Annotated in this window: 46 protein-coding genes, 4 pseudogenes and 1 riboswitch; of the genes and pseudogenes, 18 read left to right on the plus strand and 32 right to left on the minus strand. The window is 35.8% G+C overall.

Going from position 1 to position 45,412, the window contains the following annotated elements:
• Positions 1 to 1,841: cation:proton antiporter (locus JCM21714_RS13545; protein WP_035725169.1), on the minus strand; the 1,841-nt coding region annotated here is incomplete at its 3' end.
• Between the two features lie 174 nt (positions 1,842 to 2,015).
• Here JCM21714_RS13545 and recQ point away from each other — a divergent pair.
• Positions 2,016 to 3,800, plus strand: a complete 1,785-nt coding sequence (gene recQ / locus JCM21714_RS13550; protein ID WP_035725116.1) for a DNA helicase RecQ — start codon at positions 2,016 to 2,018, stop codon at positions 3,798 to 3,800.
• Positions 3,801 to 4,054: 254 nt separating this feature from the next.
• On the opposite strand, the gene JCM21714_RS13555 is transcribed toward recQ, so the two are convergent.
• The 5 genes and pseudogenes from JCM21714_RS13555 to JCM21714_RS13570 form a co-directional block, all read right to left on the minus strand.
• The gene (locus JCM21714_RS13555) at positions 4,055 to 5,293 is read right to left on the minus strand and encodes an aminopeptidase (protein ID WP_035725119.1); all 1,239 of its coding nucleotides are present in this window, start codon (positions 5,291 to 5,293) and stop codon (positions 4,055 to 4,057) included.
• Positions 5,293 to 6,453 (minus strand): ABC-F family ATP-binding cassette domain-containing protein, encoded by a 1,161-nt coding sequence (locus tag JCM21714_RS24335; protein WP_369403599.1) that lies wholly within the window; start codon positions 6,451 to 6,453, stop codon positions 5,293 to 5,295. The genes JCM21714_RS13555 and JCM21714_RS24335 overlap by 1 nt, the downstream gene beginning before the upstream one ends.
• Entirely contained in the window at positions 6,366 to 7,184 is an 819-nt protein-coding gene (locus JCM21714_RS24340; RefSeq protein ID WP_369403600.1) for an ATP-binding cassette domain-containing protein, read from the minus strand. The genes JCM21714_RS24335 and JCM21714_RS24340 overlap by 88 nt, the downstream gene beginning before the upstream one ends.
• 69 nt (positions 7,185 to 7,253) lie before the next feature.
• Positions 7,254 to 8,704, minus strand: a pseudogene (gene cls / locus JCM21714_RS13565) (cardiolipin synthase).
• A 358-nt stretch (positions 8,705 to 9,062) separates the two neighbouring features.
• Positions 9,063 to 9,494 carry an Hsp20/alpha crystallin family protein gene (locus tag JCM21714_RS13570; RefSeq protein ID WP_052000674.1) on the minus strand — a complete coding sequence of 144 codons (432 nt, stop codon included), beginning with the start codon at positions 9,492 to 9,494 and terminating at the stop codon, positions 9,063 to 9,065.
• Positions 9,495 to 9,669: 175 nt separating this feature from the next.
• Positions 9,670 to 9,780, plus strand: a riboswitch (SAM riboswitch).
• 78 nt (positions 9,781 to 9,858) lie between these two features.
• On the opposite strand from JCM21714_RS13570, the gene JCM21714_RS13575 reads away from it, so the two are divergent.
• The 4 genes from JCM21714_RS13575 (at position 9,859) to JCM21714_RS13585 (ending at position 13,335) form a co-directional block, all read left to right on the plus strand.
• The gene (locus JCM21714_RS13575) at positions 9,859 to 11,532 is read left to right on the plus strand and encodes a PLP-dependent aspartate aminotransferase family protein (protein ID WP_235182874.1); all 1,674 of its coding nucleotides are present in this window, start codon (positions 9,859 to 9,861) and stop codon (positions 11,530 to 11,532) included.
• 290 nt (positions 11,533 to 11,822) lie between these two features.
• Positions 11,823 to 12,164: a hypothetical protein gene (locus JCM21714_RS21915; protein ID WP_235182875.1), complete on the plus strand. Its 342-nt coding sequence runs from the start codon at positions 11,823 to 11,825 to the stop codon at positions 12,162 to 12,164.
• A complete protein-coding gene (locus JCM21714_RS21920; protein WP_235182876.1) occupies positions 12,140 to 12,715 on the plus strand; it encodes a GDSL-type esterase/lipase family protein in 576 nt (191 codons plus the stop codon). The genes JCM21714_RS21915 and JCM21714_RS21920 overlap by 25 nt, the downstream gene beginning before the upstream one ends.
• Before the next feature lie 14 nt (positions 12,716 to 12,729).
• The gene (locus tag JCM21714_RS13585; RefSeq protein ID WP_035725121.1) at positions 12,730 to 13,335 is read left to right on the plus strand and encodes a YpmS family protein; all 606 of its coding nucleotides are present in this window, start codon (positions 12,730 to 12,732) and stop codon (positions 13,333 to 13,335) included.
• A gap of 24 nt (positions 13,336 to 13,359) precedes the next feature.
• Here the strand turns inward: JCM21714_RS13585 and JCM21714_RS13590 are convergent, their stop codons facing one another.
• The 8 genes from JCM21714_RS13590 to JCM21714_RS13625 form a co-directional block, all read right to left on the minus strand.
• Positions 13,360 to 14,001: a response regulator transcription factor gene (locus tag JCM21714_RS13590; RefSeq protein WP_035725123.1), complete on the minus strand. Its 642-nt coding sequence runs from the start codon at positions 13,999 to 14,001 to the stop codon at positions 13,360 to 13,362.
• 2 nt (positions 14,002 to 14,003) lie between these two features.
• Positions 14,004 to 15,026 carry a sensor histidine kinase gene (locus tag JCM21714_RS13595; protein WP_035725125.1) on the minus strand — a complete coding sequence of 341 codons (1,023 nt, stop codon included), beginning with the start codon at positions 15,024 to 15,026 and terminating at the stop codon, positions 14,004 to 14,006.
• Positions 15,023 to 15,742 carry a cell wall-active antibiotics response protein LiaF gene (liaF, locus tag JCM21714_RS13600; protein ID WP_035725127.1) on the minus strand — a complete coding sequence of 240 codons (720 nt, stop codon included), beginning with the start codon at positions 15,740 to 15,742 and terminating at the stop codon, positions 15,023 to 15,025. Before liaF ends, JCM21714_RS13595 begins: the two co-directional genes overlap by 4 nt.
• A gap of 90 nt (positions 15,743 to 15,832) precedes the next feature.
• Positions 15,833 to 16,462, minus strand: a complete 630-nt coding sequence (locus JCM21714_RS13605) for a PspA/IM30 family protein (RefSeq protein WP_035725129.1) — start codon at positions 16,460 to 16,462, stop codon at positions 15,833 to 15,835.
• A 22-nt stretch (positions 16,463 to 16,484) separates the two neighbouring features.
• Positions 16,485 to 16,808, minus strand: a complete 324-nt coding sequence (locus tag JCM21714_RS13610) for a lmo0954 family membrane protein (RefSeq protein WP_035725131.1) — start codon at positions 16,806 to 16,808, stop codon at positions 16,485 to 16,487.
• 177 nt (positions 16,809 to 16,985) lie between these two features.
• Positions 16,986 to 17,615 carry a DUF3889 domain-containing protein gene (locus JCM21714_RS13615; RefSeq protein ID WP_035725132.1) on the minus strand — a complete coding sequence of 210 codons (630 nt, stop codon included), beginning with the start codon at positions 17,613 to 17,615 and terminating at the stop codon, positions 16,986 to 16,988.
• 238 nt (positions 17,616 to 17,853) lie between these two features.
• Positions 17,854 to 18,435 (minus strand): hypothetical protein, encoded by a 582-nt coding sequence (locus JCM21714_RS13620; protein ID WP_235182877.1) that lies wholly within the window; start codon positions 18,433 to 18,435, stop codon positions 17,854 to 17,856.
• A 91-nt stretch (positions 18,436 to 18,526) separates the two neighbouring features.
• A complete protein-coding gene (locus tag JCM21714_RS13625) occupies positions 18,527 to 18,877 on the minus strand; it encodes a sensor histidine kinase (RefSeq protein WP_035725138.1) in 351 nt (116 codons plus the stop codon).
• Between the two features lie 144 nt (positions 18,878 to 19,021).
• On the opposite strand from JCM21714_RS13625, the gene JCM21714_RS13630 reads away from it, so the two are divergent.
• Positions 19,022 to 19,762: an amino acid permease gene (locus JCM21714_RS13630; protein WP_052000676.1), complete on the plus strand. Its 741-nt coding sequence runs from the start codon at positions 19,022 to 19,024 to the stop codon at positions 19,760 to 19,762.
• 438 nt (positions 19,763 to 20,200) lie between these two features.
• Complete coding sequence (locus JCM21714_RS13635; RefSeq protein WP_035725177.1) at positions 20,201 to 20,770, plus strand: YdhK family protein; 570 nt, start codon at positions 20,201 to 20,203, stop codon at positions 20,768 to 20,770.
• A gap of 516 nt (positions 20,771 to 21,286) precedes the next feature.
• Here JCM21714_RS13635 and JCM21714_RS18580 read toward each other — a convergent pair.
• From JCM21714_RS18580 to JCM21714_RS24830, 4 genes and pseudogenes are all read right to left on the minus strand, one after another.
• Positions 21,287 to 23,071 carry a metallophosphoesterase gene (locus tag JCM21714_RS18580; protein ID WP_158413523.1) on the minus strand — a complete coding sequence of 595 codons (1,785 nt, stop codon included), beginning with the start codon at positions 23,069 to 23,071 and terminating at the stop codon, positions 21,287 to 21,289.
• A complete protein-coding gene (locus JCM21714_RS18585; protein ID WP_052000680.1) occupies positions 23,043 to 24,002 on the minus strand; it encodes a hypothetical protein in 960 nt (319 codons plus the stop codon). Before JCM21714_RS18585 ends, JCM21714_RS18580 begins: the two co-directional genes overlap by 29 nt.
• A 116-nt stretch (positions 24,003 to 24,118) precedes the next feature.
• Positions 24,119 to 26,284 carry a lamin tail domain-containing protein gene (locus JCM21714_RS18590; protein ID WP_052000681.1) on the minus strand — a complete coding sequence of 722 codons (2,166 nt, stop codon included), beginning with the start codon at positions 26,282 to 26,284 and terminating at the stop codon, positions 24,119 to 24,121.
• Positions 26,285 to 26,902: 618 nt separating this feature from the next.
• Positions 26,903 to 28,146, minus strand: a pseudogene (locus tag JCM21714_RS24830) (DNA topoisomerase); the annotation flags it as partial.
• A 164-nt stretch (positions 28,147 to 28,310) separates the two neighbouring features.
• Here JCM21714_RS24830 and JCM21714_RS13655 point away from each other — a divergent pair.
• The 8 genes from JCM21714_RS13655 to JCM21714_RS18630 all read left to right on the plus strand — a co-directional run bounded on the left by JCM21714_RS13655 (position 28,311) and on the right by JCM21714_RS18630 (position 32,271).
• A complete protein-coding gene (locus JCM21714_RS13655) occupies positions 28,311 to 28,973 on the plus strand; it encodes a hypothetical protein (RefSeq protein ID WP_052000690.1) in 663 nt (220 codons plus the stop codon).
• A 167-nt stretch (positions 28,974 to 29,140) separates the two neighbouring features.
• Positions 29,141 to 29,344 (plus strand): hypothetical protein, encoded by a 204-nt coding sequence (locus JCM21714_RS13660; protein WP_035725143.1) that lies wholly within the window; start codon positions 29,141 to 29,143, stop codon positions 29,342 to 29,344.
• 306 nt (positions 29,345 to 29,650) lie between these two features.
• On the plus strand, positions 29,651 to 30,028 hold the full coding sequence (locus JCM21714_RS18610) for a hypothetical protein (RefSeq protein ID WP_235182879.1): 378 nt from the start codon (positions 29,651 to 29,653) through the stop codon (positions 30,026 to 30,028).
• A 14-nt stretch (positions 30,029 to 30,042) separates the two neighbouring features.
• Positions 30,043 to 30,774 (plus strand): site-specific integrase, encoded by a 732-nt coding sequence (locus JCM21714_RS18615; protein ID WP_052000693.1) that lies wholly within the window; start codon positions 30,043 to 30,045, stop codon positions 30,772 to 30,774.
• 71 nt (positions 30,775 to 30,845) lie between these two features.
• Entirely contained in the window at positions 30,846 to 31,001 is a 156-nt protein-coding gene (locus tag JCM21714_RS20190) for a hypothetical protein (protein WP_158413524.1), read from the plus strand.
• A complete protein-coding gene (locus JCM21714_RS18620) occupies positions 30,988 to 31,197 on the plus strand; it encodes a hypothetical protein (protein ID WP_052000695.1) in 210 nt (69 codons plus the stop codon). The genes JCM21714_RS20190 and JCM21714_RS18620 overlap by 14 nt, the downstream gene beginning before the upstream one ends.
• Positions 31,198 to 31,542, plus strand: coding sequence for a hypothetical protein (locus JCM21714_RS18625; RefSeq protein ID WP_052000697.1), 345 nt, complete (start codon positions 31,198 to 31,200; stop codon positions 31,540 to 31,542). It abuts the gene before it with no gap.
• A 264-nt stretch (positions 31,543 to 31,806) separates the two neighbouring features.
• The gene (locus JCM21714_RS18630) at positions 31,807 to 32,271 is read left to right on the plus strand and encodes a mediterrocin family bacteriocin (RefSeq protein WP_148295045.1); all 465 of its coding nucleotides are present in this window, start codon (positions 31,807 to 31,809) and stop codon (positions 32,269 to 32,271) included.
• Here JCM21714_RS18630 and JCM21714_RS13680 read toward each other — a convergent pair.
• From JCM21714_RS13680 to JCM21714_RS21930, 6 genes are all read right to left on the minus strand, one after another.
• Positions 32,268 to 32,765 (minus strand): metallophosphoesterase family protein, encoded by a 498-nt coding sequence (locus JCM21714_RS13680; protein ID WP_035725146.1) that lies wholly within the window; start codon positions 32,763 to 32,765, stop codon positions 32,268 to 32,270. The two genes, JCM21714_RS18630 and JCM21714_RS13680, sit on opposite strands and share 4 nt — an antisense overlap.
• Entirely contained in the window at positions 32,755 to 33,225 is a 471-nt protein-coding gene (locus tag JCM21714_RS13685; protein ID WP_200868456.1) for an ABC transporter ATP-binding protein, read from the minus strand. Before JCM21714_RS13685 ends, JCM21714_RS13680 begins: the two co-directional genes overlap by 11 nt.
• Before the next feature lie 326 nt (positions 33,226 to 33,551).
• On the minus strand, positions 33,552 to 35,351 hold the full coding sequence (locus JCM21714_RS13690) for a bacteriocin-associated integral membrane family protein (protein WP_035725149.1): 1,800 nt from the start codon (positions 35,349 to 35,351) through the stop codon (positions 33,552 to 33,554).
• A gap of 162 nt (positions 35,352 to 35,513) precedes the next feature.
• Entirely contained in the window at positions 35,514 to 35,636 is a 123-nt protein-coding gene (locus JCM21714_RS23165) for a hypothetical protein (protein ID WP_268748361.1), read from the minus strand.
• 2 nt (positions 35,637 to 35,638) lie between these two features.
• Positions 35,639 to 35,881 (minus strand): hypothetical protein, encoded by a 243-nt coding sequence (locus tag JCM21714_RS13695; protein ID WP_035725150.1) that lies wholly within the window; start codon positions 35,879 to 35,881, stop codon positions 35,639 to 35,641.
• Positions 35,882 to 36,088: 207 nt separating this feature from the next.
• The gene (locus tag JCM21714_RS21930; RefSeq protein ID WP_235182880.1) at positions 36,089 to 36,208 is read right to left on the minus strand and encodes an NlpC/P60 family protein; all 120 of its coding nucleotides are present in this window, start codon (positions 36,206 to 36,208) and stop codon (positions 36,089 to 36,091) included.
• Positions 36,209 to 36,337: 129 nt separating this feature from the next.
• Here JCM21714_RS21930 and JCM21714_RS18635 point away from each other — a divergent pair, with 129 nt between their 5' ends.
• Entirely contained in the window at positions 36,338 to 36,646 is a 309-nt protein-coding gene (locus JCM21714_RS18635) for a DDE-type integrase/transposase/recombinase (RefSeq protein ID WP_235182881.1), read from the plus strand.
• A gap of 316 nt (positions 36,647 to 36,962) precedes the next feature.
• Here JCM21714_RS18635 and JCM21714_RS13705 read toward each other — a convergent pair whose 3' ends face one another.
• The 5 genes and pseudogenes from JCM21714_RS13705 to JCM21714_RS13725 all read right to left on the minus strand — a co-directional run.
• Positions 36,963 to 37,304, minus strand: coding sequence for a hypothetical protein (locus JCM21714_RS13705; protein ID WP_035725151.1), 342 nt, complete (start codon positions 37,302 to 37,304; stop codon positions 36,963 to 36,965).
• 52 nt (positions 37,305 to 37,356) lie between these two features.
• Positions 37,357 to 37,647 (minus strand): hypothetical protein, encoded by a 291-nt coding sequence (locus JCM21714_RS21935; RefSeq protein WP_235182882.1) that lies wholly within the window; start codon positions 37,645 to 37,647, stop codon positions 37,357 to 37,359.
• Positions 37,648 to 37,831: 184 nt separating this feature from the next.
• Positions 37,832 to 38,380, minus strand: coding sequence for an esterase/lipase family protein (locus JCM21714_RS13715; protein ID WP_084040817.1), 549 nt, complete (start codon positions 38,378 to 38,380; stop codon positions 37,832 to 37,834).
• Positions 38,381 to 38,387: 7 nt separating this feature from the next.
• The gene (locus tag JCM21714_RS13720; RefSeq protein WP_035725160.1) at positions 38,388 to 39,341 is read right to left on the minus strand and encodes a hypothetical protein; all 954 of its coding nucleotides are present in this window, start codon (positions 39,339 to 39,341) and stop codon (positions 38,388 to 38,390) included.
• Between the two features lie 686 nt (positions 39,342 to 40,027).
• Positions 40,028 to 40,972 (minus strand): annotated as a pseudogene (locus JCM21714_RS13725) (DNA topoisomerase); the annotation flags it as partial.
• Positions 40,973 to 41,158: 186 nt separating this feature from the next.
• Here JCM21714_RS13725 and JCM21714_RS13730 point away from each other — a divergent pair.
• Positions 41,159 to 42,271 carry a YibE/F family protein gene (locus tag JCM21714_RS13730; protein ID WP_052000702.1) on the plus strand — a complete coding sequence of 371 codons (1,113 nt, stop codon included), beginning with the start codon at positions 41,159 to 41,161 and terminating at the stop codon, positions 42,269 to 42,271.
• 2 nt (positions 42,272 to 42,273) lie between these two features.
• Positions 42,274 to 43,044: a YibE/F family protein gene (locus JCM21714_RS13735; protein WP_035725161.1), complete on the plus strand. Its 771-nt coding sequence runs from the start codon at positions 42,274 to 42,276 to the stop codon at positions 43,042 to 43,044.
• A 183-nt stretch (positions 43,045 to 43,227) separates the two neighbouring features.
• Here the strand turns inward: JCM21714_RS13735 and JCM21714_RS13740 are convergent, their stop codons facing one another.
• From JCM21714_RS13740 to JCM21714_RS13750, 3 genes and pseudogenes are all read right to left on the minus strand, one after another.
• Positions 43,228 to 44,244 (minus strand): sensor histidine kinase, encoded by a 1,017-nt coding sequence (locus tag JCM21714_RS13740; RefSeq protein WP_084040819.1) that lies wholly within the window; start codon positions 44,242 to 44,244, stop codon positions 43,228 to 43,230.
• A 51-nt stretch (positions 44,245 to 44,295) separates the two neighbouring features.
• A pseudogene (locus tag JCM21714_RS13745) lies at positions 44,296 to 44,810 on the minus strand (response regulator transcription factor).
• 14 nt (positions 44,811 to 44,824) lie between these two features.
• Positions 44,825 to 45,403 carry a TlpA disulfide reductase family protein gene (locus JCM21714_RS13750; RefSeq protein WP_035725166.1) on the minus strand — a complete coding sequence of 193 codons (579 nt, stop codon included), beginning with the start codon at positions 45,401 to 45,403 and terminating at the stop codon, positions 44,825 to 44,827.
• Positions 45,404 to 45,412 lie beyond the last annotated feature (9 nt).

Genomic DNA, 45,412 nt, shown 5'->3' on the forward strand with positions numbered 1-45,412 from the left:
TTATGATTCTTTTTCAGTTTATCTTGTATTTTATTAAACTCTTTACTTGGTGGCGTTAAACATACAATCGTATCTCCTGAGGAAGGATTGGATTCAATATCTTTCGTAAAAAACTCAATTTTTTTAGATTGCTTGAGGATAAACAATAATATTGTATGAGTATCACGATCCTTTTTATAATCTTCATAAGTGTATTGATTGGTTAAGGATGTTTTTCGCAACAGATGACCACTTCTTAGTTTATCCTTCAACTCTTCGATTCCCTCTACCGGCATAAATACTTCTCTACCTCCAATAGTATGATCAATATCGATAATATCGTCCCCCCCACTATGACTTTGTCTTGGTAAACGGTAAACATTCTTGCGTCCGAATTCTGGTAAGAATGTTGAGCATACCAAGGCATTATAAGAATCATATTCAGTGGCAGCCAACAGATAATCATATGGTGTAAAGTCCATGGTATATTCTATTTGTTCCGATAGAATCTCGCAATGGTTATACTGAATCCCCCCCTCTTTTCGTGCACGTGTCAATCTATCCCATGAGGAATCTACTACAACAGCTGGAATTTCCAACTCTTTCATCGCTTTTGCTATCGAAATTGAAAAACGGTTGGACCCAACGATGATGACACCTGGTTTTCCTTCAGATGACAAATTTAATTTCCTGGCCAGCCAGCCGATTGAAAAACCATGAACCACAACGGTAGAAAAAACCAAGGCAAACGTTAAGGATGTAACTAACGAGGCTCCTTCAAAATCGTTATCTGCCAGAATAGTCGCAAAATAGCTGGCAACGGTTAAGGCTACGATTCCTCTCGGTGCAATCCACCCGACCAGCGTTTTTTCCCGTAAAGAAAGTCCTGACTTTATTGTTGACAAAAAGATCGACAATGGCCTTACAATAAAGAGCATTAATAACACATACCCAATAATTTTTGGCTGAAATACATCTAGTAACGTATCTAGTGTCAGCGATGCGGTTAACAATATAAATACCGTTGAAACTAACAGTATCGATATATTTTCTTTAAAGTGCCGCATATCTTTTATCGAGGAGATACCAAGGTTTGCCAGAGTCATCCCCATTGCTGTAACAGCTAAAAGTCCTGTTTCATGCTTGATCTCATCCGCTATAATAAAACAGGCGATAACTGCAGCAAAGACTGCTGGTGATTTTAAAAATTCAGGGATATGACCTGACTCAAACATCCAGCCTGTCACTTTCCCAAACACAATCCCTATTATCACAGCTAATAATGAGGCTAAAAGAAAGAACAATAAGGATGTAGGATCTTTCGCGTCTAATGAGAGAAATACAATCGTTTCAAAAGCAAAAACAGCTAGTAAAGCTCCGAATGGGTCAACAATAATACCTTCCCATTTTAAAATTTTAGCGGGTTTTGGCTTCAATTTAGATTGTCTTAATAATGACAAAATAACCGTCGGACCTGTTACAATAAAGATACCACCGATCACAAATGCGACCGCCCAGGATAACCCAGCAATGTAATGTGCTGTGATTGATCCTAAAATCCACGCTAAAAATGCTCCCCATGTTACAATTCGAAAAACCGGCTTACCAAGACCTTTGATTTCTTTAAAATTTAAATTTAAGCTACCCTCAAAAAGGATGATCGCAACAGCTATTGATATAAATGGTCTGTACAGATCGCCAAAAGCCTCTTCAGGATTCATCCATCCGAATATAGGACCAACTAAAAGCCCAGCAATGGACATCATTACGATAGCCGGTAACTGAAACTTCCATGCCACCCATTGTGATCCTACTCCAAGTACAACAATAAGCATGATCATTAATAATAACGAATCCATCATTGCTCCTCCCTTACTTTATGAATCTTCTATCTATCACATATGTTTTTTTACAATAAGCTATCGCTATTCTATAGGTTAACGAAGTCGATGTAAATATATTTAGTTCGGCGCTATATTTATAAACGTCAAAAATGTTATGATATTAATCGTGATAAATAAAAAAGGATGATATATATGGTTAGAAATACTTTAACTCTTTTGAAAAATTATTTCGGATATGATGCCTTCCGACCTGGACAGGAAAAAATAGTTAACCAGGTCCTAACTCAGCAAAACACCTTAGCTATTATGCCAACTGGTGGAGGAAAATCAATCTGTTACCAAATCCCTGGTTTGGCTTTAGGTGGTATCACGATTGTGATCTCCCCCCCGCTTATTTCCTTAATGAAGGATCAGGTCGATTCACTGGAGGCTCTGGGAGTAGAGGCTACTTATATTAATAGTTCACTCACCACTAATGAACAAACTGAAAGAATAACAGCTATTAGAAAAGGCAAATACAAATTCATTTATGTAGCTCCGGAGCGCTTTGATTCCAGCAACTTCTTTCACATGATTAATTCACTGGATGTTTCTTTGATTGCTTTCGATGAAGCTCATTGTATTTCACAGTGGGGCCATGATTTTCGGCCAAGCTATCGTACAGTAATTGATACTGTCCATCAGCTAAATCATCAGCCAACATTAATAGGTCTAACAGCTACTGCGACGACAGAAGTAATACATGACTTACAGCAATTATTAAATGTAACAGACGAGATGGTTGTAAATACTGGCTTTGCCAGAGATAATTTATCTTTTGAAATGGTAAAGGGGCATGATCGGAACGGCTTTGTATTGGACTATGTGAACAACCATCACGAAGATGCTGGGATTATTTATGCGATCACAAGAAAACAGGTTGATCAATTATACTTTTTATTAAAGGAGAAAGGGGGGGTCTCCGTTAGAAAGTATCATGCTGGCATGGCAGAGAATGCACGTAAAGAGGCTCAAAATGATTTTATCTATGATAACGTTCGAGTGATGATCGCAACCAATGCATTTGGCATGGGAATTGATAAGTCAAATGTCCGTTACGTGATTCATTATGCCTTGCCAAAGAATTTAGAAAGCTACTACCAGGAAGCGGGTCGTGCGGGTCGTGACGGTGAACCAAGTCAGTGTATTGTACTTTTCTCCGGACAGGACATCACATTACAAAAGTACTTAATCGATCAGTCAGAAATGGAAGAACCAAAAAAGAAGAAAGAATATGATAAGTTACAAGCCATGATTAATTATTGTCATACCGATCAGTGTTTACAGCAATATATCCTCGAGTATTTTAATGACATAATATCGGATCACAGCGAATGCGGACGCTGCTCCAACTGTAATAATGATTTAGAAAAAGTAGATCATTCCAAAGAGGCACAAATGGTATTATCATGTGTGAAACGAATGGATCAACGTTTTGGTGCCAGCTTAGTTGCCAAAGTTCTTAAAGGCTCTAATGACAAGAAGGTCAAGCAATTCCGTTTTGACAGACTGTCTACCTATGGGCTTTTGAAGCATTTTACGGAAAAGGAATTAGTTTCGTTTATTCAATTCCTCGTTGCTGAAAATTATTTAGTGGCAGAAGGTGGACGTTTCCCAGTATTAAAGTTAAGTCCTCGAGCTGTTGACGTTCTTAAAGGGGGGGAGGACAAAGTGTTTGTTCAAACTGCAAAGGTAGAAAAACAAGCAGTGGTCGAGTATGATGAGGAAGTTTTTGAACAATTACGGACACTAAGGAAAAGCCTGGCAGATGAGCAAGCTGTTCCTCCATATGTGATCTTTTCAGATAAATCATTGCGTGAAATGTCTGTGGTAAAGCCAAAAACAAGATATGAAATGTTACAGATTCATGGAGTTGGCGAGAAAAAATTCGAGCAATATGGTGAGGAATTTTTAGCATGCTTTGCGGACAGTATGTGACACTCTGATACAATGCTTTCAGTGCTAATATTGTTAATGATTTGCATAATAAATAACCGTTTCTGTGCATCCCAAGTAATTCTTTCGGAAATTTTGCATAGTTTACACTCTTTTCTGTGCATTCAGACTCATCCTTTTGGAACTTTCGCATAATTTTTTTTGATTAAACGAGTGGATATGTTTTACTGAGCCTACCCTTTTTTGTTCGCAAAAAAGTTCCGCCTTCAAATAGCGGAACTTTTTATTATTATTTATTAAAATTTTACAGCCCATTCTCCGTTACGAAATACAGGTTCCTGATTACCATCTTTTGTCTCACCGTCAATATCTAAATCTGCTGAGCCGATCATAAAGTCAACATGTGTTAAACTGTCATTCACACCATGTTTATCTAACTGTTCTTCATCCATATCTGATCCACCTTCTAAATTAGTAGGATAGGCTTTTCCTAAAGCAATATGACATGATGCATTTTCATCGAACAACGTGTTATAGAAGATCAGACCTGATTGTGAAATTGGTGAAGCATGTGGAACAAGAGCTAACTCCCCTAATCTCATCGCACCTTCATCTGTTTCTAATAAATGCTTTAACGTTTCATAACCTTGTTTCGCTTCAAAGTCGACTACTTTTCCATCTTTAAATGTGAAACTAAAGCCATCAATCATATTACCACCGTATACCAGCGGTTTCGTTGCAGTCACCTTGCCATCTACTTTGTATTTGTGTGGCATAGTAAACACTTCTTCTGTTGGCATATTCGGGTTAAACGCATTACCATTTGGAGTATTAGCTGCCCCACCCTTCCAAATATGACCTTCTGGCAGTTCAAAACGTATATCCGTGCCTTCTGATTTAAAAATAAGCGCACGGTAGGATTTTTTATTTAAAAATTCACGTGCCTTTTTCAACGTATTATTGTGTTGATCCCACGCCGCTACAGGATCTCCCTGATCGACGCGAACGATTTTAAAGATTTGATCCCATAAGCTTTCGATTGCGTCTTCTTTCGTTTTATCAGGAAAGATTTTTTGAGCCCAATCTCCCGTTGGAATGGAGATGATCGACCATGGAATACGATCATTCATCGTATATTGACGAAATCCCTTCATTGCTTCGCCACTCGCCTTGTTTGCTTTTGCAACTTTCCCTGGGTCAATATCCTTTAATAAGTCTGGATTTGTCGAACGGATCGCTAACAGTGCTGCACCATCTTCGGCAAAATCTAAATGCTTAGCTACTTGCCAATCTGGAATATCAGTAAGTACATCTTCTTCGGCGTATTGAAATTTCATTAAGGTTAGCTCATCATCTGTCCAGTTAATATGGACATTTTTGGCACCTAACTCATATGCTTTTTTAGCGACTATTTTGGTGAAATCTGCCCCCCCTTCAATAGACGAATTAATTACTAATGCCTGATTTTTTTGTAAATTAACACCTGTTTTTAATGCGAGTTCTGCATATTTTTCTTTTAGTTTTTGTTCAGCCATTACGATTCCTCCTTGATTTCTTCTACGAGGACGGATAACTCTTCCCATCGCTCCATTTTCTTTTCCAGTTGGTTTTCAAAGTCACTTTGCTTATCATATAAGGGTTGAATTTTTTCTATATCACTACCAGCTTCAGTAATCTCTACTGCTAATTCCTCTAGTTTAGCTTCTAAATCACTGATATCTTCTTCAATTTTATCCCATTCCTGTTGCTCGTGATAAGATAACTTCTTCTTTTTTTGTTTGGAATCCTGAGGTGGAACCTTTTCTTGCTTACTTATTATTTCTTCCTCATTCTGTTGCTCTCTAAATTCGGAATAATTACCATAAAAGGTTGTTAATGTTGGTTTACCAGTAAATGCAATAATTTGCTCGACGGTTTTATCTAGGAAATAACGATCGTGAGAAACGGTGATCACCACTCCCGGAAATTGATCTAAATAATCTTCCAGGACGGCCAATGTTTCGGTATCCAGATCATTCGTAGGTTCATCTAAGAATAAGACATTTGGCTCCTTCATTAGTACAGTTAAAAGATAAAGTCGACGTCTTTCACCACCTGATAATTTGCGAACTTGGGTCCATTGCTGCGATCGCGGAAACAAAAAGCGTTCTAACATTTGCTCCGCTGTAATGATGTCGCCTTGAATCGTATGGACAACCTCTGCTACATCGCGGACAATATCAATGACTTTTACCGACTCATCTAATGGAGGATGATCCTGTGTATAATATCCTATTTTTACCGTTTCCCCCCCAATATCAATTGTTCCTTGATCTGGTTCAATCAGTCCAGCGAGAATGTTTAATAATGTTGTTTTCCCACTACCATTGGCACCTACAATACCAAGCCGGTCATTCTGTTTTATCAGAAAACTGAAGTCCTCAAACAAAACCTCTCCATCATAGGATTTTTTCAAATCCTGAATATCCATTACTTTTTTACCTAGTCGAGTCGAACCAACTGAGAAGCTCACATCTTTTTTTGCAGTAGCAAATGATTTCTCTTTCAGTTGCTCTACTCGATCAATTCTGGCTTTTTGTTTCGTTGTTCTTGCTTTAACGCCTGCCCTTAACCATGCGATTTCCTTTTTAAGTATATTATTATGCTTTTGTTCTGCTTGTACTTCTTGTTCTTCCCGGAGTGCCTTCTGTTCCAAGAAGATTTGATAGTTACCTGTATACGTATATAAATTACCCTTATCGAGCTCGAAAATACGTTGGTAATGCGATTTAGGAAATAGCGATCATGAGTAACTAACAAGATGGCTCCACGATAGTTCGGCAAATACTCTTCCAGCCATTCTATCGAGTCATTATCCAGATGGTTTGTTGGCTCATCCAATATCAGCAAATCTGCAGGCTGAATCAATGCTTTGGCAATGGCCACCCGCTTACGCTGACCACCAGAGAGATGTTCTATTTTTTGTTCAAAAGAGGGTACACCCAACTTTGTTAATATTGTCTTAGCAATTGTCATGGCATCCCATGCCTGATATTGATCCATCTTTTCCTGTGCTTTAAATAAACGGTTTTGTGTTTCCTGATCCGCGGGGTTCTTCTCTAACGCTAACGCGGCAGCCTCATATTGTCTTAACGTCACCATAATGTCTGCATTACCGTTATATATTTGATTAAGTACTGTATCCCCCCCTTCCGTTAATTGAGGATCTTGATCTAAGTATTCAATCTGGTAATCATTAGGATGATCCATCACGCCTGCCTCTGCATGGTCGATTCCAGCTAACACTTTTAACAGAGTAGATTTACCTGTTCCGTTAACCCCGATTAAACCAATTCTATCTGTGTTTGTTATCGCAAATGAAACCTTATCAAATAAAACTTTTTCACCATATGTTTTTACTAAACTTTCTACTTTCAATCCACGCATTCTATCTATCCTTTCTAGGAAAAAACGTTATGTATCATCATCATTACACTTTTAATTCTCTGAAAAGTGTTATAAGATCGGTGAAATTAATCTTGCGATGGATTCCTTGAAGCGAATCCATGTGGAGCGTTGCTGGTATAAAGAATATGTAAGCTGTGTTACATCTTCCATATCCTTTTTGAACTCATCAACGAGTATCTCTGCCAAGGTCTCATTATATAAGAAAGCATTAACTTCAAAGTTCAGACGAAAACTCCGAACATCAATATTAGCCGTACCCACAGAAGCTATTTTATTATCCACTACGATCATTTTAGCATGCAAAAAGCCTTTCTGATAAATATAAACCGTTGCACCTGCTTTTAGCATTTCCCCCCCAATATAGGAGTAAGTTGCCCAATATACGAAGGGATGATCCGGTTTGTTAGGTATCATAATTCGAACATCTACTCCTGAAAGACAGGCAATCTTGACGGCGTCTAACAGGCTTTCATCAGGTATGAAATAGGGGGGGTTTGAATATAGACGTATTCCTTAGCTGACATGATCATTTTTATGTAACCATGCTTGATTTGCTCCCAATCAGAATCAGGACCACTCGAAACAATTTGCATCCCAGTATTTCCATCAGAAGTGGAATCATAAAAACGCTCATCATATTCAATATCATGACGAGATGCCTGATTCCAATCTAAAATAAAACGGGTTTGAAGATTCTTAACAGCACTGCCGACAATTCGTAAATGCGTGTCACGCCAATAACCGAAGCGTTTATCCATTCCTAAATATTCATCCCCCCCGATATTAAAACCGCCTATATAACCTATTTTCCCATCAATAATGACTAATTTTCGGTGATTACGATGGTTTATTTTGAAGTTAACTTTCGGAATTAACGGTGGAAAAAAACCTTCTACGTCTGCTCCTGCATCACGCATTTTTCGTATTAATTTACGACTCAATGTACGAGAACCTAAGTCATCATAGAGAAAACGAACTTCGACACCTTCTTTTGCCTTTATGATCAGTGCCTCAGCTAAACGATTCCCCAAATGATCTGATTTCACAATATAATATTGCAGGTGTATATGATCCGTTGCCTGATCGATGTCTTCAAGCAAGGAATTAAATTTGTGATTCCCATCTGTAAAAACATTAACACTATTATCTTGCGAATAAATCGCATCATTATTACGTAAATGTAAATAAAATAAGTCCTCATACTGTGACATTCCTGGATCTTTTAAAAAAAAGTCGCCACTTTCAATTTCCCTCAATTGATGCTGTACTGCTGTTTTTACACCTAACTTACTTTTGGTATCCCATGTAAAGATGGCTTTGTTACTTAGCTTTCTTCCGAAAATTAGATATAAAATAAATCCGAATATAGGAATAAATGTCAACACCATTATCCATGCCCAGGTTGCCGTTGCATTTTTGCGTTCTAAGAAAATTATCGTTAATGACAAAATAATATTAAAAATTAAAACGAAACTAATGATAAATTGTGTTAATTCCACTCTAACCCCCCCTCCCCCCCTCATATCTCTTTCCTATTAATAATATAGCACAAATGGCGCAAAATAGCTGAACACCCAAATCGGTAACCTCTCAAGGAGCAAAACTTACTTCATCTATCATCCAACACAGGAGGCTTCTCGTCAGGGTTTCCTTCTATGCGTGAGCCTGAATTCACGATGACCTGGCTCCTCGTCGGGAGTTTCATCGACGTCTATGCTTGAATTAGCGAAAGGATAAATTTACAGACAACTTTCTTCATTATTATATGTATTATGTAAACGTTGCTTGTATAATCAAAAGTAATAACGAGCAACAGGAAATGTAGTGCTTACTTTCCTGTTGCTCCTCTGTCTGGGATTAGTCGATTGTTATCGAACCAGTATCTGTTTGACTTTTAGGTCCCTTTATTTCTAAAACGCCATTATGAAAGCTCGCTTTTGCTGACTTTTTGTCAACGGCATAAGGAAGTGTAATCGTCCGTTGATTGCGATGCTGTCTTCGCTCTTTACGATAATATTGAAAAGATTCATCATACTTTTCTTTCTCTTCCTTATGATGAACGATAATCGTTATTTGGTTTCCTAACAACTTCAATTCTATTTGTTCCTTTTTCAAGCCCGGAAGATCTACCTGCACCATCCATTCCGTGTCTGTTTCAACAACATCAACGGGAATTTGCTTCGGTATTTTTGCTTGTTCAAAAAAACTATCAATCGTCTCCATCACATTACGAGTCGGCTTATCATATAAAAAGGAATCAAGCTTTTTAATAAAGTCCTCTCCCCCCATTCAGGTATATTCCCTTTATTTTGTGCCATCATCTCATTCCTTTCCTTGTAATCTCCACTATATCTTATGCGAGTCAGTAACAAATGCTCATTCAACAAAATATGTAATTTTCTGAATTTTCATTTGACCATATCCAAAATATACCTTATAATGAGAGCAATTGAATAAAGCGAAACTCTTATTTAGAGTGGCAGAGGGAATAGGCCTGTGAAGCCCGGCAACCGTCAGTTTGAACAACAAATTGAAAAGGTGCTACATCCTACAGGTTAGACCTGAAAGATAAGAGGAGGACACACTGATACTATAACCTCTTCTTACACTTTTGTAAGAAAGAGGTTTTTAATTTATTTTAGGAGGGTACATAATGACAAATTTTCAATTTCCACGAAGTGAAACAACACTATTGCATGGCGGCCAACAGGTTGATCCTGCTACAAATGCTCGTGCCGTTCCAATCTATCAAACTACTTCCTATGTGTTTAATAATACGGAGCACGCCCAAAATCTGTTTGCACTGGCAGAAATGGGGAACATTTACTCTCGAATTATGAATCCAACTGTAGATGCATTTGAACAACGCATTGCATTGCTAGAGGATGGTGTAGCAGCTGTAGGAACCGCTTCAGGCGCATCTGCGATTACATTAGCGATTCTAAACTTAGCAAATGCGGGCGATGAAATTATTGCGGATAGTAATTTATATGGCGGAACATTTAATTTATTCAACAAAACATTACCAAAGTACGGAATTGATGTGAAATTTGTTGATGGAACAGATCCAGAGAATTTCCGCTCAGCGATTACCGAAAAAACAAAAGCAATTTATGGCGAAGTTATTACAAACCCTAGTTTAAATGTGCTTGATCTCGAAGTCATCGCAGATATCGCACACGAAAACGGAATTCCGTTAATTATTGATAACACGTTTGCAACACCATATGTATGTAAACCTATTAGCTGGGGGCGCCGATATTGTCGTACACTCTGCAACAAAATGGATTGGTGGCATGGTACTTCCATCGGTGGTGTAGTAGTTGATAGCGGGCGCTTTAATTGGAACAGCGAACGATTCCCAGGCTTTACTGAACCCGATGACTCCTATAACGGTATCCGCTTTGGTATTGATATTGGACCACCTGCATTTGCAATTAAATTGCGAGTTCAGTTACTTCGCGATATCGGACCATCATTAAGCCCGCAAAACGCATTTTATTTCTTGCAGGGTCTAGAAACATTGCACTTGCGTATTCAGCAGCATAGTGAAAATACAAAAGTTGTTGCTAATTATTTAGAGAATCATCCTCAAGTCGAATGGGTATCCTATCCCGGACTTGAAAACCATCCATCAAATAAATTAGCAAAAAAATATTTTTTCCGTAACCTTTTTGGTTCGATTATCGTCTTTGGTATAAAGGGTGGAAAAGAAGCAGGTCGACAAGTAATTGATAATGTAAAATTATGGTCACATGTCGCCAATGTAGGGGGGGATGCTAAATCTCTTATTATTCACCCGGCATCTACAACACATCAACAATTAAATGCGGAAGAGTTAAAATCTTCAGGTGTTACTGAAGAACTCATTCGACTTTCTGTTGGTATTGAATCAGCTGATGATATTATAGCTGACCTTGATCAGGCAATTGCTACAGCTACCAATAGTGAGCCAACAATTAAAGCTAACGCTGATCAAGCGATTAGTTGGGCATTATCCTCTCCATTGGCTAGAGAAAATGGTGAGATTCGTCCAAAAACAATTGCTGTTGCTGGAGCTATTGAACAATCTGAGGCACTTGTTAAATTACAAAAATTAGGCTATCAAGTGATACCGGCCGACAATATTGATGGTGATGTCGACATTTTATTTGTTGTCGACAGTAATGAAGCAGAAAATGCTTATTCAGACCAGGCCAAGATAGTCTGGTTTGCTGAAGGGCAAACAAATGAAAGTGTCAAAGGCAAGGCTGAAGCGAACGGACAAATTATTATTGAAAATAAATGTCCATATCAAGAAGCTGATCGCTTACGCCGCGGAGAATAATCCTTCTCCCTAATTACCGTTATTTATCTCCCCCCCAAGATAAATATATATACAGGAAGACCGCAAACCTTTTCATAGATTTGCGGTCTTTTGATTTCATCAAAAGCTCCTTATCTATTTACCTGCCAAACATTCGTTTGATACAATACATATCATTTATAAAAAGTATTCTTCTTCCAGCATGATATTTAAATTGTTTGCATATGGTATAACACAGTAAAGTTGAAGTGTGTTAGAATCATTAAATGGGTATATATTATGGAAGAGATTTTATATTGTAGGTGTTGTCCATGCATAAGAAAAAACTTATTATGCTTCTGATATTAATTACAGCTATATCGTTAGGAGTATTTTTATTTTACGCTTTGCCAGATCCGTCTTCTGAGCATGTGGAACCTGCTAACGAGCAATCGTCAGAAGACATTACAGAAGAAGATACAACAGAAGAACCCGTAGAAGAAGAGGAAGCATCAATTTCCCAAAATATCCAAGACGGAGTACGGGATGTCTTTGACGCCTTAAACTTTTTTCAGAAAGATACCCATATTGTGGCGATTGGAGATTCTCTTACACAAGGAGTAGGCGATGAAACAGGCAATGAAGGTATGTGGGGATTCTGGAAGATCGATTAGACGAACAGAATTACGACGTTACTTTTGATAATTTCGGCAAGCGTGGAAATCGCACAGACCATTTGTTAAAAAGATTACATGAAGAACCCGAAATTACTAAAGCGCTTGAAGATGCTGATATCGTTCTGATGACGATAGGTGCAAATGACATTATGCAAATTATGAAGGATAATTTTATGAATTTAACGGTAGAACCTTTTGTAGAAGCGCGCGAACCATATGGGAATCGGCTGTCTGAAATTTTTGATTATATTTTATCAGTTCAACCAGAGGCAGAAGTATATTTATTAGGTTTCTTTAATCCCTTTGAAAAATACTTTGGTGATATCGAGCCTTTAAGACAAATTTTAACACGCTGGAATCACAAAAGTTTAGAAGTTACCAATCAATATGATCAGGTAACCTATATTCCAATGCAGGATATTTACCAAAACGAAGCTCAAGATGTGTTTGCAGAAGATAACTTTCACCCAAATAGCAAAGGCTATGAGTTAATCGCAGAACGAGTCATTAACTATTTAGAAAATGATATTGACGAAGCACAAAACTAGAGGATGACATAATAATGAAAGAATCTCAAATAACTAATTGGAAAAAAATGTTCATTACTTTAATAGTAGTTAACTCAGTTATTTTTCTTGGAATTCTACTTTTCATTTTTTGGCCAGCTCCTGATGTAGAGATCCCAGAAAAAGTGTTCCTCGAGGATGAATCAGGTGCAGAATTCACGGTTAAATCAAGTAAAACCAATTTAAATGAATTGGTGAATGCGTATATTGATAAGCTTCCTAAACCAGGTAACATTCAATATGCAGTTAAATTTGATGAGGAAGTACATTTAATGGGAACGGTAGCAGCTTTCTCAACAGAGGTTCCTGTCACTATTAGCTTTGAACCAATTGTACAAGAGAATGGTGATATTATTTTACACGCAACTGGAATGTCACTAGGTTTATTGAGACTACCCGAGGATCGCATTTTACAATATGTTAATAGCCGAATCGAAACCCCTGAGTGGATCACAATCGATCCCAAGGAAGAGCAAATTTACATTGCCCTGACAAAGATGGAATTAAAGAGTAATTTCCGTGTAAGGGCACAACAGATCGATTTAGAAAATGATAACATTTCCTTTCGAATTAAGGTTCCTAATAAAACATTAGGATTGTAACGGCTGGACGCTATCCGGCCGTTATTACTTTTTTTCTGTTAAGTTATTTTGGTATACGTAAATCGCCGCTTGCGTCCGATCTTGAACTTCCAATTTGCTTAAGATATTACTCACATGTACTTTGGTTGTTTTTAATGCAATAAAAAGCTGGTCCGCTATCTCTTGATTCGTATTCCCGTGGGCAATCAGTAATAAGATCTCCATTTCTCGATTTGTCAAACTGTCATGTAATGCAATGGTCTGTTTATGTCTCATCTTGGCCATTACTTTGGCCGTAACCTCTTTCTCAAAGACGGATTCTCCCGCATAGGTATCACGAATTGCTTTAGCAATGACTTCTGCCTTTGACGTTTTTAAAATGTAGCTGGTAGCCCCCCCGGCCTCTAATACGGGATAGACCTTATCGTCATCAATGAAGCTAGTAACAATTAAAATTTTTGCTTCGGGCCATTGCTCAATAATGAGACGGGTCGCTTCGATTCCATCCATTTCTTCCATCACTAAATCCATTAAAATCACATCTGGCTTTAGATCTAATGCTAGTTCGACTGCTTTTTCACCATTATCGGCCTCGGCAATTACTTCCATATCCTTTTGTGTTGCCAAATAAGCACTTACGCCAATTCTTACCATTTCATGATCATCCACAAACAATACCCGAATCATTGCTAGTTCCCTCCTTCACTGATCAATGGCACACGCACTTCAATTTTTGTCCCTTCCGTTGGGATGCTGACAACTTTCAAATGCCCACCAACCTCTGCGGCACGTTCATACATATTAGTCAGGCCATATGAATTATTCCGTTTTTCTTCTAAATTAAATCCTATTCCATCATCCGCAATTTTTAAAATTAAAAATTCATCCCTTTTAATCAGTAACACATCAATATTTTCAGCTTTAGCATGACGTAATGCATTAGAGATCGATTCTTGTAAAATACGAAACAATTGGTCTTCTATTCCTTTATTGATGATAACCTCTTCGATTCGCCAAGTTATCTTCATAGGAACCTTCGTATGTAACTCCTCTAATAATTGCTCCATTCCTTCTTTTAAAGAGTTATCCTTCAGTAAAATAGGCCTTAAATGCAACAGCAATGCTCGCATTTCCAGCTGGGCCTGCTGAATCATAGCTTCTATCTGATAAAGCTGCTTCGAATTGGTTTGGGTATCTGTAGCTAATACAGCAGAAACAAGCATTGAAGCAGCAAATAATTCCTGACTTACAGAGTCGTGCAGTTCTCGCGCTAATCGATTTCTTTCTTCTGAAATAACCTGATTAATCGTTTCTTCATGCGCATTAGCTCTTTCTTCTATTAACTTTTGGGCGCGCTTCGTTTGGTCCTGAATATATTGTTGCACTTCCTTTAAACGACTGAGGACAATTTTCATTTCTTCATAAGCAATCGGATCAGTAAAGGATTGATTATTCAATAATCGGTTAATATTTTTTTCTAAAAACTTCATGCAATTTTGCCAGAAGGTAGCCATCACGAGGCCAATAATACAGCCAAACAGAAGAGTAACCGTTGGGAGCATAATTACAAATGGTACTTCCAATACCTTTACCGTCCATAATAAACGAAAATCATTGATCGGAAAAGCTAAATAAAAGAAGATACTTAGGATGATAAACAGTAAGAAGGAAAATAAAATACTACTCGAAATAATTCTTGTATATAACTTCATCCCCCCCTTCTCACCTCAAGCTTTCCTGCCAGCATTTGGGTATAGATTTTAATTCTTTGAGGTGCAGAATGATATCCTTTTGTTTGTAACTGAAGGGTCCGATTAAAGGAATTTTTTTCCTGATGATCAAATACATCAATGTCTCCAAATACTACGGCATGATCAATCGTAACCTCCACATCATATGGAACAATAATACTGATATTACCTACCAGGTGACGAATAATCATCACAGACTCTTCTCTCGGAAGCATCGTATTATTTAAATCGATAACAACATCGCCAACGGCAGATTGAATATTAAGATCCTGCCAGGCAAACGCCTCCTCTGTCGTATGATACTTACCAAACCATTTATTTTTGATCACTCGATCTTCATAGATCGTTTCTTCTGTAATATCAATGTATCTTGAGACATTATTTTTTCCCTTATTTTGATACCAGTTCCAGATAAAGTAGATAATTATTATAAATATAAAGAATCTAATCGCAAATGTATTAATAATAGCAATAAAAACAAAAAAAGCACCACCCCCCCAGAAGATCGTTTTACCTGTTGTTGATTGATAAGAACGTTTACCAATATAAAGACCAAACGCTCCAAGGGCTGTCAGAAACAGAAGGCCTACATCTAAGAAAATAAATTCTATCAGTAAGAATACACCAGCAATGATTAATAACAATTGCCAAAAATCATATCCTGCTTTTTTCGACATATTCACAGGCCTCCTTTGTTTGGTTTCTTTCACACAGCAAAAGTGGTAAAAGGTGCAGAAAAATCTGCACCTTTATAGAATAGCATGTTTTTAATTAGAATTCGCAACTTTTTTTTCCAATTCCTGAAAGCGGGCATCTAAGGTGTGCAAGCGATATTCAGAATGTACGCGCTGTTCGATTCGTTCTATATAGCTTTCCAATTCGGCAAATTTAGAGGCACTCTTCGATACAAGTTCTGTCTCCAATACTTTATTCATTCCTTCTTTTGTGCGTGCCACATTTTCTCTGCTTTTTAGCTCAAGACGTTTCACATATAAATCTTTTAATTTTTGTTTCATCTGTACGTATTTGTTTTCGATCATTTCCAGATCTTTAACCGATTTATCATACATATCATTCAGCTGCGTGACTCTTGCTTCAAATTGGTCCAGTTCTGTTTTTGCTTCACTAGCCAGCTCTGTTTCTTGCATTTCTTCAGCAAGCTGATATTGACGCTTACGCTTTTCCACCATTGCTTTTGATTGATTTAGTTCTTTCGATATATCCTGTTTGATTTCATATTGCTTTTCGACAAGAACTTTAATTTTTTTTACTTCTTGTTCACATTCACGAATATACTGATTTACATGTGCAATTGGATTTTTTTCCTCCTTTTGATCCATTAAATCGTGTAAATCCGCCATCATCGAGTCTTTGATACGTGTAAGTAAGTTTGCCATTATTAATTCCTCCTTTGATTTTTTAAAGCTTATCCCAGGATAAGTCATTATCTTTATAGTATTTATTTTGTTTTTCCTGTTGCCATTTTTTATAGATATAATACAGTACTACTAACGCCACCACGCCAATTAGAGCCGGGATATTCGATAGTGACATCGACGCTCCAATTAAAATGACAATGCCCCCCCAGCCCACCTTTGATCCAGTTGTTGTGGCCATAATAAATTTTCTTACACCGTAATAGGCAACCGCAATACTAATCAATAATAAAATCATGGTACCGAGATTGGTTAATAGAACTAATGCTGCAATAACCGCTAAGCAAATGAGTAGAAATGTTTTCATGTGTGTTTCCTCCTTCCATGTCTTCATCATATCTTTTTTACCAGAATGACATAACTGGCTGAAGATATATTTTCAACTAAGACTTGAGGCTTATTTTATAGAAATAAGAAAAGAGCTAGCGTGTATACTAGCTCTCTTCTTATCTTCGTTATCAGGAAACTTAATCTAATTCTTTTATCATAACTCTTTAATATCAAAGGATATAACTCGTTCAGTAGTTGGATTATAGACAACAGTTCCTCTGACTTTGATCCTCTCTTGTTGTGACTGTAAAGTATAATCATAGATTTCTTTAATTTTATTTGAGGTAGGTTGTGTTTTTTCAACAAAAAGATAATCGGTAACATGATAATTAGGGTAAGCTATTTGTGTCACCTCTAACAAATATTTGCCCCCCCATTTTACTTGCTCTAGTTCTGGCGATGGTTGAAATTCAATGGCTAGCACACCGATGGCCGGGTTTGCTCCTAAAGCTTCAAATGCCTTGCGGTGCAAATTAATGTTTGTGGCAGATACATTAGGCACAGAGTCGACAACAGTAACAATGATTTCTCTTGCATTCTGTGGATTTTTCACTTTCAATGTTTGACCACACTGATACGGGGAATTGCTACTTACAGCCGCTGTCATATATTGATAATAGGACCACGGAATGTTGCACTGTGTCGTCGTTCCTCCTTCTGTCCATGTCGCCTGTCCCTTGATATAATTTTGTCTTTGCCAATCTTGATATGCATCTTGTGGCTGAAAAATTGGGTATGGATAATACGTTTGAAAAGGATAGCCATATCCATAATTTGAGTACATATAATCCCTCCTGCTAAAAATATTCATTCAGGATAGTTTATGTACGCCTATAGTTCTTTTGTGACAGTAACCTAAAAAAACATTCAGCCTTCTTTGAATCAAAGATATCATTCCATTCTCTTCACAGGAATTATAGTTAGTCCCCCCCCTACGAAGCATTGTTTCATTCAACTCATCCAATAGAAAAACCTTTATGACGTACATAAAGGTTTTTTCGATATAATTTAAATAATTGCTGTTAACTATAAATTCTTTTCCATAACGGTATCTGCACTTCATATCCACCGTGCTGTTGTAAATAAATCGATAAATCACCATGATAAATTAACTGTAAGGCATGCCATTCCTTTAAATCCTGTGGTTTGATGAGACAAGCCGGTTTATCGTTACTATATAATCCAGCCTCTTTTAACACGGTAACGACAAATTCCGAACAGAAAAACGCATGTTGTCTGTTCCATTCCATGTTAAAAAGTACTCCGAATAATCCTAATAAGTTATAACGATAAAGGTCGGTTTCCACTTCCATTTTTTTAATACGGTGCCACAATAATTGGTACGTATTCTCTGTAATCGATAATTGATAAATGGCGCATTTAGCGTGACTAAAAAAAGGTGAGCGCAAATCTTCTTTGACAAAACCTCCACTCCATGGATTATAGGCTTGTTTCCGTCCAAAACTGTACACTTCTATCATGGATGTATCAAATGCTATGGATGCGTGATTAAGTGTGGATTTGGTACAAAGGTTTATCATTCGTGATAACATCGTGCCCGTATCTGTGAAAAGAAGATAAATCTTTTTCATCTTCACTTCCATCCACCCCCCCTTGCAACTTTACTGAGATTGAATCTATCTGTCTACTACACTAATTTGTTGTGGAAAAAAATACTATTTCAGTGTAGTTTAACTATAGTATATTTTCAATCTTTACGCAAGATGGATTTGTAATAATATTTATAAAAATACATCCACTAGCATATTCTCCTGAAAGTTCCTCTTTTGGAATACCTTCCCCCTCATCTTGTATTACAATCTCCAATGTACTTTTGTGTTCTGTAACTTTTAAGCAAATCGACGTGATCTGATCTGAGTGTTTATGAGCATTATCTAACAGGTTAATGAATACTTGTTGCATAGGTGCTGTGTCAATAAATACGTTTGAATTTTCTGGACAATTCACATCTATCGATATGTTTTTGTTATCAAAAGCTGGCTTCATGCGCCTAATTACCGTTTGAATTATACTATCTAGCGCCACCCATTCCTGATTAATTACAAAATTATTCTGATCTACTTTTGCTAAATCAAATAAGTTTTTGATTAAAATAGAGAGCTACTCTGCTTCATCTTTAATAGCACTATACTTTAGCATATCCTCTTTACTGATTTCGCGACGTTATCAATGGCTTTTTCCATGGTGATTAATCAAAGTTTAGTTGCAAGGACTTTTGGTACTTATACTCTACAATTATTCGATATCAGCCAAAACAGTATGTGGGTACCAATATTAGGTGTTGGTTTACTTATTTTTGCTTTTATAGTGAATATCTCTGATAATAGATTTATTCAATCGTTCACTTCTGTCATCTCATTATTGAAAATTATAGAATTATTAGTCTTTGCAGGAGTAGGACTTATTATAGCTAACTTCTCTTTGCAACCGGCTGAAAGCTCAGGTCAATCACCTGAGACTACCGTTACTAGTTTTATTGCGGCCATTGCATTAACCATACTATCATTTAAAGCTTTTACAACGCTCACCAATCAAGGGGGGGAGGAAATTGAAAAACCAAAGAAAAATGTTGGTAGAGCAATCTTATTTTCTATTTTAATTAGTTTGTTTGTCTATGTTCTGATTGCCTGGGCTGTGTCCAGTAATTTATCGATTGATGAAATTATAGAAAAGAAAGACTTCGCTCTTGCCGCTGCTGAACCTGTATTAGGTAATCTGGGGGGGGTTGTGTTTACAGTTATTATCGCCATAATCGCTACCATTTCAGGTATCATTGCTAGTGTGTTTGCAGTATCTTGTATGTTAGCGATGTTGACGGACATGAAATTAATCCCACATCGTCATTTCGGTATGCCTGGTAATATTCAACGCCATACACTCGTCTATACCATAGTAATTGCAATGGTTTAATCTTTTTTGATTTAAGCAGAATTGCTTCGATGGGTGCTATTCTGTATTTAATTATGGATATGATCATCCATTAGGAATTACTTACAAAACTAAAAAGAAAAAGTAAAATCGAATCTAATAGTTGTAGGTGCTGCCTTTACGCTTGATGGAATTATTTTAACAGCATTTGTTTGGGTGAAATTACAATCGGATCTATTAATCGTTATTGTTTCACTTATTATATTAATTATAACTTTCATGGGAGAAAAATGGTTTGTAACAAAACTTAGATCCAATTCATGGTTTTAAAGAATCTTTGTAAATAATATTTTTTAAAAAGGCACAAAATAGTATGAATAAAAATTGCTTTATATACGAACCTGCACATATTCTGCAATTAAATCAGGTATTTTATAAATGACTAATTATTTGGAGGGATAATAATTGAAAAAGTTTAAAATGATATTAATTCTACTGTTAGCTTTCATCGTATTAGCTGCTTGTAGTGAAACAGAAGAAACCAATCCAGAAAGTGCTAAAGAATCGGAATCTAATACAGAAGAGGAAATGGATGGGATGGATCACTCTGACATGAACATGTCCGGATCTGATGAAGTACCAGAAGGCCTGCAAGAGGCTTCCAATCCAACTTATCCAGAAGGTAGTCAAGCTATTATCAAAGCTGATCATATGGAAGGTATGAATGGTGCTGAAGCAACTATTACTGGTGCATATGACACCACTGTATATACCATTTCTTATACTCCAACAAATGGCGGTCAAAAAGTGACCGATCATAAATGGGTTATTCACGAAGAGTTAGAAAATCCGAGTGATGAGCCGTTAGAAACAGGAGACGAAGCAATCGTAAATGCTGATCATATGGAAGGTATGGATGGAGCAACGGCTGAAATTGACTCAGCAACAAAAACAACTGTGTATATGGTTGATTTTGAATTAACGACTTCTGGTGAGAAGGTTACAAACCATAAATGGCTTACCGAAGATGAATTTACACCTGCTGAATAATCTTCAAAATTATTAATTAAGTAATCTTTCATTATCCAGTCAAAAGGCACACCCTAACTATTAAGTCGGGTGTGCCTTCATTTTTTAAAATCATCGATCATATAACTATGTCCGCCATGCTCATCGTGATGAGGATGACTCATATGATCTGAATCCGTTTGATGATCATGATAATTATGGGTGTTATTCCTTGATCAGCATGGTATCTAGCGAAAGCGTCCACTTCGACTCCTGTGGATCAGCGTGATCTGAAAATCCACTTTGTAAAGTGATCTTGTATATAAAGTTAGTTAAAGAGCACGCCCCCCCTCGCAAAACGAAGTGTGCATGCCGGAACGGTTGTTACACCTAATATTAATTTCAAAATTACTACTTAGCAAATCGAAGTTACTTCACATAATCTTCCTGCTGTGCAAATAAAAGCCGAACGATAACAAATTCCTCATAGAATTCGCATCATTGTTCGGCTTTTACTTATATCAAATCACTTTCGTCTCAGTCTCTTTCCTTCCTTAACTATACTGTTTTCAGCTTTCGATACATTAACAGTCCAACTCCAAGTAGTATCATCGCAAAACCTATTGCTAGAAGGTTAAACATGTTAGAAAATGTGTTAGCTAATTTTTCGCCGTTTTCATCTGAATTTGGCAGGTTTTCCTTTTCTTGGTCATCCCCCCCATTATTCAGGTCTTTGGATCCGATTTGATCGCCGGAATCAGGTTGATCTTTAGAAGTACCATCCTTACTTCCACCTTCATTAGGATCAACGGGAGCCTCTGGTGACTCTTCATCCCGACCTGGATTACCAGGCACTCCCGGCTGTCCATCCTCATCTGCGCCGTCACCAGGTACCGGAACAGGACTTTCTATTATCTCACTTTCTCCCTTAACAAACGTCCAAATATCTGATCTTACTTCACCGGTAAACTCATCAGAAACAATTGTGTACCATGAGTAGGTATTACCCTCTTCAAGACCCGTCCAAATTACCTCGGCTGATTCACCACTTGCTACGTTTTTCACAGCACCTATCTCATTATTTGTATAGACATTAACTGAAAAATAGTCTGTTGCCACTCGTTTTTCTGTTGGTGTTAAATCCAAATCAATCGCAAATTCATCCTTGCCCGGATATGCATCTGGATTGTAATAATTGTAGTCATCCATGTAAGGTGAATACGTATTAACCATGATGCGATTATTATCCGTATCAAAGTGAAGCAAGCGCATATAGCCTTGTCCGCCTTCTGGGCCTGCTTGATAATCTGCTAGCATTTGATAAACGCTTCGATCGATCGTGCCATCACCATCATCATCAATATCGTCTACTAGCATTTGACTTTCATGATAGTGACCAGAAAGTACCGCAACAACATTTTTATTTGGCAAAACAACCTCATTATACAGTTTTTCACCAAGTGGATGACGCGTTCCAGTTGCTTGCAAGTACTCATGAAAACTTAAGATCGCAATTCGATCTGGATGTTGAGCAAGCACTTCATTCATCCATGCAATTCCCTCATCTTCTACACCCCCCCAGCCAAGATAAACCATAATATAATCATTTCCATCGACAGAAATCAGGTCATAGTGGCCACGATTGTTTTGATAAGAACCACCGTAGTACGATTTATTTTTAAATCGATCCGCACCGAAATACTTATAATACTCTGTGTAATCATTCGTTTTTTGTGACACATCATGATTACCAGCAAGTACACCATATCGAATATTAGCATCATCTAACGTTTTCATGTAGTTATCTGCATTAATCCACTGATATTCCTTATCTGACTCATCAACAAGGTCTCCTGTATGGAAAACATATTGAATGTTCATTTCCTCTTGCTGTTCAGCAATCCACTTTGTTTGTTGATCAAAAATATATGGATAACTTTCAGAATAATATTGCGTATCCGTCATCCAAACAAATGTATAATCATAATCAGTTGAACTATTAGGTATCTCGTCCTGCACGAGAACATTCACCTGATAATCTTTTACAAAATCTGTAACAGTTACTGTTCCTTTTAACTCAAAGTCGTCTGTTTCAGCAACGTGGTAATCTATAATTTCCCATTTATTTGCTGTGTGATTCCATGCATACATCGTTACTTTCCGACCTGGAAGTGAGTTACCATTCCACACAAGTTCAACGATATCTTCTTCGTCCACCTCACTGTCAACGGTCACATCAAACCGATGATACGGAAATTGTGTAGACGAATCAGTAATCATATATTCTTTATCTAATGTGGAGGTTAATGAAATATCATCTTCTGTAAACATGGTCTCCCCCACTTGGTACCTGCGTGTCGGGTGGCTCGATGTCTGATGCATTACTAAATGATTTTACTCGATCAACATCATTTGGCGTATACTGGTAGCCTTGATAAAACGTCACATCCACCGCATCATTTGTAGGGTCAAGAACATTCACCTTAAGAATAGGATCACCATTAATAGGTTGACTGGCATCCGTGTCAGATACTGGCTTGTCTGGATTTTCATTTACAACAGAGAAAGTTACAACCTTTGTCGCTTGATTTCCGACTTTATCCGTTGCTTCTAGTTTCAACTCATGGCTACCACTAGTAAGCTTTCCTGATGAAGTCGCATAAGGTATATCAATTTCTTTACCATCTAGCAAAACACGGCTTGACTCTATACCAGCAATAGCATCGGTAAACGTTGCATTGATTTCAAATACCCCCCCTTTGTATTCTTTCCCTTCTTCTACATTTGTACTAACTGCAGGTGCCGTGTTATCAATGAATACATTCGCTTCGATTGACTCGTCAAGATCACGAACATTAATTGTATGCTCTCCATCTGCAACAGCTGTTGTATCCCACTTATATGCAATGGATGTTGCCTGTTGATCTGAAATTGTAAAAATAAAATCTTCTGCTACACGGTACGTACCTTCATCACCCATATCATAAACGGTAGTAGGGTCTGCGTGATTGACATCTCTAATCTCTGTTCCATTCGACAGTACAAGACGCACATTTCGGAGATTATAATCATCTCTATTTTCACCTGGATCTCCTTCCCAGGAAGTCGCTTTATTTCCTGCACGGATCGTGATCGTATTATCACCAATGTCTAATTGTTCTGGCTCAATTTTAACGGTAATAGTTTCCCATTGCGCAATCCAATCATCAAAAATATGGATGACAGAATCACCAATAGTTACTCCATTCTGAAAGTACGTATTGATCCCACTCACTTCAAAAGCAAGATATGGTGAATGTTCGATAGATTGGTATAGATCTGTGCTAAGTTCGGCACCGTCAATCGAAAGACGAACATCTTCTGGAGCATCATCCTTCGATGTACCTTTGATTACCTGCTCCCCCCGCTAATAATTTGTCCTTCATCGACATTCAATCGCAAACTAGAAACATCTAATGAGTTAGTTATTTTAATTTTGTGTACGTCACTTGTTGTTTTGTTTATCCCATCAGATGCGACAAAGTAATATTCCACATACTCTTTGGCTATAATTTCTGGCGAATAAATGATATGGTGGAACAACATATCATCATAACCTGCTTCAAGTAATGCCATTTGATAGTCTGTTTCGTCATCAGTACGGTAATAGACTTGAACTGTTTTTACTTCTAAATCGTCCTTTGCGTCTGCTTTTAATTGGATGTTATCTGTTTGATTAACCTCTGTTTGCTCCGTCATATTTTCAATGGCTGGAGCTACATTATCATTAGGTACTGTGACCGTTTCACTTGGAACCTGGAATGACTCGACGCTTCCCGGTGTTGCAGCAGTAAGCCCTGCGCTTACCTTCTCCATCATGTTGGATCCATCAACTGGATACTTGTATAAAATTCCCTTATCTGCATGTGTGTCATCTTGTGTTTCTACATCATTGTAATAAGCAATTGACAGCTCCCGGCCGACATTGCTCGCTACAATAAGTCCGCGCATACTGCCATTGGCCATTCCAGCACTATAAATACGGACAATGTCCTTGTTATCTACTAAACTAGTGCCATAATTAGCATTAAAGTCTTCCACTGTTTGGTTATCATTTTGCCCATTGATAATCCAAAAAATGAGTGTTTCCTTTGATGGGATAACTACATCATCCGGAACTGATGGCCAGATAACATCACTCTCAGGATCAGAACCGTAGCGGTATTGGATTTTATAATCGTTAAAGTTAATCGGCTTGTTTGTGTTGTTATAAATTTCGATAAACTCATACCCATCTGCAGAACCAACGTTAGCCGAATCCGGTACGACTTCGGTCACTAGTAGTTCTGGCACTTGATCATCATTGCTTTCTTCCTGCCTGACTTTGATCGTGTATTCTTCTGTTTTACTAACATTGGTGCCATCAGTTGCTTCAATATAATAGGTCATTGTCGATTTCACGTAGAATCCTGGAATTTCTACTGAATAGGAGTGAGTATCACTTGCAGTAGGACTCATCGCTAATGCAGTAAATGTTTCATCCTCTTCTCCTTTGACAAAAAGGGTAGCTGTAGGCACAGCAAGATTATCTACAATCGTTGCATCGATCGTAATCGAAGAAAGAGCTTCTACTTCTGCTACTGGAGTATGAGTAATCTCAGGTGCCTTTGTATCTTCTTCTATCTCCGGTTGGTTCATAACTTCTATTGATTTATCTGGTGCAGGATACGTTACCCTATGATTTGGATCAGTTACCGTAACATAATAACTCATTTGGTCTGCTACTATGTCATTGGCCGATATCACCGCTTGATATGCGTCCCCCCCTTCCTGCTTAGTCATTACTAACTGGTTGTATGTATCTTCATCGATTGTTTTATAGAAAACTTTTGCATCAAGATCATTGTGATCATCTGTAATTTTCGCTTCGATTGTAACATCTTTACCTGCCTCTATCTTATGCAAGTGTTGATGATCGATCACTGGTTCGGCATTTTCCGGTACATCCACTACTTGTGCTGGCAATTGTTCTTCTTTTATCGAACCAGGGCTTGGGTCTGTGACAGTTTGATATGTTTTCATCTCTGTGCCACTAGTTGGGTGCGTATATTCGACTACCCTGCCACTAGAAATATCTTCTGGTAAGTAGTTCACCGACACCATTTCATTCTCTTTATTCTTTACAACCACACCACGATTACCACTGTTATAAAATTCTGCACCATCATATTCGACGACATCTTGAGCCGTTAGCGAAGCTTGATAATAGTTATTAAAATCATCTAAGGACTTGTTTGCATTATTTCGCCAAAATACAAGTGTTTGACTAGGCTGAACTGTTACTGGATCGAATACAAATGGTACATCTGGATTACCACTTCCATCTGTATAACGAAGGGCTATAGTATAATGATCTACAATAATCGGTTGATTCGAATTGTTATACACCTCAAAGTATTCATAGTCATCTGCCCCCCCATCATTATTAGGCATAATCTCTGTAATAAGTAGTTGAGGAAGTAAGTTATAATCTACTTCTGCTTTTTCATCAGCTTCTTTGGAATTTTCCTCGTTCACACTACCTGTAGTAGCCTCTTGATCTGAAGCAGGTTCATCCTTGGTAACTTGCTCTATAGAATTCTCTTCTAGTTCTGGTGTGGAATCTTCTACACCTGGATTAGTTATGTTAGATTCTTGTTGATGTGTTGTTGATGTTTCTAGTGTGTCCTTCTTTTCGATTGGAATTTCATTGGCTTCTTCTTGAACAATAGACTCATCTGTACGATTGTTAGATTCCTCAGCCTGGACCGAATTGACGGGAAGATCGGAGCAATGTCTAGCAGTAGTAAAGAAAAAATCAATAACAGCGACACATGTTTCAGTTTCTTTTTCTTAATGGCTTGTTTTTTCATTTGAACCTCCTATTAATTTAGTCAACTTAATTGTAAGGTTCATAGATTAACTATCTGTTAATCTATTGTAAATAAATATTAATTGATTGAAATCTTGTCTATTAATTTGTTTTTAGTATTAAATAGCGAAGAGTCAGTTATTTGCAAATTCTATATCTACTCTTCATCTGGGACAATTTCAAAAAAAGAAAAATAAATAATATTTTATCTGTTCATTTCAATTAAATAAACAAGTTATAATTTACCATTAAAAAAGTGGTGGAAACTAATCCGCCACTTTTTATCACTTATTTTTTAATTTCGCTAAAGCATCTGCCAATGCTGTATTGGTGAAATCGTCATCCTGCTTATTCAAATACTTGTTTACATCACGCTTTGTGGCATTATTTTTGCCTTGTTTATCTTTCCGTTTCTGAAAAGTTGACAGTTTTTCATGATAGCCACATACACAGGAGAATGTCTGTCCGTCTCCTTGCCCACGTAATTCCATTCGTTTATGACAGTTTGGACAGCGTGCATTTGTTTTTTTGGCGATTGGTTTTCGTTCTCCGCAGTCCCGATCCTGACAAACAAGCATACGGCCTTTTTTACCATTGACTTCTAACATTAACTTTCCGCACTGCGGACATTTTTGTGCCTGTCATATTATCATGCTTATATTTAGCATCACTTGTTTTTACCTGATGGACAACTTGTTTGGTATACCCTTTTATTTCGCTGATTAAAGCTGTTTTCTTCAATTGTCCCTGTGCGTGTGCGATTTGATTAAGTTTTTTCTCCCACTCTGCTGTTAATAAAGGGGGGGAACGCAAATCGGAAGGAACAAGCTCTAATAATTGTTTACCTTTTGATGTTAAGTAAAGATATTTCCCCTTCTTCTCCATATAGAATGTATTAAAAAGTTTTTCAATAATATCAGCGCGAGTGGCTACGGTGCCGAGGCCGCCTGTCTGTTGCAATGTTTTACTCGCGTGCTTTTCGTCTTGTTGTAAAAATTTCGTTGGGTTCTCCATCGCTTGCAGCAAGGTACCCTCTGTCAATCGCTCTGGCGGCTTCGTCTCCCCCCTCCACAAGTGTTAATTTCGGATGGTTCCACTTATGATTTTCAGAAATATTGGAGATTTTTTGTTCATCGGTTTCTTCTTCATCATGATCGTAAACAACTTTGAAGCCGGGATCGATTATATTTCTTCCGCTTGCGGTAAATGTTTCTCCTGCTATCTCTGCTGTTAATTGAATATGTTCGAATTGAAAGGCTGGCAATAATACAGCTAAAAATCGTTTGATCACTAAATCATAGATTTTTTGTTCCTGATCAGATAGCTTCGTTAAATATACATGCTCCTCTGTCGGAATAATCGCATGGTGATCGGAAACTTTGTTATTATCAACAAACGACTTATTTGCTTTTATTGGCTGTTTTTTTATTTTATTTGCAATAGTTGCATATGGCCCCACTCCACAACTTGCGACTCTTTCTTTTAAGGTTGGCACAATATCGGTTGAAATATATTTAGAGTCTGTTCTGTATCTACAGGGAATTGTACACAATTAATTTTTGAGCATAATAGATTGATAAATCCTATTATATCAATATCTTTTCATTATTTACAATTCTAAATTGTACATAAATCTATTAAATGGTATAGTTATTAGGAAAATTAAGAGATTAATAGTGGTGAAGGGTACATATGAAAAGTAATAATGTGGTTAACTTTGATCACAGTGGTTACATTAAATTTATTGTTCGGTCAGTTTGGTCTCAAATTGGTAGAAATAAAGACGGCAGCCCGGCTGAAAAGGAATTTGCTATTATTGCAGTAAAAAACAAACGAAATAATAAGTACATAATTCATCCTTTAACAGATTTTATTTTTTATAAGTGGAAATATAGCTCTTTTAATACAATGAAATCTCATGCCTATAATCTAGTAAAGTTTCTAAACTTTATCATTGAAAATATGACCTATTATAATCTTTCTTCTTTAACCGAGTTAAACTTGGAACATGGTAGTGAATTTTTGAATGATCTAACCTACAATCAAGTTCCCCCCCGAAGTACGGTCCAAAAAATAGAACGAACCATTACGGAATTCTATATCTATTTGGCAAAAAGAAAATTCATCAATATCGAAATGAATACATTTGATAAAAAAACAAAGCCTTACAATAAAAATGAAACTTACTATGTCTCTCCTTTCCATGATGTTAGCTACCTTGGTGACAAAAAGAATAATATTTTGCATACCATACCCGATGAATACATTTTATATTTCTTAGAAATGGCATTTCAATCCAAAAGTGTAATTGCATTAGGAGTGTATATGCAATTTTGGAGGATTAAGAGTTGGTGAAATTGTTAACTTACGACGAATGGATGTAAATACGCTTGGTCCTTATGGCGAAAATGGATTAGTACTCAACATAGAAAGTCGAACACTTAGAACCGACCTTTCTGAATTGCGAATATATCATACCTAAAGACTACCTGTTATTTTCAATAGATAAGGAATTAGAGAGATTGATTGAGTCTATAAAATCAACGGAATTTGAGGCAATACGAGAAAGGGATTCCTCTTTGTTGTTAAAGGTTTTATTTATTTTAGATCAAGCAGCCTTTGAGTTAGGAAAAGATTATATAGAAACATTTTTTGACCTACAAAAATTGAAGATTTCTTTAATTGAGATACAAGATAATTTATTAGAACCCCCAATAAAAGGATGATGGGCAATGATTTCACAAAAAAGAATTAAAGACTTAGGTAAATCACTCAATATTAATATCACCGAAAGTCACAGCTTTGATCGAACGGATATCTCTCATTACTATTATATTTTCAATGAATACAAATTAAAAGGGTTTATAGAAGCACATAGTTTTGACGATAGTATATGAACACTTTATGACCGTTACAAAAATACACGTTCTTTGAATTTCGACCTTGAACTATTTCGTGAATTAAACATTGCTCTAAAATGTTACGCCCTGTTGCAAATTTCATCTGAATTTATAATTCATCATACACAAACTGTGGCTCATTCGATAAAAGAAGCAATATCTATCAGTAGAGGATTTAGTTTGGAAGCTTTACCTGAATTGGAGGAATATGTTAACCAATTTGGATATGCCAAGCGTAATCGCATTACGGTGTATACCATTAGGTTTTTACATTTTATCAGCCATCCAAACATGGATGAATTCATTGAAATGTGCACCCCCCCGTTTTATCAATATGTTCAGAGAAATAGGAAACTTCCTAAATACGAATACATCCTATTATTTGACGATGTCATTAATGACTTTGAAAACGATTGTACGAGTATGAGCGAGCAAAATACTACCCAATTTTATTATGGTGGAAAATTACAACCATTATTCCTTTACGCCCTAGTGAACTCCTCCTATTAAAGAAAGATTGTGTCATGAAAAAAGAAGACAATTCATATTGGATTACAGTTCCAAGGGAGAAACGTAAATATGAGGCTTATAGTGATATCGATGTTGAAAACACGCTACAAGTTAATAAAGAAACATATAATATAGTAAAAGCCTATCAAGATACGCTATCGGATGATATTGAATCAAATTACTTAATGTCGTATGAAACCTACTACAAGTATTTAGATTTAAAAAGAGAAACCTACAAGAAAGACCTTTCTGTTCTACTGTTGTCCCAATTTCAAACGCTGTTAGATGATTTTTATAAAAAGATTGTTAAAGGCAAATACAGCTATTCAGAAGTTGAGCAAGTTTCTCCTGGTGACACTAGACATTTTGCCTTTTGTAACATGATGTTACAAGGGTTTAACATGCTATCTATAGCTAAGATGGGTGGACACAGACGATTAAGAACTCAACAAAACTACTGGGGGGGATATATTGAATATTTTGCAGAATCATGGGTCTATATTCTATCTGAGAATAATCGTCTAGAACGATTAAATAAATCAATGTCAGATGGCATATTTAATATTAAAAATCAGCTTGATAGGTACCGAATTTATGAACTTAGTGACTTCGAAACGCTAAGACCTGTAAAATATGGATATTGTACAGATTCAAATTTCCCTAATAACTGTACCGGGATTGCCGTTTCTGCGATTTTTATCATTTTAGTCCAGAGGGAAAATATTCGGATGGAATTCAATGGTTAACAGATTGCTCAGACTTATTAGACCGCCGTATCAGTGATCAAATTAAATTACTGGGGCATATCAATCAAAATATGAAATTTAATTTGGATACAAACTATTATTCAACAATTGATCAGGAGGAGCTATCTAGTACCGCAAATGAACTTAATAGAATGATGGAGCAAAAAGCTATGGTAGACTCTTTAATCCCTAAAAGACTTGAGGTAGATACAGATGATAAACAATGATAACAAAAAAGGTCGGCCTAATAAATATACAGATACTGAACTTAAATCAATACTTGAGAAGCATGTTCAAGAAAATCCCGGGAAAATTACCTACCTTCAATTAGAGAAGGCAACTAACATTAAACGCCATGTTTGGTCCCGAAGAATGTCTCATGTAATTAATAAATTGAATCAACCATTATTAGTCAATCCTTAAATGCAACAGAGCATACCCTTCCCCCTTCCTAATATAGATGAATATATTACTAGGTTTGAGAATAACAAAAAAGGATTAAGGGATGGTTTATATCATTTAAATGAAGTCATTCAGTCCCTTTACGAACGGAATTTGGAGTTAAACAAAAAAGTAAAAGAAAAAGAATTAAAGGAACAGCAGGACATAATTAAACATTATGAGAGTTTAGTAGTTGCTAGCACCAATCCTAGTGTTAGGCGGGAAAAAGAAATGCGAAGTAATGTTATTTCCATAAATGATAAGAACAAAGAGCAAAGTCTTAGTCTCGATATTAAAAGTAATTTTTCTACACTATTTGATGACTAAAAATGGCAACAAAGTAGTTTGCTTGTTTTTTTTACTGATTAAGTACATATAATGCAGGAAAAAATCAATTTCATTGGTTATGAAAAAAAGACTCTCCAAACTCTTATCTAATAAGAAAAAAACATATAAATTCATTTAACACAGTGTATTCAGTAAAAGTTAAGTATAGCTAAAGGCTGGTCTAGTGAGCTGAGCTGAATATATTCCTTGAAAATGCTTTTATAAAATAATAGCACCTCAACAGGTAGTGAATAGAGCCTTTTGTTGAAAAAAGGCAATAATAAGACACCTAATCTTTTAACTTTTTTTAAAAAACTGAAAACTGTATTTACTATTTCTGGAAACAAAGATAGAATTGCAGTAGAAGGGGGTGAAATGATGAAAAAGTTTAAAATACTAGTTTTATCTTTCTTTACTATTGCATTTTTGGTAGGGGGGGGAGTTAGTTCAGTTAGTGCAGCTGAATACAATTACAGTTCATCAGGTAAAAGTTTTTCGAAAGCTTGGAGTTCAACGCCAATTAATACCTCAACAAGAACTATGAAGTATGGTTACAATACCTCATGGATTAACGAAGATTACACACATACTTATCACAAAAATAGTACGCACACAGCCTATGTTAAAAATACAAGTAAAGCACAAGAAAAAAATGCTAGAGCGGGTAGTTATGCAAAAGTCGAAATAACTCACGCAAGCGGAACAGTTTATTATAGTTACGAATATTAAATTGCATTGATTTCACTTAGTTTTTTCTTGCTTGTAAAGATTGTTAAAAGTCGAATCCCCCATTCTTTTTTTGCGATAGATTTTATCTCATTTATAGCATCTTGCTTTGATTCAAGGATTTGTTTATGTTCTTCATCCTCTGTTTCTAGGTGTTCGTTAGTCTCAATTTGATAACTTACTTCACTTTCGTCATCTGTCACAACGAGACCATATGAGAATTCCTTATTATAAAGAGGTACCCAGATAATTAAATCTACTTTATCTTGACTATGATGGATTGCTATATTTGTATAAGTCTGAAAAAATGGAGCATCATAGACAGATAGTACCATATTGGATTCGTTTTTAGCATAATCACCTAAAGCATTTTTTTCAAAACCTTGTGCATAGGTATTTATTACTTGGTTATTAGAATAAATATGAATACCTAAATATAAAGAAGTTGCGACAACGATCCCAATGATTATTCTTATAATAACTTTTTTATAGTTCAAGAATAGCATCTCCCATCTTTTTTAATTCTTCATTGTGAGTAACTAAAATAATTGTCTTTCCTCCTTTATTTAGCTCTTTTATATGTCCCATAATTAGGTTAGCATTATGTTTATCCAGGCTTCCTGTCGGTTCATCAGCTAATATAATACTGCATTTTTTCATAAATAAACGCGCAATCGCTATTCTTTGCTGTTCACCACCTGACAAAGTAAAAATTTTGCTTTTTTCGTAACCATTCATTCCAACCTTTTCCAATACAGAGGAAACAGTCATGTTGTTCCTATATTTCTTATCAATCATTAAAATGTTTTCTGCAACAGTCTTATTTTCTACTAATGCATAATTCTGAAAAAGGAAACCAATTTTTTCTCTATACGCTTTAATAACATCTGCATTAATAGATAGGTCTAACCCATCTAGTATTACTTTTCCCGAGTCAATCTTCTCGATTCCCCCCAATAATATTTAAAAGTGTCGTTTTTGCCACTCCCGCTCTTACCGCTGAATACGACAAAATCCCCTTGTTTTATAGAACATGAGAAGTCATTGAATATCACACGATCACCAAATTTTTTGGATATATTTTTAATTTCCAACATACTACACACCACCTTTCAATATATGAGGTATATTTATTTTTTCATATTTATTAATATATAACCAAAGAATGACAATAGTATTAGTAAGCACAATGGTACTTGAAGTAAGGATAAAGAGAATAGAAAATTGATAAAATATAAATTTACCTATGAAAGCAATTATCACACCAGAAATAAAAGCTCCTATTAATAGCTTAAATAAGCCTTTATATCGTTGGAAAAATTTTTACCAAGTACTTTACCAAGAGCTATTTCAATGGCTCTTGAATTAAAATCCATTTTTAAAATGGTAGATAAAGAAATATTAAATAGAATTAACGTCATAGTACTCAAAATGATATTAATCAAAAATATTAATACCTTCTCTGCACGTTTTTCTAGATATAAATCCTTTATATTATTTTTATAAAAAGTCTCGTTTTCATAACCTATTTTTTTAATAAAAGCTTCATAATCATTGTCATGGTGAAATTTCACTGATGAATTAAATACATAGGCACTCGATAGATTACTAGGGAATTTATTATGGGTATCCAAAATGATAATAGGATTTTTCTTATAATTATCTGCTAGGTTCGTCATATTAATATCGTATACTAATAATTCATAAGGATCCCTTATATAAATAGTATCAAAAATCCCATCATCACTTTGTAACAATTCAGTAATTTCATTAGATGCTGATGAATCAAATATCCCCCCCTTTTCTTTTAATTCCTCATCTGTGTATCTAGAAATTATATAATATCGATCCTCAACCAGTTTATTCAAATCAACTTTAAGATGCTCTATATCTTTTTTTGCATATTTATTCAAATATACAACTGGTTCATTTACTGTTGTCATGCTTGATGACACACCACCATTGTTTGAAAAATCGAAAGATAGATGTATTTGGTAATTATCTAGATTATCATTATAAAAATTATTAGCATGTTTCATATCAGTGTCAAAATTTGTAGTGTCTGATAATTCTTTAAATAAAAAGAAAATATTATCATAAGTATAAAAGTCTTCCCAGTTATCTTCTTGATTAATGGTTTGTATTGCATCGTAAATTGTCTTTAAATTAAAAGATAACGTTAGAATTAATGTTATTGTTATAATAAACAATGCAACGAAAGTTAGCATTTTGTATCCCCACGTGTAATAACTTTTAACAAATGTCTTCTTAATATCCAAATTACGAAGCATGAAAAACATTAAATTGGTAGATAGAACGATAAAAAGTATCACAAGTGATGATATTAACAAAAACTTAGATGATTCTGTTATCAATTGTGCTATTAACATCCCTATAATAGCACTACTAATAATCGTTACTGAGTTGGTGAAAACGAGAGGAAGAATGATATCTTTTTTTTCAGACCCATTAAAGTATTTGATTAAAACTTCTTTTTTTAGGTTATTCACTTCAAAAGTTACATATAAAAATATTATAAAAAACACAAAAACCCAAGCAGAAATAATCATAAATCCAGCATCATTTGGATAATGGTTTTCTACAGGCTTACTCATTCCGTACTTATCAATGGTTATTGAACGCAGTGTTTCCACATTTTCTTCAGTTCCAAAAACATAGTAATACTCTTCTGTGTTTATTATTTCAATTTCTCTAAAGGGTTTAAAAATAACTTCTCTGTTACCACTTATTAACGAATTAAACGAAGATACATCATTCTTTGCTAATATTCTATTTTTAAAGTAATCTTTATTTTCATCTGTAGTATAAATTGTGTAGGTAGCGGAATTTTTAGAATTAACAGTGGAAGTAATCAAATATATTTTTAAATGCAGTTCCTTACTTAATTCCTCTAAATCATTTAGGTATTCTCGATTTAATTCCTCACTATTACCACTTATTTTATACTTAAAATCACTTTCATTTACTTTACCATCTAAAAAATAAATATATGCATCTCCTATGATTGTAAATACTATAAAAAATAAAAAGGAGAAAAATGCAAGTTTTTTCTTATCCACCATAATATATAAATCCTCCATTAATAAAAAATGACGGTACTGTTTATAGGTAAGCTTATTTACATTCTAATAAATTTAAAAATGTTTCTATAATTCTAATTATAAACTAAATATTAGGAGATGAATAGAGCAACAGGTTTATTATAGCCTATCGCTCTTGATCTATTAATCAGTATCGTCGTCCTTTTTATATTTAACTTCATTTAATTTTCCACCCATGGTTATTTGGTCCATTGCTTCTTTAATTTTCTTCTTACCACTGTCATCAAAGGACTGTAAGTCAATCAAAATTAATTCTGTATTGAAGCTATAGGTAAACTGCTCACGTCATTTAATTCTAATGCTGCAATTAAGAACTGAATCGTATTATCCATTGTATCATCAGAAGGAATTACTCTAACGCCCTTCTTTCTGTCAACAGGCGCTTCGTTAGTAAGCATTTCTTGTGTCAATTCCCCACCGCGTATAGCCTCTCCATTTTTAATAAGTGCTTTCTTTTCCTCTGTGGATACCACCTGATAACCATTACTCAACAGTGCAACTGTTACTGTAACAATTACAAGGAAAATTTTTTATAAGATTAACCATTTAGGATCTCCTGAATTTATAAGAGAAACCATGAACACCTCATAGTCCATGGTTTCTACCTTTAAAAAATGCGTCCCACATGGCCACTAAACACCCCCCCTTGCCAGTAGGTATTACTATTTTGGTCTATAACCGCAATACCAGTTGACCCTTCAGATCCACTTGCCATTCCCTAACCATATACCAACATGGCCGTCTGATTTATAGGTGTCGGAAAATATAATATCCCCCCCTGGCTGTATTTTATTAAAAGGTACTTTTGACCCCCCCATTCTGTTTAATGTTTCTGTACTTGAACATACTATGCAAAATAACCGAGGAAGAAGCAAAAGACTAGAACTTAGATTACCAGAAAGCCATTTAGCAAAATCTGCCAATCAGGTTTGGACATGGGACATTACGTGGCTAAAAGATCCGGTGAAAGGCATGTTTTTTCGACTCTATTTATTTATGATATTTTTAGTAGAAAGATAGTAGGTTGGGAGATTTGGGAAACAGAAGAGGCAAATTATGCAGAAGAGTTGATGAAAAAGACAGTTATTAGCGAAAAGATTCAGGGTAGACCCATGGTCCTCCATTCCGATAATGGTAGTCCTATGAAAGCAGCGACGTTTCAAGTATTACTTGAAAGATTGGGGATCCAAAGCTCTTATTCAAGATCTCGAGTAAGTAATGATAATCCTTATTCTAAAGCCAGGAGCCCATATTGAAATACTTAAAACGCGAAAAAAGTTTATGAGTTAGCGAAACAAAAAACACCCAGGGCGTTGGTCACGCTCAACCAGAGACTAGAGTGCACATGACTCAGTGGCGTTAAATCCAATGAAGAAAAAAATGGAAAAAGAATAAACAAAATAGTCTACTGCGACCCGTTGTCGCATTTCCCTTGAATTTTATTGTATTAAAGATAAAGAGTTACTATCGCGCTTCGCTTTGGTGACCCTCTCATCAAAGAACAGAACTCGTTCTATTCTTTGATGAGAGGGGGGGAAGGGTAGTTCTATCTTGACAAACACCGAGGGTTGACTACTTTTTATATTTTCGATATATATATATAGCACCCACTACATAACAGACGCATATAGAAATAAACCAAAGTGACAATTGTAACCCTAATTGAGGTGTTATGGCAAGTAATGTTTGGATACTGTAAATTTCATAGAGAATGTTATTAAGGAATTGAAACCCTGCCAACATCCATTCTCGAAAAAGCAAATAGACAAGGGGGGGACCTATAGAAAGAATAAAAATCGTCAACAGATTGTCATATTGGATATAATCTGTTGCAAGTATTTCCCAGAAGGTAAAATCAGGATGAACTTCAATGCGAAAGATCCATCTTAGAAGTTCTTCTAGTAAGTCTATCACCTATATTCCCCCCCCTAAAATAAAGCTCCCCCCAAAAAGGAGCTTTATTTATTCAATCATAAACGCCTTGCAAAACATCTTCAACCCTGATGTATGAAGCATATAATCTCTTGAATTCTGAGTGCCCGCCTTGCTTACCTATCCATAACCATTTTTTAGTCATGTCTACATGGCTAATTTGTTGGGGCGAATCTGGGTCTAAATCCGAACCTAATGCGGAATCTAGACTTACAAGTCCATCCCCCCCAAAACCACATAAGTTACTTATCCCATCACAACTATCAGTAATATCAAACCTGTTTGCATACCAATTATGGTAACTGTTATAGTCTGTAACCGCCACATCGTTATTATTCGATACAACATGGTATTGATTTTCCTCGGTATCGGGAATGTCTTCAAGGTCCTCATCGACTCCTGCAAACGCAAAGTATTTGGTATAAGTATGTCCTTCACTAGCACTATTGTAATAATCTTCTCCATATAAGGTTTCACAATAAGCATCTGAAATAGAATCATCCCATAACTCACTGTTCCCCCCTGTCTAAATCTCCAGCTGCAGAATTGTTTACACCAAAGTGAGGAGTTCCAAACGTTATTAATCGGTCTATATCTAAAGTTCCATCTGTAAGTTCGATAAAGTGTCGTGAAACAAGACCTCCTTTACTATGGGCAATAATATTAAAATCTTGGTAAGATGAGATACTATCAACATGTGTTCTAAGCCCTTGTATGAAACTTTCTAAATCATCTCCAGCAATTCCAACGTGATTATTCGCACCGTATTGATAAGCAAATAAATCTACGTTAGGCGTATAGCTATTATACTCGATCAAACGTTCCGGAAGTTCAATTATACTATCATCACCATTATCATAGCTATCAATATAATGGGTGTCTACATTACTATAAGGTTGGTTTTCAGCCCAAGAATACGTGTTACCAGTAAAAGATTCAGTGGAACTAATACCTTCGTTTGCATCGGCATGACCATAATCATTTTCCCATTTCATATTTAACTCCCATGCACTGCTTGGACTGCTGTTTAATCCATGTATAAAAATTATAGGAGGCATACCACTTTCAGCTGTACTTGAAACGGCTGTTGCAAGGATTTGATTTGTTTGTTGGTCCTGATAAATGACTTAATATGATAAATGGTTGATTTATTACCCTCCTCCACACGGAACGCATCCTCAATAGTCTGTGTTTCCCCCATTGACTTTTTTTATCAATGCTTTGAATCTGAGACGCTTTTATTTCATAGTTTGGCAAATTTAAAAATTTAATCGACTTGTCTTGTTTTTTCAAATCTTTTAATATATTTTTGTTTAGTTTTTTAAGTTTCTTGTTTTCTTTTACTACATTCTTATAATCTTCTTTTGATTGAACTATTAGGATGCCACCGTCCGTTGTCGCTTGAATGGTGTTCGTTTTTTTATCATATTTTTGTTTCTTTACTTTTATAAACTGAGCTTGATTATCCTTATATTTTAATAGAATCGGTTTCTTATCCACAGCTTCACTGGGGGGGAGGGACACCGTAATATCAAAGGATAGATTTGATCCAAATTCATTAATTTCAAATGCTTTTAAACTCTCCATTTGATTTACAAGGAGATTATGATTTTCAATCACTACAAATTGTTTAGGCATATTTCCTGGTCCATTCACAGTACCTGTTACCCCCCCAAGGTCGTTAGAAGGAATTTCATAGGTCCTTCTTTCATCACCATCATCTAAGCCATTCCCGTTTTCATCCGCAATAGTAGGATTAGTTCCAAATGTTTCAATTTCAATGTCGTCGTGAAGACCATCGCCATCGGTATCAATTCTTGTTGGATCAGTTCCCTGTTGCTCATGTTCAGTTGCGTCACCATATCCATCACCATCGGTATCTTTTCTCGCAACAGATGTACCCTGCTCATTTTCTACTTGATTCATAAGACCGTCACCATCCATGTCACCATGGGCTTCAAACACCAATCCCTTATTAATACCGGTTCCTTCAATGATTTTTTTTTGTCTCTTCTCCATATGCTAAGTTCATTGAGGATAAAGAAAATATTCCAATCAAACTAATAGTACTTAATACTTTTAATGCTTTTTGGTAAACCTTCATTATTAATTTCCCCCCCATCCCTAAATCATCATATTTCTAAAAAAAAACCTTATCATCATTGCAAATACTTTGGCGAACTTAGTAAAATAAATGTTCGTCGAACTCAGCATTTGCAGCAACGGTTACTAAAAACAGTAGTGGACAAAGTTTTGATAAAGCTTGGGAATTATCTGCAAGTGGTTACAAGTTTTTGGTACCAACACATTTATCAGTTTTTCTAAAGTTTACGGAGGGAAAATTTATGAAAAATTAATTTTGTGTACCGCATTAGCTTTAGCTTTGTTATAATAAGATCTTTTTGTAAAGGGTCTTGCTAGGATCGCACCAGGAGCCAAATTCACCCCCCCTGATGTGGTCTCCTATAAATAACTTCTACCATTTTATTGAAAATCCCTTTAATTTATCAAATGTATATAGAAAAATGATTCTTTATAACTACTAAAGACGTTTAATTTTCACCACGTTCCTTAAAATAAGAGTCAAATAGTCTATTTCGAATTATGCTCAACTTAAGAATTATGTACATAGTATAAACTTATTAAAAACCTATTTAACAGCTATGCATTGGGTTGGATAATCATTATGCACACTTATTTTTTATAGATACAGCTCGTGGATAGGTTAATACTTTATGCTGCTCATAAAGCTTTTGCATAATCGACAGCGTTTGTTTTCCGGAAAAACCAAAGATGCGATTGGCATCTCGTTGCAAGTCTGTTAAGTCATACAAAGTCGGTGCATATGTTTTTTTATTCTTTTTCTCGATTGTTTTTACAGATAAGTCTTTGTTTTGTAAGCCTTTCAGTAGTTGCTGTGCTTTTGATTGGTCAAAAATACGTGTTTCATTTTTGGGATTTCGCCATAATAAGGTAATCCCATCGTTTGTTTTTGCTTTGATTTGATAATATTTTTTGGCTTTAAATTGATTAATTTCTTTTTCTCTAGCTGCAATCATTTCCAGTGTTGGCGTTTGGACTCGTCCACTTGACAATTGTGCGTTAAATTTCGTTGTTAACGCTCTAGTTGCATTTAATCCAACATACCAGTCTGCTTCAGAACGGGCAACAGCAGCCTGATAGAGATTTTCAAATTGTTTCGCTGGTTTTAAGTTTTGAAAACCTTGTTTAATCGCCTGATCTGTGACAGATGAGATCCAGAGGCGTTTAACTGGTTTATTCACTCGTGCTTTTTCCAGTATCCATCTAGCGACAAGTTCGCCTTCACGTCCAGCATCGGTCGCAATTACGATGTCTTTCACATCTTTACGGATGATCTGACTCTTGACGGCTTGAAACTGTTTACCTGTTTTCTTAATTACTACTAGTTTTAAATGTTCCGGTAACATTGGTAGTTCATCTAGCTTCCATGTTTTATATTTATCATCGTAGGCCTCAGGATCTGCCAAAGTAACGAGATGTCCAAGTGCCCATGTGACAATATAGCTTGACCCTTCAATATAACCGTTTCCTTTTTTATTACAATTTAATACTCTTGCTATATCACGTCCCACAGATGGTTTTTCTGCGATCACTACTGTTTTACTCATTGATTGCACCTTCCTCATGTTTCATTCCTTTTACTTTATCATATTAATAAAAATTCAACACTAGTCTTCTCTTCTTACATGATATCTTGCGTTCCTCCAACTAGAATAGGTTATCTTTTTCTATTATCATGATATCATGAATACCATACATATTTCTTATCCTAGTAAGCTGTGGAGTGATATTATTTGCGAAAATGGCAACAAAAAATAACTAAAAAACAAATCCTCTTTTTTCTGATACTTTTTATTAGCTTTATTGGGTCTCTACTATTTGTCAATCTAAATCATAGCCTGTATGATCGCCCTATTGCTAAGGTTATAAATTCTACAGAAGTGGAACGAAATGAGATTACTGATCAATATGACAATGTTGACTATCAAATAACAGAAGAATTAACGGCGGAATTATTAAACGGGGGGGAAAATAAAGGAACGTTACTTACTATTATCAATGAGTATACCGAATCTGAAGCAATTAATCATCATTTTGAAACAGGGGATGAGATTTTCTTATCTATTGATATCAACCAGCAGACTGGTGAAGTAGAGGACGTTAAAAGAGACAAATTTGTCGTATTTGCACTGTGGATATTTATTCTGGTATTGATTGCTGTAGGGAAAAAACAAGGTGTCTATTCTTTTATCAGTTTGGCGGTCAATGCACTGATACTCTCTGTTGCTTTAGATATTTACCTCTATAATTCAGATTACAGCCTATTAGTCATCAGTGGGATTAGCGTGGTTATCTTTACTATCTTGTCTTTATTAATGGTAAACGGACGCAACGAAAAAACATATGCTGCTATTATCGCTACTTTACTAGGTACGCTAAGCTCGTTAATCATTGCCTATCTCGCTTTACATATGACAGGTGAACAAGGGTTGCGATATGAAGAAATGTCACTTAGCACTCGTAATCCTCAGATTATTTTTATGGCCGGACTGTTGATTGGAGCATTAGGTGCAGTAATGGATGTGGCAATCACCATGTCTTCCTCTTTATTTGAATTATATGAAAAAAATAACCAAATTGACCTTAAAAAACTGAAGCAATCAGGATTGGAAATCGGAAAAGACATTATGGGTACAATGACGAACATCATCTTCTTTGCATATGTCAGTGGATCGATCCCGATGATGCTTATATATATGAAGAACGATTTACCATTAGGGAATACTTTGACGCTGAACCTCTCTATTGAGTTGGCCCGTGCCTTAGCAGGTGGAATCGGAATTGTGCTGACGATCCCAATTGCTATTTACATCTCGATATTCTTTATTAAAAGAAAGAGGGTGTAAAGATGAATGTACTGGTTTTATTATCGATTATCTTATTTGTATTGATGACACTAATTGGAGGTAAAAAAGGAGTAAAAACCTTTATTGCTTTATTTCTTAACTTTGGTGTGCTCTTAATTACAATCTTAATTATGAATGATCCAAACGCAAGCCCCCCCGTTTTATTAACGCTGATTGCGTGTGTCATCATTAGTATGATTACACTGTTTTTCATCCATGAAGTCAATAGCAAAATGTTAGTAGCGTTCTTTTCCACAATTGCTACCACACTTCTCTTATTGTTTCTGATTCTTATTATAACGGAACGTTCGATGATTCAAGGCTTCGGCCCAGAAGAATCAGATGGATTGTATATTTTTTCTCTATCTATTAGCTTAGATTTTGTTGAGATTGCTACATCTGTCATTATTATGAGTACGATAGGGGCGATCTTAGACACCGCAGTTGCGATCAGTTCACCAATGAAGGAAATCCACATACAGAACCCTACTATTAACAGAAAAGATTTATTTAAAGCTGGGATGACGATTGGAAGAGACATTCTTGGCACGAGCACTAATACGCTTTTCTTTGCATTTTTCGGTGGTTATCTGGGACTGTTAATTTGGTTAAAGGATCTTGATTACAGTGTAGGGGAAATGATCAATGCAAAAGTGTTCAGTGCTGAGTTAATTGCGATTTTAATTGCAAACACTGGAATAGCTTTGGTTATTCCTATTGCTGCTGCAATGAGTGCATATTATTATGTTTTGAAACAGACAAAAGAGAAATAGGCAGATATCTGTCTCTATTTCTCTTTTTAATTTATTTCCTTTCAACATTATTTATTCATAATTATGTGGATCAATAGGATAGATTTTAGACAAGAAGATTCAGTCATCGTAAATAATATGCTGTTGTGAAAGAAAGAAAAAGATATACAATTAAAGAAATTTTTTAAAATATAATGATTATTCTCAAATGGGAATAGTAAACCAAAATGTATGAAGATTCCCATTGGAAATCATACCTATTTTACCGTTATGTCTTTCCACAATTTCTTTTGAAATAGCTAAACCAAGTCCACTTCCTCCTAACACACGACTTCTGGAATGATCCACTCGATAAAATCTCTCAAAAATGCTCTGTTTATCTGTTAAAGGAATCTGTTGCCCCCCCTCTCCAGTAATAGAGATTTTATATACTTTTTCAACACATTCACCCTTGATGATTATCGGACCATTTTCTTGATAATATCGAATCGAGTTATCTAATAAATTGCTCATCACTTGTATAACACCTTGAATGTTTACCTCCACCTGTTGCTTTTCTGCTTTTATTTCATACGGTATAGCTTCTTTATTCAATAACCACCGAAACATTTCTATTGATTGTTCAACCAATACAGCTATATTTACATGCTCTTTTCGAGATACAAGCAGGTCTGACTCAACATCCCATTCTTTTAATTGTTCCATTTGTTCAATCAGTTTTGTTAATCGCTTTGATTCATCCAGAAGAGATTGATACAGTTTCGGATCTCCATCTATCATTCCTGTTTTCAAAGCAGAAAGATAACCATTTAGATTAGACAAGGGGGGGGTTCGAAATTCATGGGATAAATCAGATACAATCCTTTGTCGTTGCGTTTGATTTGCTTCTAACCGTTGTGTTAGCTGATTAAAATGAGAAATTAATTGTCCCATTTCATCGTTTGTATGAACTTGAATTGGATTAGGATATAATCCTTCCTTTATTCTTTGTGTCGATTGAATTAATTCTCTTAACGGTCTGATTAGTTTTCTAGTTAAATAAAAATGAAGGATGCTCCCAATTACAACAGTAAATAGACTGAAAAGTAATAAGTAATCAAATAATGCCGACTGAAATTGAACTTGTTTTTGCGATTCCATCGGCATATCATCAATTAAATAACAGGCTGTATTATAGAGTGCCCAACTAGTAATTAAAACAAAAGTAGTAACAACTATCATATTTAATAAGGTTAGCCTTAAGATGATTTTTTCGGTAACCAGTCTCTATATTTACTGAACAAATTTGTACCCCCCCATTCCTCTAACAGTCTGTATTCGTAAGGGAGAAGCTGGTCTATCTTCTATCTTTTCTCTAAGTTTTTTAATATGGGCATCAATGGTTCGATCTAATATAGTCCGATCAGCATTAGGATATAGTTGATCAATTAATTGTTCTCTTGATAAAACCATATTGGGATGTTCCATCAAATGGTTTTGTTAAATAGTCGTCAGCTCCTAGCTTCAAGCCATTTATTTTATCTTCTGTACGTACTTTTGCCGACAACATAATGATGGATACCTCATTTCGTTCCTGTTCACGTACCCACTTACAATATTCTTCTCCACTCAATTTTGGCAGCATTAAATCGAGAATGATCAAGCACGGGTGATAAGTCAGGAAAGCTTTCTTAGCCAACTCCCCCATCTTCAGCCTCTTTCACCTCATAACCTGCCTTAGTTAAATAAATAGATATAAGCTCTCGAATCATTCTATCATCTTCCACTATTAGAATTGTTTGCTTCATTGAATCACCTGTTCTTATTGCATTTTTTCAAATTGAGATTCCATCGTTTCATAATTTAATGGACCATAAGCTATGTAACGAATTATTCCATTAGAATCTATCATATAGGAAGATGGAATTGGACGAATCTGATACTTCGTTGCTGTACTGTTATTTTCATCCAATAAAATAGAAAATGATAAACCGAATTCCTCTACGAAATCATCCACATCCTGTAAATTGGCCTCTGTTTCAACTAAATTAACGGCTAAGATAGCAACATCCTTTGTTTGATAGAACTTTTCCATATCCGGCATTTCGGCACGGCATGGCGGACACCACGTAGCCCAAAAGTTAAGCATTACCCTTTGTCCTCTGTAATCTGATAATCTTGCGTTTTCTTCTTCTAGGGTCTGGAGTTGAAAATCTGGAGCTTGATCCCCCCCTACTTCAAGTCCAACCTTTATATCTGGAGATGTATTGTTTTCAGATGCAGAATCATTGTCTATTAATTCTTCCTTCGTTGACGGATCACTTTCCTCGCTTTTAGCTAAATCGAATATAGCATAACCAAACATTAATAATAGAATAACCGTAATTATGATTTTCTTCATTCGCTATTT

The organism is Gracilibacillus boraciitolerans JCM 21714 (assembly GCF_000521485.1).
GTDB lineage: Bacteria > Bacillota > Bacilli > Bacillales > Amphibacillaceae > Gracilibacillus > Gracilibacillus boraciitolerans.

What these genes read in the sequence shown, in the direction of transcription:
- recQ (WP_035725116.1), top strand. Translation starts at nt 2,016, where the DNA reads ATGGTTAGAAATACTTTAACTCTTTTGAAAAATTATTTCGGATATGAT.
- JCM21714_RS13555 (WP_035725119.1), bottom strand. Translation starts at nt 5,293, where the DNA reads ATGGCTGAACAAAAACTAAAAGAAAAATATGCAGAACTCGCATTAAAA.
- JCM21714_RS24340 (WP_369403600.1), bottom strand. Translation starts at nt 7,184, where the DNA reads ATGCGTGGATTGAAAGTAGAAAGTTTAGTAAAAACATATGGTGAAAAA.
- JCM21714_RS13570 (WP_052000674.1), bottom strand. Translation starts at nt 9,494, where the DNA reads ATGGGGGGAGAGGACTTTATTAAAAAGCTTGATTCCTTTTTATATGAT.
- JCM21714_RS13575 (WP_235182874.1), top strand. Translation starts at nt 9,859, where the DNA reads ATGACAAATTTTCAATTTCCACGAAGTGAAACAACACTATTGCATGGC.
- JCM21714_RS21915 (WP_235182875.1), top strand. Translation starts at nt 11,823, where the DNA reads ATGCATAAGAAAAAACTTATTATGCTTCTGATATTAATTACAGCTATA.
- JCM21714_RS13585 (WP_035725121.1), top strand. Translation starts at nt 12,730, where the DNA reads ATGAAAGAATCTCAAATAACTAATTGGAAAAAAATGTTCATTACTTTA.
- JCM21714_RS13590 (WP_035725123.1), bottom strand. Translation starts at nt 14,001, where the DNA reads ATGATTCGGGTATTGTTTGTGGATGATCATGAAATGGTAAGAATTGGC.
- JCM21714_RS13595 (WP_035725125.1), bottom strand. Translation starts at nt 15,026, where the DNA reads ATGAAGTTATATACAAGAATTATTTCGAGTAGTATTTTATTTTCCTTC.
- liaF (WP_035725127.1), bottom strand. Translation starts at nt 15,742, where the DNA reads ATGTCGAAAAAAGCAGGATATGATTTTTGGCAATTGTTATTAATCATT.
- JCM21714_RS13605 (WP_035725129.1), bottom strand. Translation starts at nt 16,462, where the DNA reads ATGGCAAACTTACTTACACGTATCAAAGACTCGATGATGGCGGATTTA.
- JCM21714_RS13610 (WP_035725131.1), bottom strand. Translation starts at nt 16,808, where the DNA reads ATGAAAACATTTCTACTCATTTGCTTAGCGGTTATTGCAGCATTAGTT.
- JCM21714_RS13615 (WP_035725132.1), bottom strand. Translation starts at nt 17,615, where the DNA reads ATGTACTCAAATTATGGATATGGCTATCCTTTTCAAACGTATTATCCA.
- JCM21714_RS13620 (WP_235182877.1), bottom strand. Translation starts at nt 18,435, where the DNA reads ATGGAAGTGAAGATGAAAAAGATTTATCTTCTTTTCACAGATACGGGC.
- JCM21714_RS13630 (WP_052000676.1), top strand. Translation starts at nt 19,022, where the DNA reads ATGGCTTTTTCCATGGTGATTAATCAAAGTTTAGTTGCAAGGACTTTT.
- JCM21714_RS13635 (WP_035725177.1), top strand. Translation starts at nt 20,201, where the DNA reads ATGATATTAATTCTACTGTTAGCTTTCATCGTATTAGCTGCTTGTAGT.
- JCM21714_RS13655 (WP_052000690.1), top strand. Translation starts at nt 28,311, where the DNA reads ATGAAAAGTAATAATGTGGTTAACTTTGATCACAGTGGTTACATTAAA.
- JCM21714_RS18615 (WP_052000693.1), top strand. Translation starts at nt 30,043, where the DNA reads ATGAAAAAAGAAGACAATTCATATTGGATTACAGTTCCAAGGGAGAAA.
- JCM21714_RS20190 (WP_158413524.1), top strand. Translation starts at nt 30,846, where the DNA reads ATGAAATTTAATTTGGATACAAACTATTATTCAACAATTGATCAGGAG.
- JCM21714_RS18620 (WP_052000695.1), top strand. Translation starts at nt 30,988, where the DNA reads ATGATAAACAATGATAACAAAAAAGGTCGGCCTAATAAATATACAGAT.
- JCM21714_RS18625 (WP_052000697.1), top strand. Translation starts at nt 31,198, where the DNA reads ATGCAACAGAGCATACCCTTCCCCCTTCCTAATATAGATGAATATATT.
- JCM21714_RS13690 (WP_035725149.1), bottom strand. Translation starts at nt 35,351, where the DNA reads ATGGTGGATAAGAAAAAACTTGCATTTTTCTCCTTTTTATTTTTTATA.
- JCM21714_RS21930 (WP_235182880.1), bottom strand. Translation starts at nt 36,208, where the DNA reads ATGGGGGGGTCAAAAGTACCTTTTAATAAAATACAGCCAGGGGGGGAT.
- JCM21714_RS13715 (WP_084040817.1), bottom strand. Translation starts at nt 38,380, where the DNA reads ATGCCTCCTATAATTTTTATACATGGATTAAACAGCAGTCCAAGCAGT.
- JCM21714_RS13720 (WP_035725160.1), bottom strand. Translation starts at nt 39,341, where the DNA reads ATGGAGAAGAGACAAAAAAAAATCATTGAAGGAACCGGTATTAATAAG.
- JCM21714_RS13735 (WP_035725161.1), top strand. Translation starts at nt 42,274, where the DNA reads ATGAATGTACTGGTTTTATTATCGATTATCTTATTTGTATTGATGACA.
- JCM21714_RS13740 (WP_084040819.1), bottom strand. Translation starts at nt 44,244, where the DNA reads ATGATAGTTGTTACTACTTTTGTTTTAATTACTAGTTGGGCACTCTAT.
- JCM21714_RS13750 (WP_035725166.1), bottom strand. Translation starts at nt 45,403, where the DNA reads ATGAAGAAAATCATAATTACGGTTATTCTATTATTAATGTTTGGTTAT.